Here is a 57,671-nt window from a genome sequence, read left to right on the forward strand (position 1 = left end):
ACTGTCGTCGCGCGAGGTGTCACGTTCGAGTCCGGAACCGAGTCCGCCCGGTGGAGCCGCCGAGGAGGACGTCGGCGCCGGCGTCGACGCCGTCCTGCCCGGCCGAGAACGTCGCCCCCGACCGAGGCGTCGCCGCCGCCGGTGAGCTCGTACTGGCGGACCCAGTCGACGTGCATCGCCGCGCCGCCTGAGGCGTCGCCGCCGAAGTAGTCGAGCTGGATGGTCAGGTGCATCGGCCCGGGCGGGTTGTGGGACTTGTCGTCGTCGGTGAACCACGGCTTGCCGTCGACGAGGTAGGTGATCTTGTCGGGGGTCCACTCGACGGCGAAGGCGTGCCACTCGGTGGCGTCGATCTCGACCGAGCCCTGGGTCTGGGAGTTGTCCGAGCCGTAGTGCAGGAAGCCCTCGACCTTCTGCCGGTCCCGTCGGAGATCTCCATGAAGTCGACCTCGCCGCCCTCGGGCCAGTTCTCCGCGGTCGGCCAGAGCAGGAACAGGGTGTGCAGCGACCCGGCCCCGGGCGGGGACTGGGCACAGCCCTCCCAGCGCCCGTACTGCTGGCTGTGTGGCGACCAGGCCATTCCGCCGGCGTCGCCGTTCTCCGAGCCGGTGATGGTGAGCTGCCCGTCGGCGACGCTGATTGCGTCCGGGGTCCGGCGGCCGTTGCCGCCGTGGCCGGGCCCGTCGTAGGCGTTCCAGTCCCCGGAGATCGAGGTGCCCTCGAACTCATCAGCCACCTTCGGCTCGCCCCAGCCGAGCGTGTCCGCGGCGGTGGTCGTGCACTTGCTGGCAGCTCCGCCGCCGGAGCCCGTCCCGCCGGAGCTGTTCCCCGGGTCGGCGCCGGTGCCTCCGGTGCCGTTGCCGCTGGAGTCGTTGCTGCCCGAGCCGTTGCCTGTGCTCGGGGCCGTGCCGGTGTCGCTGGAGTCGTTGCCGGACCCACCCGACCCGCCGGAGCCGGACCCGCTGGAGTTGCCGGTGCCGGGCTCGTAGCACTGGGCTGGGATGAAGCCGGGCTTGTTCGCGCCGACGTCGAGCAGGGCCCGGCGCAGCTTCTCCGCCCGCGCGGAGGTGTCGCCGGTGAGCTCGGCGAGCACGTGCACCCGCGGTGATCCGCCACCCGCACTCGACCCCGCCCTCGGGGCGGCGGCCGGGACGAGCCCGGACGCGGTCAGGGTGGTGGTGAGCGCCAGCGCGGCGCCCACGACCAGCTGGGGACTGATCACCGGGGACCGCCGGGTCGCTTGGCGGGGTGCGGAACCCGTGGCTGGCCAGCCCGTGGGTGCGGCGGCCCTGGAAGCCCTCGGCGACGGTTGCGGCGAGCTCGAGCGCGGCGTCGCGCGCGGCGGGGGTGAGGGCGTCGAAGTCGATGATCCCGCCGGCCTGTAGGTGCGGGTCCGGGGAAGGACGATCACCGCGCGGCAGCGTTCGGCGAAGAAGTCGCGGATGACTTGGTCGTCGATGTCGGGGCTGTGGCGGTCGTAGGACAGCACCACCACCGCGTCCTCGGTGAGGTGGCGGTATCCGTTGGCGGCCAGCCAGCGGAACGTGCGCGCCGCGCGGGAGGCGCCGTCGTTGGTGGGGGCGCCGACGATGACCAGGGAGTCGGCGTGGCGCAGGCTGGCCTGCATCGCTGAGTGCATGATCCCGGTGCCCGAGTCAGTGACGATCGCGTTGGCGTATCGGGCCAGGATCTGTAGCACGGTGGTGTAGTCGGTGGCGGAGAAGGTCTCCGACAGTTCTGGTTCCTGTTCAGAGGTGAGGACTTGGAGGCGTGCGGCGAGGTGGGTGTAGCCGGCCAGGTCGGTCGCTGACCGGATGCCGGCCAGTCCGTGGAGGAGATCGCGCACGGTGGTCTTCGCAGCGTGGGTTTCGCCGACGAGGCGGTCGCCGAGGGTGCCGGCGTCGGGGTTGGCGTCCACTGCGATGACGCGGTCGCCGCGGTGTTCGGCCAGGGCGAGGCCGAGGAGCGCGGACACGGTGGTCTTGCCGATACCGCCTTTGATCGAGGCGACCACGACCGAGTGTGGGCCGGGCAGCGGGGTGCGGATCTTCTGCAGCTGATCACGCAGCCGGGCCTCAGCCTCGGACAGGCCGGGATTCCACCGGCCGCCGGTCAGCTGGTAGGCGAGGTGACGCCATCCTCCGCTTCGGGCGGGAACGACGCTCACGGACCGCTCCCGGCAGCACCCCGGTCTCCTCATCCCACGCCGGGCGGAACGCCTGCGCTTTCGCCGAGGCAACCGGCCCTGTTGAAAGGGGGCGGCCGCGGACGGTGCCGACGGGGGAGGAGTCGACGGCCGGGCCTGTTCGGTGGAGGCCGCGGGCGCAATCGGCGGGGTACCGGGGAAGTCCTCCGGGGCGGCTGCAGGTCGAGACAGCGGGGCGGCGGGTGCGGTTGCACGCGTGGCCGGTGGTTGGGCAGCAGGGACCTGGGCTCCGTCGTTCCCGGTGGCCGGAGCGGCCCACGCGGCGCCTGCGTCCAGCCAGGACGGTGCGGAGGGGGTGTTGTTGGTGCCGTTGGAGGAGGACATCAGCAGCTACCTCTTGGTGGGGGTCAGGAGGAATCGGTGGGGCGCAGGTGCGGGTCGACGACCAGATGGCCGTCGTCGTGGCGGGTGATCGGGACCGTCATCCGGACCCAGTTCGCCTCGACCGCCACCCACGCCGGGTCCGCCTCGGGCGGGGCGCATGACGGGCCGAGCAGCCCGGACAGCTCCACTTCGGCGGCCCCGGCGTGGCGCGGGGTCTCGGGGGGCGGGCAGGCGCGCGCGTAGGTGGTGACACGGACGATCACCTCGACGAACACCACCGTGTCGCTCGGCCGGTAGATCCGGCCCGGCAGTGGTGAGTCGGCGCGCTGCCTGCCCGCACCCGACCACCCCCAGGTGCAGGCCTGGGGGACAGCGAGCAGAGGCCTCAGTACCTCTGCCCGGCGGGTGGGGGTGTCCTCATCGAAGGACTGGAAGTCGGTGGCGAACCGACCGGCGAAGCTCGCCGCCTCCAGGTCCGAGATGGGCTCCAGCGATCGTACGGAGCGTGAGAAGGACTCCCGGCCGGCCGAGTAGCGGGTGACGTCTCGCCCGGTATGCAGGCCGCGACCGTTGTGGGCCGACTGGGGCAGGTCCATGAGGGAAAGCGACGATGCTGGCCGCCCCTGCGGCTCCCCGGCCACCAGGGATGGCTCGCCGCCCGGCCGCTCTTCATCCTGCTTGAGAGCAGACGTCGAGGTGGGCTCGCCTGGATCCGTGACGAGTTTCTGTGGCTCCTGCTCGTTCCCCTCCGTCCCGGGAACCTCTGGAACCACGGGGGATCGCGGCTGACCCGCTGGTGGTGCTGCCCGGTGAGGGCGGATGCGGGGCGCGGCTTCCGAACGGGCAGGAGACCACCGCGGTTCAGGGGCAGCGACTTTCGGGGTGGCGCGCTCCGGAACGGGGGTGGACGCTCCGTCAGATCCCCGCCCTGGCGCGACCCTCCACATTGATCCGTCGGCGAGCGGCACGGGACGCGAGCGGCGCGGCATCAGAACCGCCCCAGGTGAGACGACATCAGCGACGGCACGGGGTGCACATCCATCGTCTCCTCCAATAGATGCTGCATGAACTTCATTCACAAAAAATAGAAACTGGGCTGTTGGCTCATTTGCCTCCTGGGCTTCAGGAGGCCGTGGGATCTACGTCTCGGTCGATGGTCGTCGACCTTGCGCGAGTTGCTGGTGCTGCCGTGGGCGGTCGCGAGGCCGGATGTCTTGGCCCCTGTCGTCGCCCGGGGCGATCGTGAGCGCGCCGGGGTGGGCACGAGGAGGGAGGGGGCATAGTCAGTCGCCCTGGACTGCGTTGAACTGTTGCTGGGCTTCCAAGGCCAGATCGATGGACAAGGCCGATCGCAGGGCCGCGGCGGCAGAGGGAAGCCAGTGTCCGGTCCCGTCAGCCGCCCCAGGCGCAGCGTCGCTTCCGCTTCCGGTGGCCGCTCGAATGGCGGCCAGCGCGCTGATGGCTGCCGCCGACAGGGCAGAGAGGTCACGTTCCAGGCGCGCGGTTAGCGCTGCCGGTGAGGCCTCCACCAGGAACTCGAGTTCGCTGCGGGTGTCCTGCCACTCCCCGTGATGCCGCGCTTGTTCCCGTACAAGAAGCAGGTCCATCGTCAGCTTGCGTTGCTCCCTGCGGTCAGCAGCGCTGGGGTGAGATACTTGGCCCTTGACGGTGCCAGGAGTACCGACATTCGAAGGCCGATCGCTGTGCGGCGGAAGCCCGGAGCGGCGGCGTCCGCCGCGTGGACCACTGTCTGCGAACGACAAAAGATGCTCGGCGTGGAAACTTATCTCGTCCTGGCGACGCATCACATCTCCCAGGGCTCGCCGATCGACCACCGGAATCTCTGCCTCACACATGTGCAGCGGTCCGGAGGGGGCAACCGAAGAAGGTTCCCGCTCCACTGCGGTCATTTGGCGTTCACCCTCCGCGCATCCCAGCTGATGGCGCCCCTCACATCTGTCAGCCCCCGTCGAGTCTGGTTCTGACGGACCCGCTGCGGAGGTGAACCGACGAGAAAGGAGGACGCACCCGCAAACGCGGGGCGCACCTGCACTTGCATTTGTGTCGTCACTCCGGACTCTTCCGCTCGTAGTTTTGGCAGGAACGTATGAAAGCCCGATCGACAGATTTGGTGCAACGAGTAATGAAAGGGGTACCCAGCATGGGGGTACCCCTACCATGGGTAGCTGTCACGTTACGTATCTGCTCGACTATGGCGCCCCTTATCGCGGCCTGCAATCGGCTCATCTCTGCAGGTAAGAGGTATCGCGAGCATTGCCTTGGCGTGCGATCGAGCTGGGAATCGCGAGAAGCGGCGTGGCCGTGACGGCTACGTTCAGTAGTACTTGAACGTCAAGCCATCTGATACAGTGTGGTGCAGATCACAGTTTGCTGTGCGCTAGAGTGTGCCTGGCTTTCCGCCCGACCAACGGGCGCATCGCTTCTGGGTCGGGTTGCAGTAGCGGTTAGCGCCGAGAGGAGGTGCACTGATGACGGCAGGCGCGAGTCCGGATTCGTCACTCTCTGTAGCAGTTGGCTCAGGAGTGGTCAAGCTGCCAGCCTTCGGCACCTTCCTTCGGCAGCTACGACAGCAGTCGCAGCGGGGCCGACGTCCAGATGCCGGGATGAGCAGAGCCGAACTCGCCACGCTCGCCCAACGGGGCGTCAGCTACATCACGAAGCTGGAGCAGGGCGAGGCACAGGCGCCCTCGTTCGCCCTGATCGAGAGCCTCGCCGACGCACTCAAAGTATCCGACGCCGAGCGGCAACACCTCCACGACCTCAGCAGCTTTCGGCCCACAGATCCACCCGCCGCGCCACGAGCTCCCTCTATCACCACCGCGAATAAGGCCTACGTCGACAACCTTGCACCGGCTCTCAGCGGATTCGTTGACGCTGCCTGGAACGTGATCTACGCGAACCCCGTCTACGCGCGCATCTATCGCCACATCGACGACCCGGAGATCGGAAACGTCCTCTTGTGGTTCTTCTTCGTGCCGGAAAGCCGCCGCATCATGATGGAGTGGGAACGCGAAGCGCATCTGACCGTGGACTGGCTGCGCGGACTTATGGTGGACAACCACCTCTACGGCCTTGACTGCACCGATCTCATGAAGAAGCTGTCGCGGTCACCCGAGTTCTGCAGGATGTGGGAGGACGGCGACGTCGCCCTTGGGCGGCACAAGGAAGAGATGCTGGTCCGGGACCTCGACCGGGGCACCACGTTGCACCTGCGGGCGCAAGTGCTCAAGTGGCCCGAGCCGGCCAGTTCACTGCAGCTCTACTTGGGAGTAGATGTCGGTCCACCCGACTCGACCAGCGCTTCTTAGTACAACTGTGTCAATGACAACAACAGTCGTCGAGGTCTGCTCCGCCGCGCGCTCAGGTTGTTACGGTTGCTCTACCTCCCGCAAGGACGCGGAGGTGTCGAGAGCACCTGGGCTCGGCTGTCGTCGATGGAGTCGGCCCCCGGCCCACGGGGTGGCTCGGTGCAACACAGGGCGCCGCTCCGCCGGCGCCGTACGCAGGGGGACGAATGCCCGAATGGTCAACTGTGCAGCTGCGCGACCGGACGATCGCCGTCAGCGACACCAGGGGCCAAGGGACTCCGATTTTCCTGGCCCACGGGTTTGCCCTTGACGGGACCATGTTCGCCCACCAGGCGGAGCTTGGTCCTCAGCGACGGATCATTTCCTGGGACTCGCCAGGGCATGGCAATAGCCCAATCGGCACAACACCGTTCACGTTCTGGGATCTAGCCGATGTGCAGACCCAGCTCATGGACGAGTTCGGCATCGATCGCGCAATCGTAGGCGGGGTATCACAGGGCGGGTTCACAGCCTTGCGCACAGCCCTGACCGCCCCCTCGCGTGTGGCGGCGCTACTGCTGATCGATACCGAGGCCGGCGCCCTCGACCCGGCCGACGCCGCGGCCTACAGCGAGTTGTTCGCGGCGCTGGAGGAACACGGACCGACCATCGAGCTCACCACAGCGCTCGCGTCTCAGATCGTGGGAGACCATCCGCTCGCCGAGCACTGGGCCAAGGTCTGGTCCGAGCGCGGAGTGCCGCTCGGAGCGCCCGTTGACTGTCTGACACAGCGTGACGACGTGACCAGTCGTCTCTCGGAGATCAACGCCCCTGCCCTCATCATCGCGGGCGAGCACGATCACTCGATCCCGATCGAGCGCCAAGAGCAGATGCGCCAACGCCTGGCCAATGCCACGAAGGTCAACATCATCGCCGGAGCGGGGCACTCGCCGACGGCGACGCACCCAGCTCAGGTGAACGCGGTCATCGAACAGTTCCTAGCCGAGGCCAAGCCGCTCGGATGAAGCCGGAGGTACGACAGCCCGGTCAGTAGTGCCAGGGGAACGGCGCCCAGTCCGGGTCCCGCTTCTCCAGGAACGAGTCCCGGCCCTCCACCGCCTCGTCGGTCATGTAGGCCAGCCGGGTCGCCTCACCGGCGAACAGCTGCTGGCCGACCAGGCCGTCGTCGGCGAGGTTGAACGCGTACTTCAGCATCCGCTGGGCCTGCGGTGACTTGCCGTTGATCTCCCGGGCCCACTGCAGGGCCTCGGTCTCGAGATCCGCGTGGTCGACCACGGCGTTGACCGCTCCCATGTGGTGCATCTGCTCGGCGCTGTAGGTCCGGCCGAGGAAGAAGATCTCCCGGGCGAACTTCTGTCCGACCTGCCGGGCCAGGTAGGCCGAGCCGTAGCCGCCGTCGAAGGAACCCACGTCGGCGTCGGTCTGCTTGAACCGGGCGTGCTCGCGGGAGGCGATCGTCAGGTCGGCGACGGCGTGCAGCGAGTGCCCGCCGCCCGCGGCCCAGCCGTTGACCACGGCGATGACGACCTTGGGCATGAACCGGATCAGCCGCTGGCACTCCAGGATGTGCAGCCGCCCCGCGCGGCCCTGCTCGACGGTCTCCGCGGTGTCCCCGGAGGCGTACTGGTAGCCGGTGCGGCCGCGGATGCGCTGGTCGCCGCCGGAGCAGAAGGCACGCTTGCCGTCCTTGGGGGAGGGGCCGTTCCCGGTCAGCAGCACCGCACCGACGTCGGCACTGGTGCGGGCGTGCTCCAGCGCGCGGTAGAGCTCGTCGACGGTGCCCGGCCGGAACGCGTTGAGGACCTCGGGGCGGTCGAACGCGATCCGGACCGCGCCGGTGTCGCGGGCGCGGTGGTAGGTGATGTCGCGGAGGTCGAACCCGTCGACCGGTGTCCACGCGTCCGGGTCGAAGGTCTCAGAGACGATCTTAGTCATCCGGCCACATTAGGGGCTTGTGCTTCGAGGTGGCATAGGACGGGATATCAACATCCAGAGCCGTGACGAGGGCGGCATCCCGGCTACCGCAGGCCCGCCGAAGGTGTTCAGATTTAGATTTTGAATCGGCGCGGCGCGTAGGTGCACCTCGGTCGGCCTGGTAAAAGTAGGGCATGGAGACCCGCGCAGCCCGGAAGAAGCCAGGGCCGAAGCCGAAAGGGTTGCGTATGGCAACCCCGGTCTACCTCCCGGCAGACCTTCGCGCAGAAGCTGAAGAAGTTGCTCGACGCGATGGCCTGGCCTTGACATGGGTCATCACGCGCATGGTCGCTGAGTCGCTCGGACGCCCAATCCCCGAGCATTGCTACCCGAAAGCGACCACGCAGCAGGAGCTGCCTCTGAACAAGGCCTCTTAGACGAGAACGAGGCGGCCCCTGCCAGGGGGCCGCCTCGGATCGTTCTCACGTCAACCGGACCTGCACCCGCTTGACGTCGTTGCCCCGGCGAACCGGGGCCTAATCCCCACCAACCATGAAGGGGCGCTTTCGCGTGTCCAGGATACATCCTGGGCCGGGACTCGACCACTACAGACACGGGGTAAGTTCGTCGTGCCCAGAATCCGACCGCACACCAGCGGACGGCAGCGGGTTCTGCACCCTCTGTTACGAGCACGGCGCGTTCACCCTGGCCTCCGGTCTCTCCCAGCTCTGCCTGCTCCACCAGCTCCCTCTGGGCGACCAGCCATTGGCCGGTACTTTCGGCGTCCGCGCCGGGACGGCGCCCCGCCGGACCCCTCGCGGCCGCGCCGCCCGCGCCCGGCCCGGGCCGACCAACGGCCCCGGCCGGCCCAGCCGGGCGCTGCCACCCAGCAGACGGGCGCTGGCCCGCGGTCGTGCCCGAGCCCGAGCCCGCCACCGCGCCGGATACACCCCCCACCCCGGCTGGCGCAACTTCATCGACCACGAGTACCGGGTCCTGCTCGACCAGCGCGAGGCCCTCGATTACGTGGCTCGCCTGGTCGACGACGAGGAGTGGCGCTCAGACAAGCGGCGTAGCTGGTCGGCGATCCTGCGGCGACTGGTGTGCCACATGGACTGGGACACCGGCCTGATCACCGGACTCACCACACAACGCCTGGGCGCTGCTGGTGACCGCGCCGAGCGCACAGTCTCCCGGGTCCTGGCATGGGCCAGAGACCGCGGCCTACTCGTCGTGGTCGAACCCGGCGCGAGCGCAGAGTTCCTGGGTACCGAAGCCGGTCGTACCCCGACCTACGCCCTGGTCACCCACAGTCCCCTGCCCAAGCTGCCGGTCGACGCCGACTCCGCTCCCCTGCAGCACCAGGTTTCCCGAGGTCAGGCCACTGTGGATGAAAATGGCGACCTCCCCACTACTCACGTAGCTACTAAGCCCTTGTCGGGCGGCAGACGGACACAACTCAGCCCCCAGCACCAATGGCATCCCTACGACGTCCCCGACACCCCCGGTGCGAGAAACGCAGCAACCCTCTCGTTAATCACACTTCTCGGCCTAGGAGGCCGAAAAGCCAGCAAGATCGAGATCTGGCGTGCCCGGGCCCTGCTCAAGCCGTGGTGGGAGGCCGGCGCCACCGTCGCCGGCCTCCGGCACGCCCTCGAACATCACCCCGACCGACCCGACCAGCCACGCGGACCGGTCACCACCGACGCCCGCGACCCCCTACGAGTCATCGGGGCACGGCTGCGACCCTGGCAGGGGCGGCTGCACGAAATCCGCGCCGTCCAAATCGGCGCCATGCGCGCCGCCGCAGCAGCCAAGAACCGCCCCGCCAACAGAGCCGCACTCACCCCACCAACCCCGCCCACACACACACCCCTCGACCGAACCATGCTCGACCGACCCGCCGGACGCGCCGCACGCCAAGCCGCCCGCGACGCCCTCCACAACCACCTCCACCACACACGCACCCGCCGAGCCGCCACCCAGACGACCACACCCCACCCGAAGACAGGACACTCCCGATGAACAACCTGTCCATCGACGGTCAGACGCGCTGGAGCGACGGCATCGAGGCCAGGTGCCAGCCAGGCACGGGACTCCCGCTACGCAGATGGTCATCTCACCGTCCCGACACGCTGCCCCACAGCCTCCCTCCACGGAGGCTGCTTGCCCCCGAACCCGCCCTGCCACACCCCAACCGGGAACCCACCCCGAACACCCCCACCACCACACCACCAGAGAGTTGATCATGCCGGGGCTTGTGAAAGTCACCTGCTGCGCACGCACCTGGGCCGGCCCCGACCGCGCACACTGCTGCCACCGCTACCACGGATGCGGACACGTGTTCGACAACCCCACACTGTTCGACACCCACCGACCCCACGGCGACTGCCTCGACCCCCAACAACTCGGCCTGACACAGACCAAGAACGGCATCTGGACCCGCTGAGGGGCTGTAACGGGAACGGTGGTTCCGGCGATGTTGTCAGTAGTGCTCGGCGCCCGGTCAGCGATCATCGAAGGTGATGGCGAAGGCATCGAGTACGGGCTTCCAGCGCATCATCCATCGGGTGCGGCCTCGCCCGGTCGGGTCGAGGCTGCGGGTCACAAGGTACAGGCGATTTCATCACGGCCTGCTCGCTGGGGAAATGACCCATCGCCGCCGCAGCGGCCTGCTCGGGCGAGAGCCGCCGCCCCGAGCTCGTCTTGTCCTCAGCAGAACCCACAGGGTCTGATGCGATCACTCACAGTGCCCATCCCGCCGAACCTCAAGGCCCGGCGTGTCAGACCGAAACCACCGTTTGTTGCACAGGCCCTGTTTGAGAAGATCATGTTGCTGATGTGAAGACGTACTTCTGCTGGCGGGTGTCTGGCTTGCCGCAGGTGATGCGTCGGGTGATGTTGTTGATGGCGGCTCAGCGGATCATGGCCTCGCAGGTGGCGGGGTGGCGTTCGTAGTCCCGGGCGAGGCGGCGGTGTGCGGTGATCCAGCCAGGCCAGGGTCCGTTCGACCACCCACCGCCGCGGGAGGACTGTGAATCCGCGCTGCTCGGCAGGCTTGCGGACGACCTCGACGGTGGTGCGCAGGATTGTGTTCGCCCAGTCGAGGAGTCGTCCGGCGAACCCCGGCGTCGGCGCTGCGCATCACGCATCGTCGTGGCCATCGGCTTTCCACCATCACGTCGGCGCCCGCGTTCAGCGCCTCGATCGCCATGTCGGCATGGCTGTCCGGCGGGGTGCACACCACGACGAGGTCGGCGCCGTCGAAGGCCCGGCAGGGCGTGCGACCGATCGCGACACCGGCACGTTGAGCTCGGCGGCGGCCTGCGTCGACGCCGCCGGGTCCACGTCGACGACCACGACCTCGTCGATGAGCGGGCTGGCCACCAGCGCCGGCAGGTGCACGCGGCGCGCGATCCACCCGGCCCGGACGACCACGGCGCGGCGACTCAACTGCGGCTTCCGAACGCGGCGGCGAACACGGTGTGGAACTCGGGGAAGGTCTTGCCGACACACGTCGGGTCGTCGAGCTCGATCCCTGGGGCGCGCAGGCCAAGCACGGAGAACGACATGGCGATGCGATGGTCGCGGTGGCAGTCGATCGTGGCAGGTCCCGGTCGTCCGGGGTGCACGGTGATCCGGTCCGGGCCGGTGTCCACTGCGATCCCGCAACGCCGCAGGTTCTGCGCGGTGGCCTCGATGCGGTCGGACTCCTTGAGCCGGGCGTGTGCGATGCCGGTCATCTCGATCGGCGCATCCGCGTACGGGGCGAGGCACGCAAGTGTCATGAAAGTGCCGGAGATCTCCCCCATGTCGACAGTGAACCCGCCGCGCAACCGATCCGAACCGGTCACCGTGATGGACTCGGCACGGGTCTCGACCACAGTGGTAAACGCCGCGACCCTATCGATCATGAGGGCTGGTGGGTGGTTGCCCTCGCCGCGGGTGAGTGAGGGTCTGTCCTCGCGCCGATCCGGCAGGACGGCGCCCGACGCCGGCCCGAGCCGCAGCAACTCCGCGGCCCGGTTCAGCGCGGCCCGACGCCGATGCCCGGCAGTGACGGCACGGACCAGAACCACCCGTGGCCTTCAGGGCTACGCCCACAGCCGCATCGGGCGCCGCGGTGGCGCCGCAGAGCAGCCGGGCGAGGGTGCTTCCGACGGAAGGAAGCACTCCGCTGCAGAGCGGCGGCATTCTCGGCGCTCTGGCGGCCCCTGTGGAGGAGCCGCCCGCCGCGGGGCAGCGGGTGCTCGACGTCGAGCTCGGCGCGCTGGTGCCGCACCCGAACAACGTGCGGGACGCACTGGGCGACGTGACGTCGCTGGCCGCGTCGCTCGCCCAGCACGGCGTCCTGCAGCTGCTGGTCGTCGTCAGCCGGACCGCGTTCAGTGCCGCCCGTCCCGACGTTGAGCTCAACGCCAGCGCCGAATGGGTGATCCTGGCCGGGCACCGCCGCCCCGCCGCGACCCAGGCCGCCATGACGCCGGCGGTGCCAGCGTGATCCGCGACGAGCTCGCCGGCGACGATGATGCCGTCGTATCAATGCTGGCGGAGAACCTGCAGCGGCAGGAGTTTCACGCCGATGGAAGAGGCCCGCGCCTTTGGTCGGCTGCGCGGCCGCGGGTTCTCCGAGCGCCGAATCTCCAAGGAGACCGGCGTCAGTGCCGGTCCTGCTCGCCGGCATCCGACAGCCCGTGGTGCTGTTCGTGATCACCGGCCCCGGGCAAGAGCCGACCGCAGGGCCTCGAGTTCGAGGAGAGTGGCGTGCAGCCGGTGGCGCGGATCGAGGTTGCGGGCGGCGGGGTGGGCGCGTAGCGCCCCGGACAGGAGTCCAGCCAGGGCCATCGTCGCCGCGGTGATCTCGTCGACGGCGAGGTCAGCGATGATCTCTGCCAGCCAATCCGCGATCTCGTCACCAGGGCCGGCGGCGGTGGCCGTATCCGAGTCCCCCGGTTCTGTCCCGGCCGGCGCCTCTGCGGAGCCCAGGCCGCGCAGGAACCGGTGGGTCTGAGCGACGAGCGCGGTGAGAACGGCTCGGGCCTGGACATGGTGGTCGTGCAGCCACCGTTGCTGGGCGCCCCGATCGTACTGAGCTCGGCGTGAGGCGCGAGCGAGTTGCTCATCGGGACGATCGTGGACCAGCAGAGCGTCGAGCCGGTCGAGGCGATCGCGCACACCTTGGCGGGACCGGATTCCCAGCGCGGAGCCGAGTTCGGTAGCGGTGACAGCCAGGGCGAGACCCCGCCGAAGAAGTGCACGTTCACGGCGCCGCTCGTCCCACCAACACCACGCGTGCAAGATCAGCGCGTCGTTGCAGTCGCGGGCAGCGACGTCTGGCGGGATACCGCCCTCGTGCCCGTGCTGAAGGACCCACGACACGACGTCGCGTGGTTCGGTTCCGAGCTCTGACCTGCGAGGATCGTCGATGTCGGAGTGCCTGCGGTGGATTCGCGCGATGACCGCGTCGCACTCGTCCCTCGTGATCCGCGGCGGAGTCCCCACCCCGTCAGTATTTCACTGTCACCGATCCGGACACACCTACCGCCGCGAGCCGCGGTACGTGAGTCGTGTCGTGGGGGTCAGTCAGCCAGGTCCGGGAGCAGCCAGCGCCGGACCGTGGGCAGGTCATAGGCACAAGCCGGGAGTGCCCCAGTGGCCATGGCGGCGACGCTCGCCGTGGGAAGCGCTGGGGGAAGCGACGGCCAGCACGCTGTCGTGGGCGGTGGGGAAGTACATCTCCACGATCACCGAGCTGTCCCCGGGCAGGGTGACCAGAACATGGTAGCGCCGCCGGCCGTGCCGGGTCTTCCACTACGTACGCGTGACCACGCACCGCTGCATCGTCAACGCCGTCCACACCAACCGCGCCACCGGGCACCGCCGGATCGCGGACGACGACCTGCGCTGTTCTACGCCTGACACGGTGCTCAACAACCCGACGATGAAGGCCAGCCCTGGCTGATCGCCGCTCTGCAAGTGATCGGCCCGCCGCTTGACATCCGGACTGAGCCCCGTGGAGCGTGGCAAGCGAACAGCGATCAGTGCATGCGACCAGAGATCGATGGCACGATGAATCATGTGGGAGGATCTCTACGATGGGCAGTCGGATGCATATGCGCGGCTTCGACCCTGTTTGCGATGCCAAAGCAGTTCTCGCGCTTATCAACGATGATCGTGTGCCGGGGCAGCCGATCTGCACCGCATCAATGTTGCAGGACGCCGCCAGCGGACGGTCACCGGTGGACAACAACTGGTGGGTGGAGCTCGACAAGCCGGTGATCGAGGTCGCCGAGAACGCCGACGGAGACCTGGTGGGGGTGGCGTCGTTCGCATTGCGCCGCCGTGACGGAGTCGGATTCATCCTCTGGCTCCACGGTCGTGAACAGCCAGCAGTGGTCGAGCTCTTGATCAATCACTCTGTTCGCCGTCTCGCCACGCGTGTTGTCGAGGCCTATCAATTTGCGACGGCACTCGGTATCGGCCTGGAGGCCCTCCCCGTGGCGCATCGGTCCGCCACTGCGGCCGCGTTGCAAGCGCGAGGATTCGCTGGGACCGACATGTGGCGATACATGCGCCGCGATCTTCCCGCTCCAGAACTCCCGACCGTGGACCATATCGCTTCGAGTCACGTCATTGCCGCGGATGAGTCCGGGGAAGCAGGCCTCGCGATTGTCGATGACGACGGAAAGATAGTCGGAGAGGTCACGGTGCAACGACCACAGGACGGCATCGCCGCCCTGTGGTGGATTAACATTGAACCTGCGCAGCGTCGTCGCGGACTTGGTCGCGCCTTACTGGGTTCAGCTCTTCGGTACTTGAGTGACGACGGCGCAGAGCAGGTGATCTTGTTCGTCGATGACGATGAACCAGAAGGAAGCCGTGAACGAGCGTCCGCGAACCGTTTGTATGACCAATGCGGTTTCGAGGAGATCGACCGCCTCCATGCCTTCACTCTGCGTTGATGGGCACCATTGTGCGGTCGGCGGGTATCGGGAGCGTACGGGACGGCCTGAGGCTTGCGTGGAATGCAGACAGGAAGCGTTTCCTCATCACCGCCTCCCTCGCCATTCTCGCGGCTCTCCTGCCAGCGGCGACACTGCTGCTGGTACGGGATCTGGTGAACGCCATCTTCGACTCCCCCGGCACGGGAAGCGTGCTGTTGGCCTGTCTCATCGCTGTGGTCATCGCACTCACGCTGTCGATCCAGACGATGACGTTGCCCGTCCGCGAGGCCCTCACGGTTCGGGTGGCGCTCGAGGCCGAGCAGCGTCTCGTCCGGGCAGTCGCTGCCACTCCGTTTCAACGATTCGACGAGCCGGCCTGGCACGATCGTCTCGCGCGAGCAAAGGGTGACCTTGATTGGCGGCCGACTCAGGTAACCGACAGCAGCTTGCAGGTCCTCGGAGGATGCGCCGGTCTGATAGGCATCCTGGGCGTAATCGTGAGCACACAGCCTGTACTCGCTGTACTCGCTGTACTCGCTGTCGTGCCAGTCGTCATCACCCGTCGACTGATCACTTCACGTCTGCTCACGGTGTGGCGTGAGACGACGTCGCAGACACGTCGTCAAGAGTACTTACGAACCATGCTGACCAGCCGCGAATCTGCGGCCGAAGTACGTGCCTACGGTCTCGCCCGCCACTTCACCGCAGAGCACCGCGAACTCGGCGAACACGTGGCCCAGCGCACCACCACGCTGGTACGTCGGACAGCCGGACAAGGAATCCTGGTTACCCTCCCGATCGCCATTGGCTGCCTCGGCGTGGCGTTCGTCCTACTGGTCCGCGCCGCCGAGGCTGGGACCGTCACTCCAGGAGACGTAGCTGTCCTCGCTGCTGCCGTGATCGCATTTGCCACAGAGCTCTCTGGCCTCGGTGACGGAATTCTTGAACTCATCGAACACGGGCTTTTCCTCGACGACTACTTCACCCTCCTCGCATCTGCACCGAACCCTGCGGACGAGGATGGCACTGCACGTCCTCCGGTGAAGACAGCCGTCGCACCGACCACTCCCCCTCTCATCGAGATCGACGATGTGTGGTTCCGGTATCCCGAAACGGACAGATACGTCCTGCGTGGCGTGACTCTTCGTGTCGAACCGGGAACGGTCCTCGCCCTGGTTGGCGACAACGGAGCAGGAAAGAGCAGCTTAGTCAAGCTGCTTCTAGGCTTCTACACACCCACCCGCGGATCGATTCGCTTCGGAGGGGTCGACTTGAACGACATCGATCACACGACTCTACTCCAGAGTGTGGGTGTGGTTTTCCAGAGCTATCCTCGGTATCCGTTCGACCTGCGAACAAATATCGCTTTGGGGCGTCCGGATGACAGTATTGACGATGAACGAGTCATCACCGCGTTACGCTCGGGGGGAGCGATGGACATTTCAGACCGCTTGCCGCTCGGTCTCGACACGATGCTCAGCAAAGAGTTTAATGACGGAACCGACCTGTCGGGAGGAGAGTGGCAACGGATCGCACTCGCACGGCTCATGTACCGAGACCCCTGCATGTGGATACTCGATGAGCCCACTGCTGCACTGGATCCGCTCGCGGAGCTCGCTATCTTCGAACGTTGGCGTGAGACCCTCAACGGACGGACAGGCATCCTGATCTCGCACCGTTTCTCCACGACCCGGACCGCAGACCACGTCGCGCTCATCGCGAACGGCCAAGTCCTCGAGCACGGGAGCCACGACGACCTCCTCACGAAGAAGAGCCGGTACGCCGAACTCTTCAATGCACAGGCCGAGGGATACCGCTAAATCTTCCGGTTCATTCGCACCGCTGTTCGAGCTCATCGGCTAATGTGGACCAGCGCTCGGCACACGAGCGCATGAAATCCGCGATGAGGCCGCGGCAATGCGGAGGGATCGTTCCTGCTATAGCAGTAGCGTCATCGGTCGAGATCATCTGACTAGACAGTCGCCGCAAGAGCCAACGTCCTGTCGATGTGAGCCGAAGCGTAGGATCTCGCTGGAGTTCACACAGAATCTTCAGTGGTTCCGGGGCCACCGGGTTGACAGGCGCAGCCTGTACGGCGGGCGGCAGATCCTGTCCGCTCTCTATACGAACTCGGACGTCCCGCACTGTTGCTGGTGAAACGCCGGCCTCTCGGGCGATCTCTCGTAGTGACGCATGAGGCCGACTTCGCAGCAGAGCACCGGCTCGTCGCCGACCGACCGAGGGATCAACCGGGCGGACACGACCGTCGAGTCCGATGCGAGCGTGGGGCTCTGACGCCGATGCCATAGCGCGTCGAATCCCGGCGACCATCTTCGCCGGCAGACCTGCGCTGAGACCGATCGCGCGATTCGACCACGTCGCATGGGTTCTGACCAGTACGCGAGCTGCCGCTTCCCGATCGGCTCGACATAACGGGAGGCCGTGCTTGACGTTGAGCTCTACAGCGAGTCGGAACGCCTCGGCCTCGGTGCCATCGAAGAATCGGACCTGGATCATGGCCTCCCCCCGTTGTTCGGCCGCCCGCATCCGATGTCTGCCGTCGATGACGGTCATCGTGTCGCGATGCGCGATGATGGGCGGGGTCGGCTCGGGCGAGTCGATCAATGCCTGAAGGTGAGCGAGATCGAATCCGCCCGATCGAGGGGAGGTGTCCGCACACAGCCGCGCGATTGGTACGTCGACAGCTACGGCGTTCACGATCCCGTGGGCGGTGGGCTCACGAGCGGGCTGTGAGTGCGTCACCCGGGGTTCCATCCTCTGATCTCTCGATGCGCTATCGACTTACCGGCGATCGCTTCGCCAGCAAGCGAACTGCCACGACCCTCGCTGCAGTCAACCTGAGAGATGTCTATCGGATTCTCGATGCAGGCGCCTCTGATCAGCGTTCAGGCGGTCAAGCACTGCCGTCAGGTCACCGCAGCACGAACCACCACGTAGCGTGCCAAAGAATTGTCTGCTTTGTCTACTGTTCAGGTGTTCAACCCCTGCTGTCGCTGCAGTTGACCGCATGGAAGGTCCGTCGCGATGGTGATGACGCTGATCGGGGCATCGCTTGAAGACCGCTCTGTGAGTCTCTGACGACGAGTCAGTGATCTTGCGAGAAGGGATTCCGCGGTGCATCTGACAGCGTCCGAGAAGCGGTCGAGATGAAACGGAGTCAATCATGGCAACCAAGTCCCGTCCGGGCGACGGTGGAGGTGCCGGTCGCGGGGTGCGCGGCGGTGGCGGTTACGGCGTGATCTTCGACGAGGCCGCACCGACGGCTTCCAAGAAGTCTCTCCTCACCCGCCTCCGCGATCTGGCGACGGCACAGCCCAAGCGCACTCGGTGAGCGACATTCACTGATGCAAGAACGACGGGCCGCCCGGTTCTCTGGGGAGCGTGATCGTGGCTCTGCGTGGGAACCGGGCGGTTCTCGCGCAATCCTCCCCATTCATCACCCACCACCTCACGCAAGATCTGTGAGCGATCGAAGATTCTCGCTCACCAACCTTGCCATGCATCTGTCGAGACCTTCGATTGTCTTCGAATTCCAGCCCGTGTCGCCCTGGGTGGACGTTGAAATTGATCGCCCGAACGTCTCGTTAGGAAACCAAGAATGGGACACACAAGAGTTCGCAGGCCAGTTTCGACGGTCGGTCGCCCGGGCGATCGACCGCGCTGAACGTCCAGCCGTCCTGTTCTCGGGCGGACTGGACTCTGCCGCGGTCCTGCTCCACGCCTCGCGGCACTGCTCTGAGCAGGGCCGGCAACCTCCAACCGTGATTCTCATCGACATGGTGGACGACACCGGGGTCACCGCAGCCGATGTCGCGTTACCGTTGCTCACAGCGTTGGGGCTGCCAGAGAGTGTTCACGTTCTCGACGCAACCACAGCTACCGGGTGGAATCACTCGAACGTCGCCGCATGGGATCCACGAGGCCCCTCGACCATCGGTGCTCCTCATATCCTGGACGGCGTCGACCAGATAGCCCACGAGCAGGGTTGCGACATTGTTCTTACTGGCGACGGCAGCGACGAGTTGCTGGGAGCGCCCAGAATGTTGGGTACAGCCCTCGGCCGGCATCCACGTCGACTGCTTCGGTACCTGCGCGACGCCGCTCATACCGGTGGCCGTCACGCTTTACGCCTTGAAACCGCAGCGGCATGCGCCCGTCTCGGGCCGCGTCGATCCGCGACTCGTCTCTACTGGGCGCTCCTATGGCATGAACTGTGCGATCTGACACCCACAGCGGCGCTCACCACGGATCACCGAGAAACTGTACTTGACTGGTCCCGCACTTGGTTGCAGGAAATGATCGAATGGCATGCCGGAGAACACCGCGGGGTATGGTACCTTGCAGATGCGTGGGACTCACTGTTTCCCATCAACGACAACGCTGCATTGCGCTCGAATACACGGGTGCCACGCCAAAGCCCGTTTCTCGACGAAGAGTTCCTCGACTATGTCTTGAGGCGTAACTGCTCCGGTCGTTACGATGACCGGTTGCCGGTGGAGTACCATCGTCGGAAGGCGGCAGTGGTGTCGCTGTTTCCCAACGCCGTTCGCCCCGCGCTTCCGCGTATCAAACAGCTCTACACGACAGCGCTGAACATTCATGAGGGGTCCCGCCGGGTCGACTACGAATGCTCTCACGATCTCGGTCTGATCGACGCCGCTCGCGCGGCCGCCGAGACCGATGTGGCAACAGTCGGCCGGCTAGCAGCTGTCGAGCACTGGCTACGCGGCGCTCACCAGGCAGGGGCGATCTGTGGATAACAGGGCTGCGACGCTGATCGAGCGTTTCACAGACCTCTCGCGGCAGTTTGTCGATGACGGCCACACACCCGGCCTTGCAGTGGCCGTCGCGTTCAGCGACGCACCTCCACAAGCGCACACGTGGGGTCTGCGGCAGATTGATCCACCATGCGCCATCACGTTGACGACACGGTTCCATCTAGGGTCGCTGAGCAAACTGACCGTTGCTATAGCAGTTTGGCGACTGATCGAGAGAGGCGCTCTGCGACTCGACAGCGAGCTGGTTGTGCGCGATGTTCGTTTCATGTTACCCCGAGGGTCAAGTTCCGTCCGCGTTCAGGACGTCCTCCTGCACCTCTCGGGAATCAGTGATACCAACACCTGGCGTGAGGAAGTGGACGACACTCCACCACCTCGCATTGATCTGCCCGACATCGTTCGGATCAAAAAAGCGCCTGGAACAGGCTGGTGCTACAGCAACCTCGCTTTCGGCCTTCTTGCTCGCATGGTCGCTGACACAGTTGGAACAAGCTTCGAAGAACACATAAAGTCCACGGTGTTCTCCCCGCTCGGACTCACTAGTGCCTACTTCACGCGCGACGCGGGCACCGATCCTGAACTTGCATTGCCGTATGATCGGGTCGACGAAACCTGGCGCGTATCGCCGATTCCCGTAGTGGACCCACTTCCATCGATCGGGCTTGTCTGTGATCCACTCGATGCAGTTCGATTGGCGGCCGCAACTGCCTACTCGCGACGATTACTGCGACTCTCCATGTTCGAACATCTCGGACAAGCGCGCTACAGAATCGACGGTAGCGGCACCCATCAGCGACCGTATCTCCTACGGTCGGAGATGGGAGGGAATGAGATCTTCTGGCATGACGGCTTGGCGGGTGGTCATTCGACGATGCTTTACTTCATACCTCGCCTTGATTGCACTTTTGCGCTGTTCACCAACGTCTCAACCTGGGGTTTGAAGAACCATCTGGGACCAGTGTTGGTCCGGCGAGCTCTGGGGCTGGACCAGCCTACAAGTACAACGCCGCGTCCCATCGCGAAGAGCCCGCTGGTGGGGCGGTACGGATTCCCTGTACGAAGCATCCTGGAGCCCAGACCCCCCGATGTGAAGGTTGTTCAAAAGGACGGCATCCTGCGGCTCACTCCTGATGCGGAACACATCGAAGTCGCACTCCACCATATCGAAGAAAAGGACAATCTGCGGTTCGCGATGGACGGGGACGACTATGGGTTCAACGCCGTCTTCGTTCCTGGTCCGCGGCGCGGGGCCATGCGTCTGACCGTCGACGGTCTGACCCTCCTGCACAGGCGTCGATGGCCGGCGAACCTCGCATGGCGGACACATCTAGGGGTGCGATGGTTGCTTGCGCGCTTGGCCTGTGCGATCGCGCCGCGTGCAAGGGGTTGAGACGTTGCCGGTGCTGCTGTTTGCGAGAGGATAACTGATCATGTCCGCAGTCCACGACCGCGCCTCCACATCCCTGGTCGGGCTCGACGTATTCGTGGGTGGCCCCATCCAGCACGCCATCCGTGACGACGGGTTCTGGCCGCCTCTACACGACTGGATTCAGCTTGCCATCTCGACGCTGAGCGCGCACGAGGCTCATATCTTCTCTGCTCACGTTGTCGAGGAGTTCGGTGACCGCACTGCGGAGTACACACCTGACCAGGTCACCGCTCGTGACCTGCGGTGGATGTCGAAGTGCGATGTATTCGTTCCGATCCTCCCCCTGGATATGGACGGAAAGCTCCTGCGCACCGATGGCACCCACATCGAATTAGGCTGGGCCACCGCACTCGGGCGCCCCGTCGTACTCCTGACCACCAGTCCCGTTGTGGAGTCAGCCAGCCACTTGGTGAAGGGTCTTTCCACCATCGCCGACGTCCAGTTGCTCGACCTTGACAGCTTCGCGGCAGCCCCTGAGCTGCTCGTCGGTCATGTTCTCACTGCCACATCGCGGCGCCGCGAGGCAGCCGCCGGGCCGCGCGGCCGGGCCGCGGTTTGATCCAGGGAGCTCTCATCGTGTACACCACTCGTGACATTCCGGTCCTGGGTCTGCGGTTGGACAACCCCGTGATCGTCGGTTCCGGTTTACTCACCGACCAGGCCCGCAACATCCGCAAGTTGATCGAGACCGGTGCCGGCGCGGTCGTCACCAAGACGATCCACCCCGCCCCGCCGCACGGCCTCGATGAACGGATCCACCGACTCCCAGTAGGCATGCTGAACAGCACCACCTACTCGAAGCGAGGCGTCCAGGAATGGCTCGGGAACCTGCGCGAGTTCGCCGACGATAACTTGCCGGTGATTGCGTCCGTGTACGCTGATTCTCCTACCGAGCTCGCTGAACTGGCTGCTGCCGTCGCCGGGGCGGGCAGCGCCGCTCTCGAGTTGGGAATCTCCTGTCTCAACGACAACGGAGGGCTTGACGACACAGCCGAGCGCGTCGCCGACTACACCGCAGCCGCCCGCCGAGCTACGACACGACCGATCTCGGTCAAGCTTAGCATCGGCGAGGGACTACGAGCCCGAGCCGCCGCCGCAATCGAAGCCGGCGCCGATGCTCTCAGCATCAGCGACACCATCCCAGGAGCCGCCGTAACCGCATCCGGCGCTCTGGAACTTGGTGGCGTGTTCGGTTACTCCGGCCCCGGGATCAAACCACTCGTACTCGCGGCACTCTGGGATCTACGCCGTAGCGGGATCACAATTCCTGTCTTGGGAATCGGTGGCGTCACGACAGCTGACGACGTTCGTGACTACCTCGCTGTCGGCGCGTGCGCCGTACAGGTCTACACCGCCCTGCACACGGATATGTATCGCACACTTTCTGATGTCGTTGCGGGAACGCGGAAGATGACTGAGCAGAGCGATGACGCCACAGAAGTCGTGGCATGAGCGCGGTTCGCTACACCGACCTGACCAGCAGCGAAGTCCAAGGAGCCATCCGCGGCGCCACACTGCTGTGGCCGGTCGGCAGCACCGAACAACACGGGCCGCATCTTCCGTTGGGCGTGGACTCGGTACTCGCCGAAGCGTTCGCCACGGCAATCGCCGAACGGGTACACGGTCTGGTGCTCCCCACCGTCACCATCGGAGCGCGATCATTGCCTCAGAGCGGCGGCGGTCTCAGCTTCCCCGGCACCCTCTACGTGGCCGGGCCTGAATTGATCCGCTATCTGGCCGAAGTGCTTCGCTCGATCTCCCAACTGCCTTTCGCTCACCTGGTAGTGGTGAACGGACATTTCGAGAACGAACCGTTGTTGTTGGAAGCACTAGACGAAGCCTGTCGTTCTGGTGGCATGATCGACCGCGAAGTCACAGCGTTCTCCTGGTGGAATCTTGTGGACGAGAACTGGATGCGCGACCAGAACGCACACTTCCCAGGTTGGCACGCCGAGCACGCCGGGCACACCGAGACCAGCCTGATGCTTCACCTACAACCAGAGCTGGTCCGACAGGACCGGCCCAACCACGACACACCACCACCGCCCGGGATATACCTTCACCCGATCGACACCGCAGCAGCCAGCACCGATGGAGTGCTCTCGCGTACCTCCGAAGCCAGCGCAGCAGCTGGGGCGGCCCTGTTCGACCACATCGTTCAACGCGCCACCAACGGTGTGATCGCCGGCCTCAACTCGACCGCGGTTCCCCCGAGGTCGACCTCGTCCACGCCGGCCTTGGCCAGACCAGAAAGACGCGCCCCCACAGCGTCCCCGATGAACTCCCCCTAGATACGCCCTGGTCGTCGACGAGCAGACCCATGTCCGACGACGCCGACACCATGATCGGCTCGCGGTTCGCTCCCCGCTGATCGGCCAGGCTGGCCCGCCCGGTCGGGCTGCCCGTCCCGTGCCCTCAAGGGTGGTATCGACGCGACGGCGGGGCCTGTGCCGGTCCGTTCCGGTCGATACGCCATCCCGAGCGCGGCCATCAGGGCCGACTTCCCGGACGTCGGCCCCGCCGAACCGGACACCGTCCGGTCCGGACATCCTCTAGTCTCGGCCGAGCCTGAGTTATCTCGGTTCGCTGGCCTCGTCGCTACTGCGGACAGCGGGTAGACGGCGATGGTTCGTCAGTCCGAAGCACGCTGCCAGCGTCCCGCACTCGCTGATCAGAGTCATGATCAATATCGATGAGTTCTGACCGCACTTGTCGGTCACACAGGTGGTGATGACTCTCGAAGAACGCCTCCTGCCCCGGCCCGGGGTAAACACCCGACAGCTCCGGGTGGGCTCCCGGTCGTGTTGAACGCGGGTGCGCGCCGTCAGTGGTCTGTCCGTGGCCAGGTCGGGATGCTGGATCGGTCGGCAGTCGGGGCAGATCGGTTCGTCGAGGTGCCAGTCCGCGGCGGTCAGCCACGCGCGGGTGGGCTCGGGGAGTATCTCGTCGGGGGCGGCGGCGAGGTCGCCGACCAGTAGGGGGCCGTGGCCGCAGTGCTGGCAGGTCAGGTCGGTGATCGGCCCGGTGGGTGGGCAGGCGCGGCAGTAGCGGGCGGTGGTGGGTCCGTCGGGGCCGGGGATGAGCCATACGGCGCTCATCAGGATCTGTTGCAGTGGGTCGGTAGGGGTCTGTCGGCATCGGTCGCAGCGCAGGTTCGGCCCCCTCGAGACGCCCGGGGTGGGCGGGCCGGCGCGGAATGCGGGGTTCATGGGTAGGCCTCACTCCTGGTGGTCGGTGTCGCCGGTCTGACCGGTCTGGTCGGGTTGGTCGGGCGGGTCGGTGGCGGTGGGTCCGGGGCGGCGTTGCGCGGCGCGGGACCGGGCCCTGCGGGCGCCGGCCGGACGCGACGACTGATGTGACGACTCGGCGGCCGGTTCGACGGCGACGCCGTTGTTGTCGCGGTCGGTGTCGTGGTCGATCTCGTTGTCGGTCGGGTCGTGGTCGTTCTCGGCCGGCGGGCCGGTGGTCCGGCGTCGGGCGCGGGCGAGTTCGGTGCGTAGGTCGGCGACCTGCGCGCCGTGGCGGGTCTCGGCGTCGGTGAGGCGTTGTTCGCCGTAGGCACGTTCGCGGTCGACGTCGTGGACGAGCTGGGTGCGCAGCGCGGTCAGGCTGCTTTCGGCCGCCGCCCGGGCGGCCCGGTACTCGGCGGCCTGCTCCCGGGTCTCGTGTAGCTCGTCGGTCAGGCGGGCGCGGTCGGTCTCGGCGCGGTCGAGGTCGCGGCGGGTCATGGTGAGTTCGGTGGTCAGGTCCGCGGTGATGGTGTCGCGTTCGGCCGCCGCGGCGTTGCGCTCGACGAGTGCTGTGTCCAGCTCCGCGCGCACCTCGGCCAGCTGGGCGGTCAGCTCGGTGGTGACCCGCTCGGTCTCGACCCGCGCGGCGTCGCGCTCGGCGGTCAGGTCGGCGATCTGCTGTTCCAGCTCGGCGCGGGTCGCCGCGAGCTGGGCCTGGGCGGCCTCGCGGGCGGTGACGGCCTCGGCGCGGGCGAGCTCGGCAGCGTCGCGGGCGGCGGTCGCGTCGGCGGCCTCGTCGTCAGACACCGCGGCCGAGCGGCGCGCGACCTCGGCGGTATCGCGGGCGGCACGGGCCTGGGCGCGAGCCTCGTCGGTCGCGGCCTGGGCCTGGTCGACCTCCGCGCGCGCGGCGCGGCGGGCGGCGGCGATCTCCGCGGCGACCGCTTCGGGGTCGGCCAGGGTGCCCAGCGCGTCACGCAGCTCGGTGCCGCCCTCCTCGAGGCGGGAGATGAGCGCGGCGACCTGATCGGTCACGGTCTGCCCGGCCCGGGCGATCGGGCGAGCGAGAGCGTCGTCGGGCTCCCCACGCCGGCGCGCCGGTGTACCGCCGTCGGCGATCCGCTTGGCGTTGACCCGGTCGTGCATCACCCCGCCCACGGCCTGGTAGCAGTACTTCGGCCGCCGCCCGGACCCGACGTACTCCATCGAGTTCGCACAGCCCCCCGGGAACTGGCACGGCTCCAGCTCCAGCGCACCGCCACGGGACCGCCACCCCGCACCACCGGTCCCGGTCGAGGTGATCCCGCCGGACCCGACCGGCCCGGCGCCCACCGACTCCGTGTCCGACTCCGTGCCCGACTCGCCCCCCGATTCGGTGCCACCCGGGGTGCCTGAGGTAGCGGGATCAGCAGGCGACGCCGCCACGGTGTCATCACTGCTGCGGTCGGCCGACTCGCCGGGGAAGGGCTGTTCGCTCACGCACCCGACACTAGCTGATTCGTATCGTTGCGTCAATTGTTATGTAATTTGTTGCGTTGTAACGTTACGATACGAAGCGTTGTTGTCGGCGCGATCATTCAGGGACCCCGCACGGCTGATCGAGACCAGTATCCGTCCGCTAACGATCGTTCACGAGACACTCCCGGGTTGGGGCCGTTTCTGCAGGTCGGTGATGTAACACAACTGGTGTCCGCGCCTACGTCATGCACACCCAGGTTTGCGATACATTCATGGGCGTGCGCATCGGCTACGGGCGGGTCTCCACCCGCGATCAACACCTCGAAGCCCAATCCGACGCGCTCACCGCCGCGGGCTGCGAGCGACTGTTCATCGACACGGCCTCGGGCACGCGCGCGCGGCGACCCGAGCTCGACGCCGCGCTGCGCAGCCTGCGCGCCGGCGACCAGATCATCGTCACCAAACTCGACCGGCTCGGCCGATCCCTCGAACACCTCATCGAGCTGTCCCACCAGTTCCAGGCCCGCGAGGTCGACCTGGTGGTACTCGATCAGGGCATCAACACCTCCACCGCGGTCGGGCGGATGTTCTTCCAGATCCTCGGCTCCATCGCCGAGTTCGAACACGCACTGATGTCAGAACGCACCCGCGACGGCCTCGCCGCCGCACGCGCCCGCGGACGCACCGGCGGACAGAAACCCAAACTCGGACCCCGCCAGGCCCGACTGGCCCGAGAGATGTACGAGGCCGGCGACCTCACCGTCGCCCAGATCGCCGCCGAGTTCGGCGTCACCCGACCCACGATCTACCGCCACCTCGCTCGTCTCGACCGCCTCGAGAACACCCGACGAGACGACCGACCACATGGCGGCAGATGACACGGTCTTCACCCACCCCTTCCCCCAGGGGTGCGGTCGTTTCAGGGGAGCAGGGCGAAAGCGTTGACGTGGCGTGGTCGGACAATGGTGAAATGGCGGCGGTCCAGGGTCGCGACCTCGGTCAGTCCGAGTCGTTCGGTCAGGGCGATAACCGTCGCGTCGGTGGTGCCCAGCGGGAGATCACCGTATCGGCTCACCAGTTCAGCGGCTCGTCGATAGTCACTCGGTACCAGATCGACGGCGCGGAAATCACCATCAGCGATCGAGTCCAAGAACAGTGATTCGACCACCGAGCCCGCTTCCCGGGCTATGAGATACCCGGTCTCGGCGACGACGGTCGCGGGGACCAGCAGATCCCGCCCGGCCAGGTGCAGGCCGGTGAACAGCTCGACGCAAGCATGATGGTGGTCATCGTCGGCCAGGGCCGCCGCGACCAGCGGTCCGGTGTCGCACACGATCACCGCGGCTCGCCGAAACCTTCCTCCAGTAGTTCCCGCGAGCGTGCCGCAACGTCACTACGCCCGGCCCGGCCGGCCCCGAAGAACGCCGGCGGCCACCGCAGAGCAGATGCCGAGCTCAGATGCCGCCGCACGTCGGCCAGCGCGACCGGGATCTCGTGTTCGGGTAACTGCTCGACGAGTTCACGCAGCTCGTCCCGCTCACGACTCATGACATCAAGCCTATCCCGTCACCCCACCCCACGCACGTAATAGGACATTCGCCCACCCGATGACCTGCGTTCAGTTGTTGTCGAGCACGTGGGGTACCGGGTCTGTGGTGGTTGCCCTTGCGGCGCGCGTTCCTGGGACGTGGGGTCTGAGATGATGGCAACTAGCGTGTGTGGGTGGTGAAGGTTTCCGAGGTCCTGCGACTGCTGGCCGAGGACGGCTGGACCTTGAAGAACCAGCGGGGGTCGCATCGTCAGTACGTCCATCCGACGAAGCCGGGCGAGGTCACCGTGGCGGGCAAGTCCAGCGTGGACGTCCTGAGGGGCACGGCGAGCTCGATCCTGAAACAGGCGGGGTTGAAGTCGACGTCCCAGCCGACCGAGAATAGACGCGGGAGCGGGAGGTGAGAGGCCATGACCGGCTATGACCGGCTACGTCGTCGTGATCGAAGAAGGCCCTACGAGCTTCGGTGCATGGTCTCCTGACCTGCCGGGCGTCATCGCTGCCGGCGGCACCCGAGAAGAGTGCGAACACCTCATGCGCGAGGCAATCGCATTCCACATCGAGGGACTGCTCGACGACGGTGATCCGGTCCCGCCGCCAAGCAATGCTGTGGGCGTAGTCTTCGTCGATCCTGCCGTGGCCTGGCAAAGCCCACGCCCCCTCGTCGTCGACTTCGCGCATCATGTAGACGACCTGGATCGTGGTGCCCACCTTCGCCAGCTGCCTGCCGCTCGTATCCCTCAGATCGTCTCACCAACGATTGACCGAACAGCGACGAACCAGATGGACGCACGTGCTTTGAACTGCACGAACGTCGAGCGAACCAGCTACCCGCACGCAGATAGCTAGCAGCTAGCAACAACAACACTAGCAGCTAGCTGGTCACTAGGTAGAGAGTCGCTCACGGCGAGCGCTGTACGTGCTCGCTAGCATCTACGGGCATGAGCACTAGCCGGCTGGCGTGCACGGTCGCGGTAGCGATGCAGAAAGGCGGCGTCGGTAAGACGACAACGACGGTTCACCTGGCCCGCGGAGCCGCGTTGGCGGGGCTCCGGACATTGGTGGTGGATCTTGATCCACAGGCGAATGCCACGGGCGCGCTGGCGAAAGACCCTCCCGACCGTGGCGACGTGTCGATAGCTGACGCGCTGGATCCGGCGGATGACTGCTCGCTGAGTGACGTCGTGATCCCGACATTGTGGTCCGGGGTGGAGTTGGCTCCCGCAACGGGCGCGAGTCTCGCAGCGGGTGAGCAGCGGGTTGCAGCGATGAACCTGGGACGCGAGTCACGTCTACGTAACGTGTTGGCCGAGGTGCAGACGGAGTACGACCTGATCCTTCTGGATTGCCCCCCAGCCCTCGGGCAGCTCACTGTGAATGCTCTGGTCGCATCCCGGAAGGTGCTCGTCGTGTTCGAAGCTGAGCAGTTCGCCCTAGACGGGCTGCACATGTTGCGAGACACGGTGCGGGGGGTGCAGAGCTCCTACAATCCGGAGCTGCGGTGGGCCGGTGTCCTGGTGAACCGGTGGCGAGGAACCACGACGAACCAGGACGTACTCGACGAGCTGGGGAAGAACTTCACCGAGGCGGAGATCTGGCCGTACAGGGTGCCTCAGTGGACGGGCATCGGAGACGCCGTCGCAGCAGCGACGGCACTGGATCAATGGTCGGGTGCACGGTTCAGGAATCTGGCCGAACAGTACACATTGTGGGCCCAGGACCTGGCCGGAGCAGTGCGGTGACCGGGGCAGTGCGGTGACCGGGGCAGCCTCCTCGAAACGCCCGCCACGGCGGCGGTCACGTCTCGCAGACGAGCATCCGGCCTGGCCGACTCCACCTGAGATGTCCGCAACACCGCCACTTGTGCAGCGCAGGGCTGACCGCGAGCCAGGGGCCGTGTCACCGGCCGTGTCACCCAACGAACCGGTACCTCCCGGGAGCCGACCGAGCTCGGCAGGCCCTCTCTCGATGCCGCCCCCTCGTCGCCGCAAAGAAGTCCGCATCCAGCTCAACACCCGGATCCGACAAGAGCTACACGAGCAGCTGCAAACGTTCGTCCAGCGGCACGACGCAGCTGTGCAAGACGTGGTGGAGGACGCACTGCGCGAGTACCTCAACCAACGTATGTAGCTGCTACCTAGCAGCTAGCACGCGAACAGCTACCTGCTTAAGACATCCCGGGTAGCGTGCCCTCCCGTGGTGGATTCATTCGGTGACCAGACCGGCACGGTCGGGGCCGCCCCGGAGGCGGAACCGGGTGCGGGTGGCGTCGGGCGTGGCCCGTTGCGGGAGGGCAGGGTCTTCGTCGCTCATGATGAGCAGTGGGTGATCGGTGAGTGTCTTCGGGGTGCTTGTCTGGTGTTGGGTGAAGCGGTCGCGGTGGCGCGTGGGTTGGAACGCGCGGTGCAGGGCTGTGGTGGTGAGCAGTACTGGGACGAGGGGCAGGTCCAGGAACTGGAGGGTTTGACCTTGGACGCGCTCGGCACGGTCGAACAGGCGTGGAAGGCGTTGTGCGTGGTCACCGACGCTCACGACGAGCAACTCCGCGCCGCTGACGACGCCCGATACGACGACACCGACGACGACACCGACGGCGGCAGCAGCGGCACCGATGACAGCACGGACGACCACGACGACAGTGGTGTGGGTGGGGTGGTGTGACGCCGTGTCGGGTGGTGGTCAGCGGATGATGGCGGTGGCCAGTTCGGTGGGGTCGGTGGTGGTCTGTTCGGCCCAGGTGTGCACGGTGGCGGTGAGAGCGAGGGTGCTGCCGTAGAGCAGATGGTGTCCGCCGTGGTGGTGGGTCAAGGTGTCCAGGCTGCGGAACGCTCTACCTTTGGCGGCCAGGCCCAGGATGTCGGTGGCCGCGCGTTCACCGATCCAGTGCCCGGCCGGGAGCCGGATACGTCCCGCGAGCCCGGACGGTGCGGTGTCGGCGGTGTGGTCGTGGAGCCAGTGGTCGAGCAGTCCGAGTGCGACACCGGTGCATCCGGCGACCGTGGCCTGCCGGCCGTCCGGGGATGCGGGCACGACCTGGTGTTCCAGAACGGCGGCGGCGGTGGTGGTGGCGCCGACGGCGAGAGCGATGCTGACCTGGCGTAGCACCGCGGTGGCCAGGTCGCGGGCGTGCCCGATCGGGGTGAACAGAGCCAAGTTCTGGCGCTCCACCGCGCGGTCGAGAGCGTGCTGCAGGGTCTGCAGATCCGGGAGGTCTCCGACAATGTCCCCGTCGGGGTTGATGATGATGCCGTCCTCGGCCAGCAGCGGCGCCAGCTCACGTAACAGCTCGACCGCCAGTCCTGGCGTGTGCTTGATCTGCGGGCCGTCCCAGAGTGGTTCGGGGCCGTGACGTCGCATATCCACCTACCCATCGTGGCAGTAACCAGGGCTTGTGCCTCTCGGTACCCCGGGACGACTCAGGTGGCGCGGGTCAGGTGGTGGCCGTTGCACTGGTCGCAGGGGGTCGGGGTACCACCGAGGCGGATCGCTGCTTCGGCGGCGTGTTCTGCGAGGCGGTAGTAGGTCCGACCAGGACAGGCGGGGTGGCGTCGCGGGGGAAAGGCGCGGCGACCGGTGTGCGGACTCATCGAGGTCCCTTCTTCTGGTTCGGGACGGGGTGCGCGCCGGCAACAACGCTGGCGGTGCCGTCGGATGTGTCGTTCGCGCGTCGCCGGCGGCATCGACAGACGTGGGCTGCCATCCCCACCGGCCGGTCATCAGCCCGCCGGTGCTGGCTGTGGGCTCACTGCGGCGCCCCGGCGGGGACGGCGAGTGCGGCCCACTGGCCGTGGCTGATCTTCGAGACCAGGTTCAGATCGGCCAGCGCGGCCAGCGCCTTGGACGCGGCGGGTTTGCCTACTGCGGCGGCTGCAGCGATCGCGCCGGTGGCATGGTGGCCGTCCCGGACGGCGTCGAGCACGGCGCGCTGGGTGCCCGAGAGGGCGTCGAGGTCGGAGGGCATCGCACCGAGGTCGGGAAGCGAACCCCGGGCGGGCATGGGGATGACGTTGTCCACGGTCAGCGCCGCGGGCACGGTGATCTGCGCCGGGTCGGCGAACACCGAGGAGGCCGAGGAGACCGGGGATCCCGGGGCGCTCGGCGTGGCCGGTGTGCCGTCGGGTGCGGGGTGGCCGGCTGCCTGCCGCCAGGCAGCGAGGCGGGCCAGCTGCTCGGTGAGCGCGTCGTCCTCGTCGACCGGGACCGGGCGGTGCGGCGCCATCGCGAGCTCGGAGTCCGAATCGAGGGTGGCCGAGTCGAGGCCCTCGGCGTGGCGGGCCATGTCGGGGGCCCAGGCCACTCGCAGCATGGCCAGCCGCCCGGCGCCGGCGGAGAAGGCGTACCCGCCGCCGGTGGGCAGGACCGACGGGCTGATCTCCAACCCGGCGACCACGGCGCGCTCGGACTTGTTGCTGTTGCGGAAGGCGAACAGGTTGCGGTTGGCGAGGTAGCCGCGCAGCGGGGACCGGTTGCCGTAGTCGGCCAGCAGCAGCGACTGGGTCCCGACGAGCAGCCCGATGCCGTACTTGCGCCCGATGCGCACCAGACGCTCCAGGCGCTCGGCGAACTTCACCGAGACCAGCAGCGGGTCGCTGACCAGGCGCTGCAGCTCGTCGAGGATCCACTGCACGCCGGGGAAAGCGGGGCAGGGGTGGATCTCGCGGGCCGAGGGCTGGCGTGGGTCGGTCTTGGCGACGGGCCGCCCGTCGGGGCCGATGGTCAGGGTGGCCTTGACCATCGAGCGCACCTCCAGCAGCGACTCCAGAGCGGTGAGCTGGGCTAGGACGCCCTCGGGGCCGGCGGCCGACCAGTGTGCGACCTTAATCAGCAGCGGGGAGGACCCGCCCTCGGGGTCACCGTCGCCGAACATCAGGTGCCAGCTCCCGGAGCTGAGCAAGCCCATGCCGACCGATTCGAGGAACGCCGACTTCCCCGAGCCGGGCTCCCCGGTGGCCAGGCCGTTGCGTGCGCCGGCCCGGTCTGAAGCGATGTATGTGGCAGTGTCGCCGCCGTCGGCGAACGCCCCGATCCCGACACAGCCGTCGTGGTAGACGGGGCCGGTGTAGGGCACACCGTCGGCGAGCACGTCCCGCGTGATCACGGTCAGGTCGAACATCGACTCGTCGACGTCGCTGGGCTCCAGCACGATGCGCGAGCGGGGTCGCTGCAGCCCCGAGGCGATCCGGCCCCGCAGCGCGTGGGCGGTGTCGAAGCTGGTCGAACCCGGCACGGTGGCGACGGTGAAACGCACCGCCGCCGGCAGGACCTGCGGCTCGACGAGCTGGGAGTCCGGGATCGGACCGCGCTCTGCTGCGATGCGCTCCTCCCACCGCTGAACCATCTTTGCGATCTCCGTCCGGCTCGTACCGGTGTCGGCGGCGGAGGAGGCGGCCGCGCCCCGGGACCAGCGCGCGGCCTGGGCAGCCGCGTCCGGGCCGGGCTGGGGTACGGCGTGCGCAGCCTGCCAGCGCGAGCACAGCCCGATCGCCCCCAGCAGCAGGACCGCCATCGCGGTCCACGACGCGGGCGAGAACAGCGAGACCACCCCGACCCACGCGGCCGCGGCGGTGGTGACGATCGCGAACCGGCGGTGGTGACCACCCAGCTGGCGGCGCCAGCCGATCGCGACCGCCGCGCCGGCCGCGACGGTCCCCCCGACCGCGACCGGCGCGGCCAGGATCGCGGCGGCGTCGCCGGCCCCCAGACGCAGCAGCTCGTGCAGGCCCCAGCCGGCCCAGCCCAGACCAGCGACCCCGCCGACGGCGAGGAACGGCGCCCGCCGAGCCCGGACCCCCTGCTCGATCCGCGCCTCACACACCAGGTGCTCACGCAGCGCCGCATCACCACGACGAACCACCGTCCCCACTGACCGGCGCACCAGTTCTGATCCGGGCTTCGAGCTGCTAGGCGTGACGCTCATGCGAGCCTGCTCCTCCAAGTAGAAGAACTTTGCAAATCTTGCATCGATTGACGCAACGGTAGACGTCTAGATAAACTCTTGCAATCCTTGCCTTTGTGGCTTGGTGCCCCTGCTCCGCCACGACGCGGATGTCCACCCTGTTGCTGGAGGCAGGGGCTGGTGTCGGGCTAGGAAGCGGTGCCCACGTAGGTGCCGTTGACGGTTCCGGCGATGGTGTCGTCGCTGAGGAGCTGGTCCTGGTGGGCGATGTGGCGGTCGAAGTGCTCACCGGCGCTCGTGGCGGTGCCGGCGGCGGTCTGGAAGCTCTCCAGCATCTGGCTGAGCTGGGCGATCGGCTCGCCGGCCACCCCGCGGCCCTCCAGGGCCGCGATGCTCTGCTCGATCTGCTGTGCGGCGTTCTCGGCGAGGGTGCGCATGGAATCGGCGAAGCGCTTCGCGGCGTGCGGGTCGAGGGTCTCGCCGCTGGCCATGTCGGTGGTGCTGGTGGTCATGGTGGGTGCCTCCGTGTTGAGGGTGTCGCCCTGGCCGGGGCTGGCCGGGGTGGTCTGGGGGTCCTGGACGATCTCCGCGTCGAGGACCTCCGCATCGACGGCGTCAGTTGCCGCGACGTCGTTGCTCTCGTCCTGGCGGCCGCCGGCCATGAGGGTGAGCGGTGGGCGAGGGGTGTGCGGCTCGTCGACGATCTCGGCGTCGAGGTCGAGGTCGTCTGCCTCGGAGTGGTAGGCGGGGGCGTCGCGGTGGACCTGGGTGGTGGGGTCGACGTGATGGACGTGGTGGACCTCGTGCACCTGCGTCACTCGCACGTCGATCGGTTCGCGGTGGCCCTCATACGACCCCAGGTCCGCAGCCCGGCCAGCCCAGTCGCCCGCGGCGCTGGCATCGTAATTGCGTGTGCCAACGGTTTCATATTCGTCGTCTTTGTTGCTGGCAGAATTTTCGTGCTGTTCCGGGGTGCTTTCTGCGCCGCGGGGCGCCGATCCGGTGGGGTCGGGTTCGCTGGTGGGGTTGTCGTTGCCGGTTCCGGTGGCGTCGGTCGGTTCGTGGTCGACGATATGGACCTTCTGCGTGTGCTCGGTCGGGACGTCCCGCTCGACGGTGCTGGTGGTGGCGTCGGAAGCGGTGCCCTGGGCGGTAGTGGCGGGTCGTCGGGCGGCGGCGCGGTCGCGGTGGCGTTCGGCGGCCTGGTCCCAGGTGTCGGCCCACAGGGTGGCGAAGTAGGACCGGGCCGGTCCCCGGGGCTTGTCGGGTCGCGGGTGTGGGTGGGCGATCCGATCGGCGATCCGGGACCCGATCGCGCTGCCGATGGTCTGACCGCCGCGGGCCATGGCCCGCTCGTGGGCCTGCGCTGAACGCTGGCGGTGCGCGGCAATGCGCGGGGACTCGGTCCCCTTCGCGGTCGCTACGAGGTCGGTGACCCCGTAGCGGGTCAGGCCCCAGGCCACGAGCAGAGAAAACAGGATGATCTCCATGCTCTGATCACCCGAGCCCGTTGAACGCCGCGCCGACGTTCGCCATGCCGGTGGAGAAGGCGTCCATCACCGTCGAGAGCAGCGGTACGCCGGCAGCGATGACGATCGTGGGGAGGGCGAGGGCGAGGAAGGCGTGCCAGCGTTTCGGCCGGGCCTTCCGCGGGTGGATGCCCTTGATGGCGACCTCCAGGGTCGCGACCAGGGCGAGGCCGGCGACGAGGGTGGAGGTGCCGATCCCGATCAGGGACCCGGTAGTGGTGCCGATGGTGCCCATCGCCCGGTTGATCAGGACCCCGAGGACGCCTCCCACGACTCCGCCGAGGCCGAGGCCGGCGATGAGGAACAGGAGCACGGTGAACTTCGGGGCGTCCTTGTGGAACCACAGCCAGGCCCCCACGACGAGGGAGAGTCCGGCGATGGTGAGCAGCGATCCGGTCATGATCGTTCCCTTTCGTCGTGGCAGGTCAGAGACCGAGCCAGTAGGGGATGGTCAGCCAGTCCGGGACGAACCAGCCCAGGACTGGGAGCCCGTTGAGGGCGGTGGCGGTGGTCGAGACAGCGGCGAGCGCGGCCGCGGCCCGCCCGGGGCGGGCGACGGCCCAGACCGACAGGTAGGCGACGGTCGAGATCGGGATGGCCGCGGTGTAGGCCCAGGCCAGTGCGACGCGGCGCTGCCAGCCGTCGGTGCGGGTGCTCCACTCGCCGTGGCGTGCGTAGGCGATGTGGTCGAGCAGGGAGTTCGGGCGCTCGCGCACGAACCGCAGCTCGGAGACGAACTCGCGCCCGGCACGCTGTATGCCCGTGTGCACCCGCTCGTGCAGCGAGCTCACCGCGCTCGACGTCGTCTCAGGGGTCGAGGAGGCTGGCTCGATCTCCTGCCCGGGCCACGCCGGCCCGGGCGCCACCGGTGCCCGGTCGGCCCGGGCAGGCTCGGCCGCACGGTCGGCGACGACGTGCAGATCCGGGCGGGCCGGCGACAGGGTGGACCGATCCGCTGGTGTAGGGGTTTCCCAGGGCAGGGGGTGGGGGCTCATCGTGGGCTCCTCTCCGCGCCGCCGGGCTGGTGGCGGCGACGCTGCTCGATCAGGACTTCCCCGGTCCGCCAGACGTGGCGGGACACGTCGTTGAGGGTCAGATCCACGCCCTGGGGGTCGTAGACCTGCTGTGCGGCCGCGGCTGAGCGCAGGAAGTCCACGGCGGCGGCGAGCCGCTCGTGGCCGCTGTGCGCGGTCGCGGCGCGGTCGCGGGCCTTGTGCTCGATCCGGTCGGCTAGGGTGGCCTCGGCGTGGGCCCGGCGCTGGCGCCGGCCCGCTCGGTTGCTGGTCGGGGTGCTCATGCCGCCTCGATCCCGGCCTTGGTGGCCGCGCTCTCGCAATTCTGCTTGCCGATTTGCTTGCTGCTCCGCACGCGCTCCTGCCTGCTGTTGGCACTCTCGAAGTCTTCGTGGAGCACAGCCAGCAGGGCGCTGGCGCGGTCGGTACCGATCGCGTGCCCGGCGGCCCGCAGCCCGTTGATCAGTGCCGACCGGCTGATCCGGCGGCCTTCCTCGCGGTGCATCCGCTCGGCGATCGCACGGCCCGTCTCGACCAGATCCGGCTCGAACCCCTCGCCGTCGACCACGCGCTCGGCGCCCCGGCGGGAGTGCCCCGTGCTGGGGCCGGGCTGCTCGTCCACCGCGTTCGGGCCGGTCCGGTCCAGCTCCGCCCGCAGCGCGGCCGCCTCGGCGAGGACCTGGTCGTGGGCCTGCTGCAGGTGCTCCAGCTCCTCGCTGGCTGCGGTGAGCGCGTTCTGTTCACGCTCGACCAGCTCACCGCGTACAGCCGCGACCTCGCCCACCGCCCGGTCGCGTTCAGCTGCGACGTCGGCCAGGGCCTGGTCCCGCTCGGCCGCGGTGGTCGCGGCGGCCTGGACCTCGCAGAGCAGCGCGTCGACGACCTCGCTTTCGAGCATCCCGGCGTGGGTGAGGGTCCAGGCGTGGTTCCAGGCGGCGTCGGCGTCAAGGATCGGGTCGGCGCTGGTGGGGCCGAGCTGCAGGCGCCGCGACCACGCCCGCCACGACACGATCGGGAACCGGGCGGCGCGGGCCAGGCCCGCGAGCCGGCGCCGGCGACGGACCCCGTCGGCGCGGGCGGTTCGCTCGTGCTGCGACAGCAGCTCGACCAGACCGAACCCGACCAGCGATGCGACCGCGAACACAGTCCCGACCTGCCAGTTCGGCAGGTAGTGGCTCAGGTTCAGGCCCGCGGCGGCGAGCGCGATCGTCCACATGCCGGCCGCCAGGCGCCCGGCCGGCTGACCGGCCCGCGCGGCCTCGTGACGACGCCAGGCCAGCAGCCACGCGGCACCTTCGAGCATCAGCGGCACCAGCACCGGCAACAGTCCCGGCAGGTGCATCACCTCCTTGCCGAACTGGTACTGCCCCGAAGTCGCGATCAGCGTCGGCGCGGCGCAGGCCACCAGGCCCGCTACCGCGGGCGCCGAACGCCGCACCGCGACCCCGCGGGCCCGCCACAGGTCCCGGCGGCCCTGCTGTGCGACCTGCCGGTCGACGCGCCGCTGGGTGACCACGGCGGCCGCGCGCTCGGCGCGGCGGGCTGCGGTCTCCTCGCGAATTGACTCCGCGCGGGCACGGCGTTCCTCGGCGTCAGCCGCGGCGCGCCGACGCTCGACGCGTGCGGTGGCCCAGTCCGTCGTGCTCACGATGCTCAGTCCTCCTGCGTCGGTCCGGTGGCCGGCGAGGCGTCCTGCTCGCGCCGGACCTGGGACTCGGCCTCGTCGAGCTGGGCGTGCTGCTCACCGAGAGCGTCGGCGAGCAGCTGCAACGTCTGGCGCCGCCGGCGGTGGCGGCGGTTCAGCGCGGCGACCTCGGCGGCGTTTTGGACGTCCTGCTCGGCGAGGGCGGCCTCGACGATCCGGGCCAGCTCGTCGGTCTGACGGGCGTAGGCGCCCACCAGATCCGCACCCGACACGATGTCGCTGACCGCGGGTACCTCACGGGCCGCGGGCACCAGGGCCAGCAGCTCCTGCAGGGAGGTGCGCTCGATGCTCACGCCGCCACCGCCGGATCCGCGGCCGCGGGACGAGGCATCCGAGCCGCCCTGTTCGCCCGGCGCTCTTCGCGGGTCGTACCGCCCCAGACGCCCCACTCCCCGGCATCACTGGCCCACTGCTCGCACAGGGCTCGCACCGGGCACCCCGAGCAGATCGAGCGCGCCTCGGCGACGGCCTGTTCGCTCTCCTCGATCGGGAAGAACATCTCGAGGTCGGCACCGAGGCAGTGGCGCCCCGGGTCGTCGAGGTGACGAGGGCTGGGGCCGGCGGCCTCGTAGGCCCTCCCGACCGCGTACGTACCGTTGGACATGTGGGTCGTCTCCTTCGTTCGAGTTGGTGTGCGACCTGCAAGGGCCTCGACGGGCTGCATCCCGTCGGGGCCCACTGCCTGTATGAGCCTTGCAAACCTTGTGTGCGTTGCGCCATGACAATAAGGCTCGACCTCAAAATCTTGCAAGACCTGCACGGCTGGTTTTTGTTGCGGATGTTGTGGGATGGTGGCGTCGTGGCGGTCCAAGGGAAGCGACGACTGGTCGGAACTGGTGTTGCGGCTACAGAGCTCGGAGTCGATCCGGCCACGTTGTGGCGCTGGGCGAAGGCAGGGGTGGTCAAGCCCGAGCTGCGCACCGCCGGAGGTCATCTGAGATGGGACCTGGAGTCCCTACGTCGCCAGATCGACGCTCTTCCTAATGACGTGCCCGAAGAGCCGATCGAGGGCTCGCCGCCCGCCTCAGGAGGATGATTTGAAGGTGCCACGTCATGACAATCGGTCGATTTGTGGACGCTGGCTAGACCTTCGTTATTGCCAGGCGTTGACAACACCTTGGAAATCTTGGCAATTCGGCTCCGGTGATCTGTCATGACGTTCGGGCAAGTCCTGCGTGAGGCGCGCCTTCGGGCTGGACTGAAGCAGTCGCAGGTAGCCCGACAGCTGTACGTATCCCCAGCTCAGCTATGCCGTATCGAGAAGGGCGAGCGGAGGGCGAGTCTTGAACTCGCAGAGCGTGCAGACGACGTACTGGGGACCGGAAAACGGCTCTGGGAGGAGTTGGCCGGGCGCTCACGCTCAACCGCTGACGCAGTAGCGTCGGGGGAACTCGGACCCTTGGTCGCGAGTCAGACGCCCGGAGGGGAGACAGTTTTCGTGCCCGCATCGCGACGAGATTTTCTGGCCGGCATGTTCGGCGCCGCTTTGACCGGCTTCGGGCACTCATCGCCTTTCGGTGCCGAGAGCATCAAGCCCGCGGCCTACTTCCGAGCGGCTCGGGACACCTTGATCTCCATCGACAACCTGATGGGCCCTCGGCGTGCCATCCCGGAGGTTCTCGAACAGCTTCGGGAGCTCGACGCTGCGCGTCGAGCTGCGCGCGGGGTCGACGGCAAGGAGCTGGTCCACCTGCAGGCGAACTTCGGTGAGCTGTGCGGATGGATGCACCAGGACCTGGGTGACCATCAGGGCGCACAGCTATGGACCGATCGTGCGTTGGAGTGGGCCCACATCGCTGGGGACCCCGAGCTGACTGCCTACGTCCTGAGCAGGAAGGCACAACTGGCCAGCGACATGGGCGACGGTCAGAGCGCCCGCGAGATCGCCGATGCCGCTGTCCGGACCGCTCCGAACAGTCGGCTGGAGAGCATCGCTCGAGTCTACGGAGCTCACGGGTTCGCGCTCGAAGGTGCTGCTTCTGAGACCGATCGGGCATACGACTTGGCACATGCGGCTGCTGCAAAGCCGAAGGGCGACGCCACACGCGGCAGATGGCTCGATGGCAACTACATCGAGGCCCAGCGCGGCCGATCGCTTGTGGCCTTGGGCCGGTACCACGCAGCCGTGGACGTGTTCGAGACCGCCATCGCCACCCTGCCCCACGGCTACCGGCGTGACCAGGGGGTCTACCTAGCCCGCCAGGCACTGGCCCACGCGGGGAACCACGACGGCGATGCAGCAGCGACCGCGGGTATCGAGGCTCTGCAGATCGCTCAGGAGACCCATTCCGGGCGGATCGCGACAGAGCTGTCCCAGCTTGCTCGTGTGCTTCCCCGAGGTGTCACGGGCATTGCTGGCACGTTCCACGATCGGTTCTCCGCCGCGGTGTCGGTGGAGTAAGAAGAGAGGAGTCCAGCTGTGCGTCCGTATGTCCTGCTCAGCGTGGCGATGTCCATCGACGGCTACATCGACGACGCCTCCGACGAGCGACTGCTGCTGTCCAACTCGGCTGATTTCGACCGTGTCGACGAGGTCCGTGCCCAATCTGACGCGATCATGATCGGGGCCGGGACTCTCCGTGCCGACAACCCACGTCTGCTGGTCAACAGCGAGGAACGGCGAGCCGCTCGACTCGCTCGTGGGGCGTCTGAGTACCCGCTCAAGGTGACCTTGAGCGCTTCAGGTGATCTCTCCCCGGATGCCAAGTTCTGGCACCACGGCGGGGCGAAGGTCGTCTACACGACCGACGCCGCGTATCCGGAACTGCTCGACGCACTCGGATCATGGGCCGACGTGGTGAGCTTGGGGGCCAAGACCGATCTCGGCAGCATGCTCGACGATCTCGGCAGCCGCGGGATCGAGCAGTTGATGGTCGAGGGCGGCAGCTCGATCCACACGCAGTTCCTCGCACAGGGCCTAGCCGACGAGCTGCAGGTCGCGGTCGCGCCGCTCCTGGTCGGGGAGGACAAGGCCCCCCGCTTCGTCCAGCCGGCAGCTTTCCCCGGAGGCCCGACACATCGTCTGCGGCTGGAGAACGCGGCCCAAGTCGGCGACGTCGTCGTGCTGCGGTACCTGCTTCGTGAGAGCGAGAGCGCCGCATGACCGCGCCCGACGCTCACTACCTGGAAATGAGCATCGCACTCGCAGCGAACAGCCCTGTCTCGTCGTCGGCGTTCGCGGTCGGGGCCGTCCTCGTAAGCCCTAGCGGCGCTGTACTCGCGAAGGGCTGGTCCCGAATGAACACTCCCCATGATCATGCGGAGGAAGCCGCGCTACACCTGGCGTCACAGGACGGGGCTGATCTGACCGGGGCGACGATCTACTCCTCGCTGGAGCCGTGCGGGGACAGAGCGTCTCGGCCTGTCAGCTGCGCACAGCTCATCGCCGAGGCGGGCGTCGCCCGCGTCGTGTACGCGGCGAGGGAGACCTCCCAGTTCGTCAAGGTCCCACGTGGGCGCGCGGTGCTCGCCGCCGCTGGCGTTGACGTCACTCAGATCGAGGAGTTTGCGGAACGGGCACAGGACGCCGCGCGGAGTCGCCAGGGAGGTACGCCCACGATCCGGGTACTCGGCTGACTCGGATCACTCGCCCGCCGACGCGGAGCGCGGCCGGGATCTGTCCCAGACGTTGCTGGATCTAGCAGAACTTCCACCGGCTGCGCAGTTGGTGCCGTGGCAACTCAACGACCTGACCGCCAGCTGGCCGCACGCCGGGACCGATGGCGGTCCGGACCAGGACCAGGAGGTCCTCCCGCTGGAGCCGGGTCCAGCGGTGGCTCGACGCCGTGGGCTTCGTGCGGCGCGTGTGCTGGCATCGCTGGGACGCCGGGCTCCGGACCCGGCCTCGTTGCCCGCCTACCGGGCGGCGCGGCTGCGACAGGCACGCTGGGCGGGCCGTAAGAGAGCCGCGGCAGCAGTGGACCGGCAGGGGCCGGGTCGGTGGGATCGGGGGGACCTGGTCGCGGCGGTCCGGGTCCAGGGCGGCTGCGTGGTCGATCAGCGGGAGGCCGCTGAGCTCGTCGAGCGCGAGGTGCTGTCCGAGCGCTGGACCGGTCCGCACGCCGAGCGGGTGCGGGTGATCCTGGCCTGTCTGGTGCGGGCGATGGACTGGGAGCACGGCCTGGTGCAGGGCGTGACGCGGGCGTCGATGGCGGCCGCAGCCGGCTGTAGCGAGCGCACTGTGAGCCGGACGCTGGCCTGGGCCGCGGCCGCGGGTCTGGTGCTGGTGGTCGAGGAGGGCGCCAGCGGGGACTGGCTGCGGACCAGCACGGGCCGCGGCCGGACCCCCACCTACGCCATTATCGACCCAAAAACCCAGGTCAGAGACCTGAACTACAACATTGTCACCCTTCCTACAGGTTCTGCTGAAGAAAAGAACCCACACCCCAACCGAGGGCAAGAACAATCTCCCGACAGAACGCCAAAACCCCGAAGGACGGCGCTGAGAGGACTGTGGCCGCTCTACGGGGCGCCCACCGACTCGATCACCCGGACCCGGGCCCGTAACCGCCTCCTGGAGCGTCTGGGGCGGCCGCACGGGCGGCTGTCGCGGCGGCAGCGGACGCAGGTGTCGGGGATGTTGGCGTCGTGGTGGGACGCGGGGATGTGCCCGGCCGGGATCCTGCACGCCCTGGATCGCCATCCTGACCGGCCCGGGGTGGCGCGCGGTGACGCGGTGAGCGGGGCCCGGGACCTGGCCGCGGTCTTGGGTGCCCGGCTGGGGCCGTGGCGGGGCCGGCTGCACGAGCTTCCGACCGTGGTCTGGGGCCGGCCGGTCCTGGCCGAGGGCCACGACCCGGCGAGCGGGCAGCGGACGGTGCGCTACGGACTGCCGATCACCCCCCGGACCGGAGCACGAGCCGACATCGACGACACGGGCGGCACGGGCAGCGAGTCAGACCGGTGTGCTGTGGACCTCGGACCGGACCGGACCTCGGACCGCGGACCGGGGTCCGGTCCGGAGTTTCCCGGTCCGCGGGGGCAGTCCGCAGTCCGCGGTGCGCGGTCCGGTCCCGGACCGGACCGGGGAACCGATCACTGCGGCGGGGCCCGGTCCGTTCCGGTCCGGTGCCCCGGACTCGGTCCCGTTCCGGTCCGGTCTCGGCGCGACGCCGGTGCCCGGTCGGTCCGCGGCGAGGCCGGGATGGCGGTCGAGCGCCCGGCGCGGGCACGTCAGCGGGGTACATGCCCGAGCGTTGAACCGGGCCGCCGCCGAGCGTGCCGCCCGGGCCGAGGCGTCCGGCCGCGACGGGGGCTGATCGGCCGCCCGGGCCCGGCCTGGGGCATACAGTGGGTCGTGGGGCGCTGTCGCCGGTTCTGGTAGCAGGCCGGGCGCGACAATGGCCGGGGTGAGCCGGGCGGAACGTGGGACGGGAGCGCGCGGGATCGATCGGTGGGGGCGACGTCGGGGGTGGCGAGGTGGACGGGAGCCCGGGGCACGGAAATTTCCGCCGGAGCCGGTTTGCGGCCCAAGGCGCGCGCATGTACGCGCGCACGTACGCGCGCCCGACCGGAAATTTCCACCCCGAACAAGATCAAGTTTTCTCCGAGACGACGGACGATCTGGAGCGGGGCGGGTCCGGCGATTCCCCCGGGCCGCCGATCCGGGCGGATCGGCAGCCGGGGACCAGACCACACCCGCATCCGGTCCTCTGCGGATGGCTCGGACCCGGTCGGCCGGGACCGGGTCAGGTCCGGGCCGGGGGCTACCGAGGTCCGGCGGCGTCGGTCCCGGTCCGGCGAGGTCCGTCGCGCTCCGGCGGCGTCGGCAGGTAGCCGTGGGAGGTGAGCCAGTCGCGTAGGGCCTCCTCGACGATCGGCTGGGGGGAGAGCCCGGACCGCTCGACGGCATCGGTGAGGGCGGCGTCGAGGTCGACCAGGATGCGAGTGGAGAGCTGGATCCGCTCCGGTCCGCGGGGCCGCCCGACCCGACGAGGCCGGCGCCCACTGCCGGTCCGGTCGGTCGCGGACCGCTTCGCCGCCGACCTGGCGGCCGCCCGCGCGGTCGGCGGCCGCGGAGAGCCAGCACGCCCGCGGTCGGCCCGGCTATGCTCGTCGCTGTCGTTTCCGCGCGCGGAAACGACAGCGGAATCGTCGACAGCCCCGGCCCCGGGTGCGGGGTCGGCTGCAGGGCGATCCGGTGCGGCGCCCGGGTGGTCCCGCTCGAGCGCCGCTGTCGCCGAGGCCGAGGGGAGGTCGGCGGGGTCGCGGTCGGCGTCGGCGGCCCGGCGCAGGCGCGGCTTGCTCTTCGCCTGGTCGATCAGGCCGGCCATCAGCGCCCCTCGGCAATCGTGGCAAGGGTGTTGAGCACCAGGGTGTAGGCGGTGATCAGGTCTTGGGCGTCACGGCCAGGGGCGGTGGTGATCGGTACGCACGCGGTGCGGGCCTCGCGGCGCACCACGCGTTTGGGGATCACGACGTCGACGACGTCGTCGAAGCTCTTGAGGTAGGTGGTGTCGCTGAACTCGCCGAGGCGGGTACGAGGCTCGACGATGGTCCGCAGCACCCCGACCTGGTTCAGTGTGCCCGGATGGGTGCGGGCCAGTCGGGAGGCAGTCCTGCGGGCGTCCTGCACCCCGACCAGGCCGTCCTCATCGAGGGTCCCAGGGAAGATCACGTGGGTCGCGGCGAGCAGACCAGCCCCAACCAGACGGCCGCCGGCGCGAGGCGGCAGGTCGATCACGACCAGCCGGAAGCGCTTGGCGACACCGTCGAGTGCCAACGCCAGGCGGTGCTCCAGGTTCGGGGTGCTCGTGTCGGCCTCTCGGTGGGCCAGAGCCCGCTCAGCAGCCAGAACCTGCACCGATCCCCACTTCGGCCCGGCCGGGCGTAGGGCCTGCTCGGCGAGCCCCCGTAGCTCGGGTAGCTCCTCGGGGTCGGCGTCGGGGGGCTCCCAGAGCAGATCGTTGACTCCCAGCGCCTCGGCGTCGGTGCTGACCGCGTCGAGCTCGGCGGTCAGCGTCGCGCGCGGGTCGAGGTCGATGGCGAGGACCTCGTGCCCGGCCGCGGCCATCACCGCGATCAGCCCGGAGGCCAGCGAAGACTTCCCGACCCCGCCCTTCTCACTGTCGATCGCGAGCACGACGGTGCCCAGCTCGGCCGGCCACCGCAGACTCGCCGGGCCCGCCTGCTGCTGGCGTTCCAGCGCCGCCCACGCGCTCACGGTTGCGTTCACGCCGCAGAGCATGGCTGAACTCGGCGTTCAATCTCAACTCCGACTTCGCGCGCATTTCCGCACGCGATAAAAACGCGGAGCCGGCGCCCAGACCGCCATGAAGTGGCCCGGGTTAGTTGGCGCGATGCCATGCGTGAACGATGTCGGCGCGCAGGCGCCCCCGAAGTCCCACCTGGTAGCCGTGGGCTCGTGCCCAGCGTCGGATCACCGCCGCAGGTGGGGTGTCGGAACCGACGGCTGATCCAGCCACTTGCTGCCCAGTTGCTGGCCGTCCTCCCGCGCGCTGCTCTGTGGCAGGTGCTCGACTGGCGCTGGGCGTCCGTGCGGGGTCGGAAGCGTGCTCGCTGGTGTGGGTGATGTGCCCAACGGAGATCCCGCCCGGGATCTGCCTGACGGGGATCTGGTTGATCAGGCTTTGCGGTCGTGTGGTCGGGGCCTGAGACGTCTCGACTGCCGGGGCTGGATCCGCGGTCGAGAGCGTGACACCCGACCGGTTCTCGACTGCTACGCCGCTATCGGTGCCTGCGGTAGGGCTTGCCGTTGAACCAGCCGAAGAGCGGGCAGCGCTGCCTGCGTGGTCGCGAACGTTTTCGCTGGCGGGAAGGAACGCGGGGTGCAGGTCTGTGGAGAGGGCCGACCCGCTCGGGCCAGCCGGGTTGTTGGCGAATTGTGAGCGGGAGCGCCGCTGGGTTCGGGGCGGTGTCACGTCGCCTTGGCGGCGGATCCAGTGGGCCAGCAACGGGGCGGGGACGGGGGCGTGGACGACGGGGATGTCGTCGAGTTCGTCGTGGTCGGGTAGCAGGTCGGGTGGGAACACCCATGTGCAGTCCTCGGCCATCCCGTGGTGGCGCAGGCGGGCCAGTAACACTCGGCCGGTACGCAACGACTGCACCACCAGTGCAGCCTGCTCAGCGCTCGCAGTTTCCGGGGTCACAGGTTCCGGGGTCACAGGTTCCGGGGTCACAGGTTCCAGGGTCACAGGTTCCAGGGTCACCGTGTCCGGCGTCATGATGTCCGGGGTCACCGTGTCGGTGTTCCCAGTCGTGTTCCCGGTCGTGTTCCTGGGCAGGTGCGTAGCCCTACCAGCAGTTTCGGGTTCCACATCCAGCCATCCCCGCGCCGGCCCCGAGCGTCGGCCTGTGTCTGTGTCCCTGTCTTGGTGTTGGTGGTGATGAGTCCGGTGCGGGTCAGCCATGCCAGCGCGGCGCGCGTCTGGGCAGAAGACGCCCCGCCGCCCCGGTCGTGGTGGTGTGGGGGCTGTCGGTGGTGTGGCCGGCGGGGATCAGGGGGATACACAGCGACGGTCCCGGACGACAGCAGCGTGGCGATCAGCCAGATCAGAGCGCGACGCAGAGACTGATCAAGACGGTGTCGATCGGTGCGGTGTTGATCGGTGTGGTGGTGATCGGTGTGGTGGCGGTCGATCACGAGGGAGATCCGGTCGGCCAGTACCGCCTGGTCGTCGTCGTGGATCATCGCCGTCGGTGTCACGTCCTGCCCGGCCCGGACTCGTGTCCACCCTGACCCGGCCTCGCCCCCTGCCCCGGCACTCCCCGCGGCGGATGCGTCGCTCTGGCTCGCCTCGCCCACGACGATGTGCGGTGCGGCTTTCCCAGCGTCAACGCCAGCGCCCGGTGCCGGACTCGGTGCCGGGCTGGACACGGTGTCTTGGGATGCTGATGGGGTTGCTTCCTGTCGGGCTTGCTCCTGGGCTCTCTGGCGGGCCTTCGCACGGGCTTTCTTCATGGCTGCGCGTTTCTTCGCTGCGGCGCTACGGGTGTGGACCGACCCGCTGCGGTGCCCGGTCATCGACACCTGCACCAGAGCACCACCGACCGTGGGCACGGTCGTGTTCGCGCTCACTGTGGCGATGTAGTCCTCCCAGGACGGGGCGGGGGTGAACACCGCCAGGTCCAGACCGGCCGCTGCCGCGGCAGCGGGTAACGCCGCGGGCTCGGCCAACACCTCCACCACTTCGATCCGCATCCCGAGCCGGGCTGTCCTTTCCCCCAACCCGGCCAGGACCTCATCTCCTACCTGGAGGTCAGCCACCGCTGTGGCCGGGACCAGCATCGCCCGCTTACGCCCCGTGCCCAACCGGTGAAACGCCGAGGGCGAGAACCACCACACCGGCCGCACCTCATCCTTGGCAGCGCCCTTGGTAGCGCTGGTGGCGTCGCCGTGAACAGCGGAAGCCGCGCCGGAAGAACCAGGGCCGGAAGAATCGGAGACGACTGTCCCGGGGCCGGGCAAGGAGGATCGACCCGACGAAGCCGCCGCAGAGCCCACAGAGGTTGCAGAGCCCACAGAGGTTGCAGAGCCCGCAGAGGTTGCAGAGCCCGCAGAGGTTGCAGAGCCCGCAGAGGTTGCGGAGCACGCGGAGGTTGCGGAGGAGTCGGCCATTTCTGCCTCACGATCAGGGAAAGCGGCTCTGTTCAGATCTTGCTCGTCCTCGGGGCGACGACCTCGAACTCCCATAGATCGACGCTGCCGGTGGTCATCGTCTGGTAAGTGGTGCCGTGGGCTTGTTCACGGCCGTAGGCGAGCCAGTCGCAGAACGCGGCATCGTCATCCCAGCGCGTTAACAGGAAGTAGTGCCCCTGACCCGCCATTGGGCGGAGCAACTCGACGCCCTCGAACCCGGGCACGTCGACCATCCGTGTGCTGGCACGGCAGGCGGTGAACCGCTCCTCGAGCTCAGCCCCACGGTCACCGGCGATGGTGAGGACGTGGATCTTGACGACGCTCACGACGAGGACTCCTTTCGCGGCGCTGGTGTTGTGATCACGGTTCGACAGCAGCGGTACCTGATCATCATCGGGTCCGGGCCGGCCGAGGGACTGGCGACGGTAGTAGTGCTGTCGGTGCTGTCGGTGCTGTCGGTGAGTTCGAGGCGTCTTCCATCAGTGGTGATGGGTGGGCCGATGTCGTCCCGTTGGCGGGTTCCGGCGCTCGTGTCGCCACAGGCGTGGGCCTCGGTGGTGATGCCGGCCCGCATCGTCGGAAGATCATCGTCGGAAGATCATTGCTGGATGTGCCAGCCCGCGGCTTGGAACATGCCCAGAGCGGAGGCTTCGTCGGCGAGGACGTCGAGATCGATCTCGTCGAGGTGGACCTCGACATAGGGGTCGCCGTCCTCGGGGTCGGTACACCATTCGACGCGTTCGACGGTCAGGTCCTCGGTGTAGGGGTGCGCACGCAGGGCCGCACCGGGTTCCGGTACCGCGGGAAGCTCGACGACCCGGCTGAGGACGACCTGACGGGCGTGTGCCTGCTGCGCGGCGCGGTCGGCGGTCGCGGCATCAGCAGGGTCCCCCGCTTCCGCTGCGAGGCCGGCGAGGAACTCCGGGAGCATGTCCTGAGCAGTCGCGATGAGCTTGATACGGATCACAACACGTGAGTATGCCGCTGCAGCCCTCCACTGCAACCGAACACCGCGAGCACGGACGCGCCGGGCTGGAACACCCATCGGTAGCCGCCGGTCACGCTGTTGCCGGTCTGCAGGCAGCCGCGACAGCATCCGGACCCGTCGAGAGAGGTTGCTGCGGAAGGGAGCTCCTCCGACGAAGAGCGTGAGCCGCGGATTCCTGACGGTGGAGGTGTGCGTGAGAGGTGACAGGAAGAACTGTGCAAGAAAGAGTATTTTCCTGAGTGGTCCAGTAAATAAGCTTGATGATTCGCTGGCGCGACTAACGGCCTGGTAGGCGGGCCTGAAGTGTAGCTCGACACCTGTTTTCGGCATATAATTGATGATGTGGCGGTGAGAAGATGATGCCGCCGCGGGCGGCCATTTCGCGAGAGTATTTCTCGGTGTCGAGGTGAAGGGGTTGAGGGTTCGTGGATTGTTTTGTGGAGTTGTCGGTGGAGCAGCTCGATGATCTGGCGGCGGATCGTGATGTGCGTACCGATCGTGGGAGTCTCGACGAGCTGGCCTGTTCGTTGATCGTTCAGGGGTTGATCACTCCGCTCACGGTCGTGCCGGGGGAGGAGCCTGATAGGTATGTGATCAATGCCGGGCATCGGCGTCGGGCCGCGCTGAGTCGGGCTGCGGAGTTGTTGCGCGGTGTTCCGGAGGAGTTCGGGTACGACGCCGAGAGTGGCGAGGCCCGGGCGGTGGAGCTGCTCGGGCGGGTCCCGTGCTGGGTCCGGCCGGATCTGGCTGGTCGGGAGTCGTTGACTCAGCTCGCGGAGAACGGTGACACCCGGCGAGGACTGTCGCAGGCCGAACGGTATCGGGGGTTGCAACTGGCGTTCGGGGACGGACTGGACGATCGAGAGATCGCCCAGGCCGCCGGGATGAAACCGGCTCAGGTACGGGCGGCGCGTAAGAGCTCCGGGTTGCCTGATGAGGCGCGTGAGGCGATCGCGTCGGGTCAGCTCGATCTCGACACCGCAGCGCAGTTGCATGCGTTCGGTGATGATCCGAAGGCCACGACCCGGATCCTGAACAAGTACCGGGACAACCCTGATCAGGTCGCTCATGCGATCGCTGAGGAGCAGCACAAGCGCACGGTCGCGGCCGCGGTGGAGCGGCTCAAGGCCGAGGCGGTCATCGCCGAGCACGCGGTGCGCACAGAGCCGAAGGGTGGCCTGCACTACGGCTACCACGGGCCGGACGAGCTGTTCACTCACCTGCGCCACTCTGACGGGACCGAGCTGACCCCGGAAATCGACGGGGGCACACCGGGGCACTACGCGTTCGTCGAACGCGGCTACGGGATGAGTATTCATGGGGGACCCCGGCTGCGTTATGCCTGCGCCACGCCCGACGAGCACGGACACACCCGCACCCGCACCACCAGCTACCGCAGCCCCGCCGAGGTCGAGCGACTCGAAACCCGGCGCCGCGCCGAGGAAGCCCAGCGCGAGGCGATGGCGGCTGCGGTGCGAGTACGGGGCAAGTTCCTGCGCAGTCTGCTCGGCAGCCAGAAGGCCGCAGCCAAGCACGTGGACCTCCTGGCGGCAATCGTGGCCCAGTTCCCCGGGGCCATCACCCACCACGACCGGCACCTGCTCGCCGGGGAACTTCTGCCCGCCCCTGGCCAGGACTGGACCCCGGCGCGGCTGACCCACCACGCGGTGGCCAAGGCGCTACTCGGGATCGACGCCGTCGCGGACGGCACGTCCGGGTGGCGCTCCGACCGGCCCGCAGGGCTGTGGTGGTGGCAGACCCTCGCCGACCTGGGATACGAGCGCGGCGACGCCGAACAAGCCCACGTCGCGCACCTCGCGGCAGTCGTCGCCGCCGAGACCGAAGCTGAGGCCGAGGAGCGCCGAGTAAGGCAGGAGATCGAGGCCTGCGCCGCCGACTCCGAGGCCGGTGGGCACGACGGCCCCGAGGTCGTCGACGCCGACGACAGCGACGTCGGGTACGACGAGCCCCTGGGCGCGATCGTGCCCGACGGGCGGAGGGCGGCCGACGGTCAGCAGGTGGCCGAGGCGGTGTAACTGCCGCCGGTGAAGGTGGTGGTCGGCGGCCCAGCCCGGAGGGCTCGCCCCGAGGGGCGCTGGCAAGAGGCCGCCGACCACCGAGGTCCCGCAAGGAACCGAAGGGTGCCCGGCAGAGCCGGACACCGGTCCAGGATAGGCACACTGTGGGCTGGTGGGTGGTCGCCCTCGCCGCGGGTGGGTGGGGGTCTCTCCTCGCGTCGATCCAGCAGGACGGTGCCCGGCGTCGGTCCGGGCCGCCAGGCCCTGCGCTGGCGCTCCGGCCGCTACGCGGTCGCCTACGGCGAGCCTGGCCCCCGAACCGACGCCGGGCAGGGCCCGCCCTGCCGACGCGAGGAGAGACCCCCACCCACAAGGTCCCGGTCTGCTCGGCGACGGGCTGAGATTCGGCCCTGACGGGCCGCCCCTCCCGGGAGGCCAGGGCGCTGCCCTGGAACCCGACCTCGCTCGGAGAGTCCCCGAAGCAAAACCCCATGTCAAACGCCTATCTGTGGCAGAGATTGCTTGTGTGAAACTACGTAGAAATGTAATATAAGTGGTGTTGAGCGGATGGCAAGCCGGTCGACACCACGCACCGCAACCGAAGGAGACCGAGATGGCAGAGATGACCCAGGTGACAACGACCGCCACCGGGACCGGACAAGAGAAGCTGATCCGCGGTGTCCTCGTGACCACCGACCACCACATCCGCGACATCACCATCCCGGCCGCGGACACGCTCGGGGGCATGTACGAGCTGCTGGGCTGCCAGGTGGTCGAGCGGGTCACACTCGCCGAGACCCCAGGGGTCGAGATGTGGGCCGACGAGGAGGGCGCGCTCCGCGCAGCGCCGCGCCGCAACCGGGTGGCCGAGGCAGTGGCCGGTTACTACCTGACCCACCCCCTTCACAGTCACCCGGAGATCGACACCGCCAGCCTGCCGATGTACGTGGGTGACGTGCTGTTCCTGGGAGTCGAGATCGACCAGGACGGCGACATCGACTGTGCGGACCTGCCCGAGGAGTTCGGCACGGTCCGCCAGGCAGCCGAGTTTGTAGCCGCGGGCCTGCGCGGCCACATCCAGAGCGCCAGCTGAGGCCAGGCCCTGCGTCGGCCCCGCCACGTCGGGGCCGACGCAGGGCCGCCACCACTCGGAGAAAGGGATCTCGGAGATGACCACTGACCTCAGCGGCAGCGCCCCCACGACCGCCGCGACCGCCAGCAGTGACGCCGTCGGACCGGGCCTGGGATGGCGAGGGCGCGCCGCCCTGCAGGCTGCCCGTGCGGGACTGTTCGTCTTCCCCCTGTGGCCGGGCACCAAGCGCCCGGCCGTGCCCAACTGGGAGCAGGCCGCGACCCGCGACCCCGAACAGATCACCGCCTGGTGGGAGCAGCGGCCCTACAACCTCGCGATCGCCACCGGACCGAGTGGCCTGGTCGTGATCGACCTCGACCACGGCCGCGGCCAGACACCGCCGCCACGGTGGGCCGGATGCAGTGACGGCGCGGACGTACTCGCTCAGCTCGCCCGAGAAGCCGGCCAGGGGCCCCCGTGGGCGACCTACATGGTCTCGACCCCGACCGGGCAGGGACGGCACCTCTACTTCCAGGCCCCGACCGGCAGCGACTACCGCAACTCCGCCGGGCGCCTGGGGTGGCACGTCGACGTCCGCGCACACGGCGGCTACGTGGTCGCGGCGACCTCCACTCGCCCCGACGGAACCTACCGGGCCCGCAACCGCCAACCGATCGCCGCGCTTCCGCCATGGCTCGCCAGCCACCTGGACGACCTCGCCACCCCCTCGATCGACCCGACCGACTACGCACAGGCGCCCGAGCCGGTCGCAGAGACGAGTGTCAAGCCGACCACAGGGCCGGTGCCCCAGAGCGTGACCCCCGACCGTTTGGGCCGCTACGTCGACGCGGCCGTCACCGCCGAACTCGCAGAACTCGCCGCGGTGCGAGCCGGGGACGGGCTGCGTCACCACGCCCGGCTCAAGGCCGCCCGCACACTGGGACGCCTGGTCGCAGAACCGGCCAACGGCCTGAGCTATCCCGACGCCCGAGCCAAGCTGTTGAGCGTCGCCGCCGGACACGTCGGGGTCTACCGGGCACCCGACGGGCGGATCAAGGCCACCAGCACCCGCGAGATCACCCGCGACATCGATGACGGGCTCGCGTTCGGGATGGCCCTGCCTCGACGGGTCGCCGACGAACTGAACAACCGACCCGGGAGCCGGTAACCATCATGACGCTCGCTACGCAGGTCACTGTCGTCTGCGCCGTGACCGGGAGAACGCTCGCGCAGGCGACCCACCCCGGCGCCAGCACGTCGTATCGCATCGCGCGAGAGACGGTCGCCAGGTACCACCCCGCCATCGCCGAGATCCGTGCAGTCAGGAGCGAGGAGCGCACGACCCGCGGACTGTTCGGGGTTCCCAGACGAGGACGATCCATCACCTCGGAGGTGTCCTCGCCCGCCTGCACTCCACACCGGCGGATTCCTGGGACGGACACCGTCGGATGAACGCCACGTGATGAGAACCGGGCGATGACGACGGGGTCGGTTCGAGCCAGGCGAGCGGGGTGGGAGCGATGTGCGGTGCCCGTCTCGCGTCCGCGCGCAGCCTCCCTAGGCTGAGGGTCGTGGGAACACCGGACCGTCACGTCGTCGACGGGCGCACGGTGCTGACCCGCGCCGCGCTGTGTGAGACCTTCGGCATCGCGCGCCACCAAGCCGAGAGGCTCTGGAGCAAGCGCGCCATGAACCAGCACCCCCCAGCGGTCCTGCGCGAAGGTGCCCGTCAGTGGTGGGACCAAGAGGAGATGGCCCGGTTCCTGGCCGCGGTGACAGGCCGCAAGTCTCCCGAGACCATCGAGGTCGACGGGCGCACCCTGCACAGCCGCGCCGCGCTCGCCCGTCACGTCGGAGTCAGCGTGACCTACCTGCGCGACATCTACCACCGACGCAAGGACGATCCACCGCCTGCACCGGTGCTGCGCCGCGGCCGATCGGATTACTTCGACGCCCAAGCCTGGCAAGCCTGGTGGAACGACTACCAGGCCGGGCAGCGGCGGACCCTCACCACCGTGGACCGCACTGGGGACCCGGACGAGCTGGTCGGCATCCCGGAAGCCGCACGCGTCCTGGGCTACCGCCGCGCGGAGACAGCACGCAGCTACCTGTCCCGTAACCCCGGCTACTTCCCCGAGCCCGACGGACATGACGAGCACGGCCGTCGCCTGTATGCCCGGCGCACGCTGTGGGCGTTCGCCGACGGCCGGACCCGCCCCGGTAGGGCGGGGAGAACACCGGACGCGTAGGCAGGCCACCCCGACGGGGTCTGGCTGCTGCCGGACGCCACCTGGGTCACGAGACCGGCGACCCTGATGTGGCGTCCGTTCCCGTTGTGGTGGCTTCTGACGTGTGCCCGGTGGCGAGACGGTCGTCGCCGGACTGCTCGCGAACCGGCCCCGGCATCAGCTCATCGTCAGCGCACGGTGCGTCGCCCTGGGCGCCGCTCGTGACCGGCGCCTGCGGAGCAGCCCCAGGCAGCGGAGTCGAGCGTGCACGCTTGAGCATCGATCGAACCCGCTTGACCGGCAGGTCGAACAGCGAGGCCAGCTCCTCGGCGCTGCGCCGTCCCCGGCCGTCGACATGAAGCTCGTGCAGCACAGTGCACTGCTCGGAAGCAACGGCATCGACCCGTTCACGCGCACTCGCCATCGCCTGCTCCCGACGCTGATCGAGCTCGGCTACGAGCTCATCGCGCTCCTGCTCGATCGCGGTCACCATCAGCTGGGCCCGGGCGTACCGATCGAAAGCCGACTCCTCCAACTCGCGCTGCCGATGCTGGTCACGATCGAGCTGATCGCGTTTCGCGACCATGGCTGCGACCTCATCACGAACCTGTCGCGGCAAACGTGCCTGACCCCTACCCACAGACAGCCACCTCTCCGTTCTTCTGCGCCTCGGTCGTACCGGACACCGCAATCATGACAGGCCAGGCTGCTATAAGGGACGACCGCTTGTTGATATCAGATATAGCGGATGCGGCTCCGGGTTGAGTTGGGTGACCGACCCCAGGGGCAGGAGACGCGGAGGTGTCCGGCCTCTGGAGTGGCACCGTGGGCGCGTAGCTGTGACATCCCCTCGGGGGCAGCATCACGAGGTGGTTACCCACCAGTGCCTACCGGGGGCATCGCCGAGTTGCCGAGTCTGACGCTCGGAGGACTCGGCGAAGCGGCCAGTCAGGCAATGCTCACGGGGCTACGACGCGGGGCAATGTCTCGTGATTCCTGATCGGGACTGCGGGTCTTCTAGCGGGGTCACCCCCATCGCGGCGCCCGACGGCGGCGCCCCAGTCGATGCCGGCGCCGGCGACGAGACTGACGCCCCACTCGATCACGGCCGCGTCCGCCACGCTCATCCCAAGTCTCTGCCGCGTCGTCCGCCGAACCCATCCCGCCGTACGCGCCCTGCTTCATCCCGACCGCCCTCCGAACCACCCACCCCTGCCTCTCCCAGGCACTACAGCTCAGCCACTGCAACTGCGCAACACACCGATGCTATTGGCATAGTCGATGGTACGGTGCGGATCATGGCCGTTGTCCGAGTCACTGCTGTGAGCGCCGGCGCGGTCGAGTATTTGATCAAGGGCTCCGGCTGTGTTGATCATGAGCAGGCGGCGGACCTGGACGCGCACGCCGCCGCACACGCTGGGATCGATTACCAGCTGCGAGAGGTCGGGGAGCCGGCCGGGCGCTGGCTGGGTTCTGGCCTGTCGATGATCGGGGTGGAGGAAGGCGCGGTCGCGACCGAGGACGACGTGCGGGCGGTGTTCGGGCGGCTGGAGCAGTTGGCGCCGAAGGACGCGCACGGCCTGGTGCAGCTCGACGCCGACGGCAACGAGGTGCGCGGGGATCCGCTGGGGCGGCGGCCGCGGACGTTCGTGGACCCGGAGAAGCGGGCGGAGCGGGCGGCGGCGCGGGCGCGGGCGCGGGATCCGCAGTTGTCCCCGGAGCGGGAGGCCGCGGTCCGGGCGCGGGCGCTGGTCGATGACCGCAAGCCGGTGGCCTACTACGACGTGACGTTCTCTCCGGACAAGAGTGTGTCGGTGTACTGGGCGGCCCTGCACGCGGCCGGCGACACTGAGCGGGCGGACGCGGTAGCGGCCGCGCATGACGCTGCGGTGCGCGAGGCCGCGGCGTATCTGGAGCAGCACGTGGCCTACACCCGCGGGGGCCGGGGGAACGTCGCGGTCGCGAGTGTGCAGGAGTATCAGCGGGCCGAGGGTTTGGTGATGATCCCGTTTCGGCATTCCACGTCGCGGGAGAACGAGCCGCAGCTGCATACCCACCTGGCGGTGCTGAACCGGGTGGTGTCGCTGGTCGACGGTAAGATCCGGGCGCTGGACGGGCGTGGGTTTGCCCCGGTCAAGCAGGCCGCGTCGGTGGTGTATGAGCGGGCGCTGGCCCGCGGGGTGCGGGCGGCGACCGGGGCGGTGATGGAGCTGCGCACGGATGGGGTGTCGCGGCGGATCGTCGGCGTGGACGAAGAGTTGTGCCGGGCCGGATCGACCCGCCGGGGCGACGTCGAGGACCAGGTCGCGGAGTGGGCCGAGCAGTACCGGCGCAGCTACGGCCGGGAGCCGACCGACGCGGACCTGCGGGAGATGACTCAGGCGGCGGTGTTCAAGACCCGCCCAGCCAAACATGGGCCTGGCGGCCCGGACGGGTTCCGGGAGTGGAGCGACGAGCAGGGCGACCGGCTGACCGCGATGGTCGGCCAGGTCGCGGACGCGGCGGCCGGTCACGTGGCCGCCCCGTTGGCCGGCGTGGCCGCCGATGGCCGGGTGGACTGGCCGGCGGCCATCCGGGCCGGGGTGGGCGACGTACAGGCCGAGTATGCGACCTGGCAGCTCGGCGAGCTGATCCGGCGGGTGGACGCGCACCTGCCGGAGGACATCGGGTCGCCGGCCGGGGTCGATCGCAAGGACTACCTGCACCAGCAGGTGGCCGCGGTACTGGCCGACGGCGCCGCCCACCAGGTGGTGGCGCTGGGCCCGGGGGATGCGGTCAGCCCGCCGCCGGAGTTGGCCGGGCCGGATGGCCGGTCGGTGTTCCGGCCATACCTGCACGGTGACCGGTACGCCACGGCCGGCCAGTTGGCCGCCGAGCGGCGGGTGGTGGCCGCGACCCGCACCGATGGGGCGCCGATGGTGGCCGGTGTGGAGTTGGAGTTGTTGCGGGTGGAGCTGGCCGCGGCCGGTCTCGGCGGCGACCAGGTCGAGGCGGTGGCCGGGATCATGGCCTCCGGTCGCCGGGTCGATGTGCTGATCGGGGCCGCCGGGACCGGCAAGTCCCACGCGATGGGCGAGCTCGCCCGGGTCTGGGAAGAGCGTACCGGCGGCCGGGTCCTCGGACTGGCCACCTCCCAGAACGCCACGGACAACCTGCGCGAGGACGGCCTGGAGGCGCAGAACACGCGGGTGTTCCGGAACGCGACCCGCCCGGACGAGCACGGCCGGGTCCGGTATCCCGTGCGGTCGCGGGACCTGGTGATCGTGGATGAGGCCGGGATGTCGTCCACGGACGAGCTGGACGAGATCATGGCGCGGGTGACCGGGGCTGGTGGCAAGGTGTTGCTCACCGGCGACCACCACCAGCTCACCTCGGTCGGCGCCGGCGGGATCCTGGCCCAGCTCGTCGACGACGCCCCCGGAAGCGCGACCCGGGTGTTCGAGCTAACCGAGGTCCGGCGGTTCGAGAACGTGTGGGAGCGGGAGGCCAGCCTCGGGTTGCGGGTGGGTGACCCGTCCGCGGTGGCCGCGTACGCCGACCACGGCCGATTGCGCGGCGGCACCGCGCAGCAGATGCAGGACGCCGCCTGCCGGGGCTGGCTGGCCGACACCCTGGCCGGGCGGGAGTCGCTGCTGATCGTGCGCAGCAACGACGACGCCTCGAAGCTGTCGAAACGGCTGCACGACGAGCTGGTCGCCTACGGCCGCGTCGCCCCGGAGGTGATCGCCCGCGACGCCGATGGGAATCCGCTCGGGGTCGGGGACGTGGTGCAGGCCCGGCGCAACGACTGGAGCCAGCGCATCGACCCCGCCCCGGACGCGAGGCCAGGGAGCCCGGTGGGCCGGGTGACCAACCGCGAGATCTACATCGTGGTCGGCCCGGACCCGGCTACACCGGGCGGGCTGCTGGTGCGCCGCGCCGACGGCGCCACCGCGCACCTGACCCCCGATTACCTGCGTGAGTGGACACATCTGGCCTACGCCTCCACCGTGCACGCCGCCCAGGGCCGCACCGTGGACACAGGGCACAACCTGGTCGACCAGCACGCCACTCGGGAGGACACCTACACCGCCGCCACCCGCGGCCGGTCGCAGAACACCTTGTACCTGGAGACTCGCCGGGAGCCGGACGAGCACCAGCCCGAGCGGCTGCGCCGCGACGCCCGCACCGCGCTCGCCCGGGCGGTGGCCGGGCAGTCGCTGGAGCCGACCGCGGAGCAGACCCGCCGCGCCGGGGAGCAGTACACCCGGTCGCTGGCCTGGATCGGCGGGCAGTGGGACCAGATCCACACCACGCACGCGCGCGCCCGCTACGAGGATCTGCTGGCCGACCGGCTCGACGAGCACGCGGCCACCCGAGTGGCCGACGAGGCCGGCCACGGCCGGCTGCTGCGGGCGGTCCGGTCCGCCGAACTGGCCGGACACCAGCCGGAGCGCCTACTC

At 68.5% G+C, this 57,671-nt stretch carries 51 protein-coding genes and 5 pseudogenes (1 of these 56 running past the window's edge); 27 read left to right on the forward strand and 29 right to left on the reverse strand.

Going from position 1 to position 57,671, the window contains the following annotated elements; genetic code table 11:
- The 4 genes and pseudogenes from KPL60_RS34860 to KPL60_RS24345 all read right to left on the reverse strand — a co-directional run.
- Positions 1-698: glycoside hydrolase family 16 protein (locus tag KPL60_RS34860; protein ID WP_308016823.1), on the reverse strand; the 698-nt coding region annotated here is incomplete at its 3' end.
- Between the two features lie 1,193 nt (positions 699-1,891).
- Positions 1,892-2,530, reverse strand: a pseudogene (locus KPL60_RS34865) (AAA family ATPase); the annotation flags it as partial.
- A 23-nt stretch (positions 2,531-2,553) separates the two neighbouring features.
- Positions 2,554-3,126 (reverse strand): hypothetical protein, encoded by a 573-nt coding sequence (locus tag KPL60_RS24340; RefSeq protein WP_226367308.1) that lies wholly within the window; start codon positions 3,124-3,126, stop codon positions 2,554-2,556.
- Between the two features lie 687 nt (positions 3,127-3,813).
- The gene (locus KPL60_RS24345) at positions 3,814-4,440 is read right to left on the reverse strand and encodes a hypothetical protein (RefSeq protein ID WP_226367309.1); all 627 of its coding nucleotides are present in this window, start codon (positions 4,438-4,440) and stop codon (positions 3,814-3,816) included.
- A gap of 579 nt (positions 4,441-5,019) precedes the next feature.
- Between KPL60_RS24345 and KPL60_RS24350 the strand changes: the two genes are divergently transcribed.
- Together KPL60_RS24350 and KPL60_RS24355 are read left to right on the forward strand one after the other, a co-directional pair.
- Positions 5,020-5,859, forward strand: coding sequence for a helix-turn-helix domain-containing protein (locus KPL60_RS24350; RefSeq protein ID WP_226367310.1), 840 nt, complete (start codon positions 5,020-5,022; stop codon positions 5,857-5,859).
- A 224-nt stretch (positions 5,860-6,083) separates the two neighbouring features.
- The gene (locus tag KPL60_RS24355) at positions 6,084-6,863 is read left to right on the forward strand and encodes an alpha/beta fold hydrolase (RefSeq protein WP_226367311.1); all 780 of its coding nucleotides are present in this window, start codon (positions 6,084-6,086) and stop codon (positions 6,861-6,863) included.
- Positions 6,864-6,885: 22 nt separating this feature from the next.
- Here the strand turns inward: KPL60_RS24355 and KPL60_RS24360 are convergent, their stop codons facing one another.
- Entirely contained in the window at positions 6,886-7,794 is a 909-nt protein-coding gene (locus KPL60_RS24360) for a 1,4-dihydroxy-2-naphthoyl-CoA synthase (protein ID WP_226367312.1), read from the reverse strand.
- A gap of 1,005 nt (positions 7,795-8,799) precedes the next feature.
- Between KPL60_RS24360 and KPL60_RS24365 the strand changes: the two genes are divergently transcribed.
- Complete coding sequence (locus KPL60_RS24365) at positions 8,800-9,798, forward strand: hypothetical protein (RefSeq protein WP_226367313.1); 999 nt, start codon at positions 8,800-8,802, stop codon at positions 9,796-9,798.
- 481 nt (positions 9,799-10,279) lie between these two features.
- Here KPL60_RS24365 and KPL60_RS24370 read toward each other — a convergent pair.
- From KPL60_RS24370 to KPL60_RS24385, 4 genes and pseudogenes are all read right to left on the reverse strand, one after another.
- A pseudogene (locus KPL60_RS24370) lies at positions 10,280-10,442 on the reverse strand (IS256 family transposase); the annotation flags it as partial.
- Between the two features lie 246 nt (positions 10,443-10,688).
- Positions 10,689-10,851: pseudogene (locus KPL60_RS24375) on the reverse strand (IS5/IS1182 family transposase); the annotation flags it as partial.
- A gap of 133 nt (positions 10,852-10,984) precedes the next feature.
- Positions 10,985-11,287, reverse strand: a pseudogene (locus KPL60_RS24380) (hypothetical protein); the annotation flags it as partial.
- Entirely contained in the window at positions 11,223-11,852 is a 630-nt protein-coding gene (locus KPL60_RS24385) for a 3-phosphoshikimate 1-carboxyvinyltransferase (RefSeq protein ID WP_226367315.1), read from the reverse strand. The gene KPL60_RS24385 and the pseudogene KPL60_RS24380, both read right to left, overlap by 65 nt.
- A gap of 137 nt (positions 11,853-11,989) precedes the next feature.
- On the opposite strand from KPL60_RS24385, the gene KPL60_RS24390 reads away from it, so the two are divergent.
- Positions 11,990-12,274, forward strand: coding sequence for a ParB N-terminal domain-containing protein (locus KPL60_RS24390; RefSeq protein WP_226367316.1), 285 nt, complete (start codon positions 11,990-11,992; stop codon positions 12,272-12,274).
- Positions 12,275-12,483: 209 nt separating this feature from the next.
- Here the strand turns inward: KPL60_RS24390 and KPL60_RS24395 are convergent, their stop codons facing one another.
- On the reverse strand, positions 12,484-13,275 hold the full coding sequence (locus KPL60_RS24395; protein ID WP_226367317.1) for a hypothetical protein: 792 nt from the start codon (positions 13,273-13,275) through the stop codon (positions 12,484-12,486).
- A 319-nt stretch (positions 13,276-13,594) separates the two neighbouring features.
- Between KPL60_RS24395 and KPL60_RS24400 the strand changes: the two genes are divergently transcribed.
- From KPL60_RS24400 to KPL60_RS24410, 3 genes are all read left to right on the forward strand, one after another.
- Positions 13,595-13,735: a hypothetical protein gene (locus KPL60_RS24400; protein ID WP_226367318.1), complete on the forward strand. Its 141-nt coding sequence runs from the start codon at positions 13,595-13,597 to the stop codon at positions 13,733-13,735.
- 133 nt (positions 13,736-13,868) lie between these two features.
- Positions 13,869-14,735 carry a GNAT family N-acetyltransferase gene (locus tag KPL60_RS24405; RefSeq protein ID WP_226367319.1) on the forward strand — a complete coding sequence of 289 codons (867 nt, stop codon included), beginning with the start codon at positions 13,869-13,871 and terminating at the stop codon, positions 14,733-14,735.
- Positions 14,735-16,537, forward strand: a complete 1,803-nt coding sequence (locus tag KPL60_RS24410) for an ABC transporter ATP-binding protein (protein ID WP_226367320.1) — start codon at positions 14,735-14,737, stop codon at positions 16,535-16,537. The genes KPL60_RS24405 and KPL60_RS24410 overlap by 1 nt, the downstream gene beginning before the upstream one ends.
- Positions 16,538-16,547: 10 nt before the next feature.
- Here KPL60_RS24410 and KPL60_RS35225 read toward each other — a convergent pair whose 3' ends face one another.
- Positions 16,548-17,492 carry a ParB/RepB/Spo0J family partition protein gene (locus KPL60_RS35225; RefSeq protein ID WP_226367321.1) on the reverse strand — a complete coding sequence of 315 codons (945 nt, stop codon included), beginning with the start codon at positions 17,490-17,492 and terminating at the stop codon, positions 16,548-16,550.
- A gap of 409 nt (positions 17,493-17,901) precedes the next feature.
- On the opposite strand from KPL60_RS35225, the gene KPL60_RS24420 reads away from it, so the two are divergent.
- From KPL60_RS24420 to KPL60_RS24445, 6 genes are all read left to right on the forward strand, one after another.
- The gene (locus KPL60_RS24420; RefSeq protein WP_226367322.1) at positions 17,902-18,069 is read left to right on the forward strand and encodes a hypothetical protein; all 168 of its coding nucleotides are present in this window, start codon (positions 17,902-17,904) and stop codon (positions 18,067-18,069) included.
- Between the two features lie 130 nt (positions 18,070-18,199).
- Positions 18,200-19,498 (forward strand): asparagine synthase-related protein, encoded by a 1,299-nt coding sequence (locus KPL60_RS24425; RefSeq protein ID WP_226367323.1) that lies wholly within the window; start codon positions 18,200-18,202, stop codon positions 19,496-19,498.
- Positions 19,491-20,906, forward strand: a complete 1,416-nt coding sequence (locus KPL60_RS24430) for a serine hydrolase (protein ID WP_226367325.1) — start codon at positions 19,491-19,493, stop codon at positions 20,904-20,906. Before KPL60_RS24425 ends, KPL60_RS24430 begins: the two co-directional genes overlap by 8 nt.
- A gap of 40 nt (positions 20,907-20,946) precedes the next feature.
- On the forward strand, positions 20,947-21,504 hold the full coding sequence (locus KPL60_RS24435) for a nucleoside 2-deoxyribosyltransferase (protein ID WP_226367326.1): 558 nt from the start codon (positions 20,947-20,949) through the stop codon (positions 21,502-21,504).
- A gap of 17 nt (positions 21,505-21,521) precedes the next feature.
- Complete coding sequence (locus KPL60_RS24440; protein WP_226367327.1) at positions 21,522-22,397, forward strand: hypothetical protein; 876 nt, start codon at positions 21,522-21,524, stop codon at positions 22,395-22,397.
- Positions 22,394-23,236 (forward strand): creatininase family protein, encoded by an 843-nt coding sequence (locus KPL60_RS24445; protein WP_226367328.1) that lies wholly within the window; start codon positions 22,394-22,396, stop codon positions 23,234-23,236. The genes KPL60_RS24440 and KPL60_RS24445 overlap by 4 nt, the downstream gene beginning before the upstream one ends.
- 927 nt (positions 23,237-24,163) lie before the next feature.
- On the opposite strand, the gene KPL60_RS24450 is transcribed toward KPL60_RS24445, so the two are convergent.
- Positions 24,164-25,654: a hypothetical protein gene (locus tag KPL60_RS24450; RefSeq protein WP_226367329.1), complete on the reverse strand. Its 1,491-nt coding sequence runs from the start codon at positions 25,652-25,654 to the stop codon at positions 24,164-24,166.
- Between the two features lie 257 nt (positions 25,655-25,911).
- On the opposite strand from KPL60_RS24450, the gene KPL60_RS24455 reads away from it, so the two are divergent.
- A complete protein-coding gene (locus KPL60_RS24455; protein WP_226367330.1) occupies positions 25,912-26,511 on the forward strand; it encodes a recombinase family protein in 600 nt (199 codons plus the stop codon).
- Between the two features lie 41 nt (positions 26,512-26,552).
- Here the strand turns inward: KPL60_RS24455 and KPL60_RS24460 are convergent, their stop codons facing one another.
- The gene (locus tag KPL60_RS24460; RefSeq protein WP_226367331.1) at positions 26,553-26,972 is read right to left on the reverse strand and encodes a type II toxin-antitoxin system VapC family toxin; all 420 of its coding nucleotides are present in this window, start codon (positions 26,970-26,972) and stop codon (positions 26,553-26,555) included.
- On the reverse strand, positions 26,969-27,181 hold the full coding sequence (locus KPL60_RS24465; RefSeq protein WP_226367332.1) for a hypothetical protein: 213 nt from the start codon (positions 27,179-27,181) through the stop codon (positions 26,969-26,971). The genes KPL60_RS24460 and KPL60_RS24465 overlap by 4 nt, the downstream gene beginning before the upstream one ends.
- Positions 27,182-27,355: 174 nt before the next feature.
- Between KPL60_RS24465 and KPL60_RS24470 the strand changes: the two genes are divergently transcribed.
- The 4 genes from KPL60_RS24470 to KPL60_RS24485 all read left to right on the forward strand — a co-directional run bounded on the left by KPL60_RS24470 (position 27,356) and on the right by KPL60_RS24485 (position 29,843).
- Positions 27,356-27,586 carry a type II toxin-antitoxin system HicA family toxin gene (locus KPL60_RS24470; protein ID WP_226367333.1) on the forward strand — a complete coding sequence of 77 codons (231 nt, stop codon included), beginning with the start codon at positions 27,356-27,358 and terminating at the stop codon, positions 27,584-27,586.
- A gap of 16 nt (positions 27,587-27,602) precedes the next feature.
- Entirely contained in the window at positions 27,603-28,031 is a 429-nt protein-coding gene (locus KPL60_RS24475; RefSeq protein ID WP_226367334.1) for a type II toxin-antitoxin system HicB family antitoxin, read from the forward strand.
- A 92-nt stretch (positions 28,032-28,123) separates the two neighbouring features.
- Positions 28,124-28,924, forward strand: coding sequence for a ParA family protein (locus tag KPL60_RS24480; protein ID WP_226367335.1), 801 nt, complete (start codon positions 28,124-28,126; stop codon positions 28,922-28,924).
- Positions 28,925-29,378: 454 nt separating this feature from the next.
- Positions 29,379-29,843 carry a hypothetical protein gene (locus tag KPL60_RS24485; protein WP_226367336.1) on the forward strand — a complete coding sequence of 155 codons (465 nt, stop codon included), beginning with the start codon at positions 29,379-29,381 and terminating at the stop codon, positions 29,841-29,843.
- Positions 29,844-29,861: 18 nt separating this feature from the next.
- On the opposite strand, the gene KPL60_RS24490 is transcribed toward KPL60_RS24485, so the two are convergent.
- The 9 genes from KPL60_RS24490 to KPL60_RS24530 form a co-directional block, all read right to left on the reverse strand.
- Positions 29,862-30,545: a hypothetical protein gene (locus tag KPL60_RS24490; protein ID WP_226367337.1), complete on the reverse strand. Its 684-nt coding sequence runs from the start codon at positions 30,543-30,545 to the stop codon at positions 29,862-29,864.
- A gap of 379 nt (positions 30,546-30,924) precedes the next feature.
- Positions 30,925-33,099 carry a hypothetical protein gene (locus KPL60_RS24495; protein WP_226367338.1) on the reverse strand — a complete coding sequence of 725 codons (2,175 nt, stop codon included), beginning with the start codon at positions 33,097-33,099 and terminating at the stop codon, positions 30,925-30,927.
- Between the two features lie 167 nt (positions 33,100-33,266).
- Positions 33,267-34,568 carry a hypothetical protein gene (locus tag KPL60_RS24500; RefSeq protein WP_226367339.1) on the reverse strand — a complete coding sequence of 434 codons (1,302 nt, stop codon included), beginning with the start codon at positions 34,566-34,568 and terminating at the stop codon, positions 33,267-33,269.
- 7 nt (positions 34,569-34,575) lie between these two features.
- Positions 34,576-35,007, reverse strand: coding sequence for a hypothetical protein (locus KPL60_RS24505; protein ID WP_226367340.1), 432 nt, complete (start codon positions 35,005-35,007; stop codon positions 34,576-34,578).
- A 25-nt stretch (positions 35,008-35,032) separates the two neighbouring features.
- Positions 35,033-35,398 (reverse strand): hypothetical protein, encoded by a 366-nt coding sequence (locus tag KPL60_RS24510; protein ID WP_226367341.1) that lies wholly within the window; start codon positions 35,396-35,398, stop codon positions 35,033-35,035.
- Between the two features lie 200 nt (positions 35,399-35,598).
- Positions 35,599-35,904, reverse strand: a complete 306-nt coding sequence (locus tag KPL60_RS24515) for a hypothetical protein (protein ID WP_226367342.1) — start codon at positions 35,902-35,904, stop codon at positions 35,599-35,601.
- Positions 35,901-37,268, reverse strand: coding sequence for a DUF2637 domain-containing protein (locus KPL60_RS24520; RefSeq protein WP_226367343.1), 1,368 nt, complete (start codon positions 37,266-37,268; stop codon positions 35,901-35,903). Before KPL60_RS24520 ends, KPL60_RS24515 begins: the two co-directional genes overlap by 4 nt.
- Positions 37,269-37,273: 5 nt before the next feature.
- Positions 37,274-37,618, reverse strand: coding sequence for a hypothetical protein (locus KPL60_RS24525; RefSeq protein ID WP_226367344.1), 345 nt, complete (start codon positions 37,616-37,618; stop codon positions 37,274-37,276).
- Positions 37,615-37,929, reverse strand: coding sequence for a WhiB family transcriptional regulator (locus KPL60_RS24530; RefSeq protein ID WP_255656516.1), 315 nt, complete (start codon positions 37,927-37,929; stop codon positions 37,615-37,617). Before KPL60_RS24530 ends, KPL60_RS24525 begins: the two co-directional genes overlap by 4 nt.
- Positions 37,930-38,478: 549 nt before the next feature.
- Here KPL60_RS24530 and KPL60_RS35230 point away from each other — a divergent pair.
- The 4 genes and pseudogenes from KPL60_RS35230 to KPL60_RS24550 form a co-directional block, all read left to right on the forward strand.
- Positions 38,479-38,658: pseudogene (locus KPL60_RS35230) on the forward strand (helix-turn-helix transcriptional regulator); the annotation flags it as partial.
- 105 nt (positions 38,659-38,763) lie between these two features.
- Positions 38,764-39,726 carry a hypothetical protein gene (locus KPL60_RS24540; protein WP_226367370.1) on the forward strand — a complete coding sequence of 321 codons (963 nt, stop codon included), beginning with the start codon at positions 38,764-38,766 and terminating at the stop codon, positions 39,724-39,726.
- Positions 39,727-39,774: 48 nt separating this feature from the next.
- Positions 39,775-40,428: a dihydrofolate reductase family protein gene (locus tag KPL60_RS24545; RefSeq protein WP_255656521.1), complete on the forward strand. Its 654-nt coding sequence runs from the start codon at positions 39,775-39,777 to the stop codon at positions 40,426-40,428.
- Positions 40,425-40,901 (forward strand): deaminase, encoded by a 477-nt coding sequence (locus KPL60_RS24550; RefSeq protein ID WP_226367346.1) that lies wholly within the window; start codon positions 40,425-40,427, stop codon positions 40,899-40,901. The genes KPL60_RS24545 and KPL60_RS24550 overlap by 4 nt, the downstream gene beginning before the upstream one ends.
- A gap of 2,129 nt (positions 40,902-43,030) precedes the next feature.
- Here KPL60_RS24550 and KPL60_RS24555 read toward each other — a convergent pair.
- From KPL60_RS24555 to KPL60_RS24575, 5 genes are all read right to left on the reverse strand, one after another.
- Entirely contained in the window at positions 43,031-43,597 is a 567-nt protein-coding gene (locus KPL60_RS24555) for a hypothetical protein (RefSeq protein ID WP_226367347.1), read from the reverse strand.
- Positions 43,597-44,499 (reverse strand): ParA family protein, encoded by a 903-nt coding sequence (locus KPL60_RS24560; protein WP_226367348.1) that lies wholly within the window; start codon positions 44,497-44,499, stop codon positions 43,597-43,599. Before KPL60_RS24560 ends, KPL60_RS24555 begins: the two co-directional genes overlap by 1 nt.
- Before the next feature lie 1,020 nt (positions 44,500-45,519).
- Entirely contained in the window at positions 45,520-46,485 is a 966-nt protein-coding gene (locus KPL60_RS24565; RefSeq protein ID WP_226367349.1) for a hypothetical protein, read from the reverse strand.
- 449 nt (positions 46,486-46,934) lie between these two features.
- Positions 46,935-47,249: an antibiotic biosynthesis monooxygenase family protein gene (locus tag KPL60_RS24570; protein ID WP_226367350.1), complete on the reverse strand. Its 315-nt coding sequence runs from the start codon at positions 47,247-47,249 to the stop codon at positions 46,935-46,937.
- Positions 47,250-47,521: 272 nt separating this feature from the next.
- Positions 47,522-47,890, reverse strand: coding sequence for a hypothetical protein (locus KPL60_RS24575; RefSeq protein ID WP_226367351.1), 369 nt, complete (start codon positions 47,888-47,890; stop codon positions 47,522-47,524).
- Between the two features lie 470 nt (positions 47,891-48,360).
- On the opposite strand from KPL60_RS24575, the gene KPL60_RS24580 reads away from it, so the two are divergent.
- The 4 genes from KPL60_RS24580 (at position 48,361) to KPL60_RS24595 (ending at position 53,250) form a co-directional block, all read left to right on the forward strand.
- Positions 48,361-49,947: a ParB N-terminal domain-containing protein gene (locus KPL60_RS24580; protein ID WP_226367352.1), complete on the forward strand. Its 1,587-nt coding sequence runs from the start codon at positions 48,361-48,363 to the stop codon at positions 49,945-49,947.
- A gap of 595 nt (positions 49,948-50,542) precedes the next feature.
- Positions 50,543-51,022, forward strand: coding sequence for a DUF3846 domain-containing protein (locus KPL60_RS24585; protein WP_226367353.1), 480 nt, complete (start codon positions 50,543-50,545; stop codon positions 51,020-51,022).
- A 76-nt stretch (positions 51,023-51,098) separates the two neighbouring features.
- Complete coding sequence (locus tag KPL60_RS24590) at positions 51,099-52,169, forward strand: bifunctional DNA primase/polymerase (protein ID WP_226367354.1); 1,071 nt, start codon at positions 51,099-51,101, stop codon at positions 52,167-52,169.
- Between the two features lie 403 nt (positions 52,170-52,572).
- Entirely contained in the window at positions 52,573-53,250 is a 678-nt protein-coding gene (locus tag KPL60_RS24595) for a hypothetical protein (protein WP_226367355.1), read from the forward strand.
- A gap of 46 nt (positions 53,251-53,296) precedes the next feature.
- Here KPL60_RS24595 and KPL60_RS24600 read toward each other — a convergent pair whose 3' ends face one another.
- Entirely contained in the window at positions 53,297-53,815 is a 519-nt protein-coding gene (locus KPL60_RS24600) for a hypothetical protein (protein WP_226367356.1), read from the reverse strand.
- A gap of 712 nt (positions 53,816-54,527) precedes the next feature.
- Here KPL60_RS24600 and mobF point away from each other — a divergent pair.
- Positions 54,528-57,671: the 5' portion of a MobF family relaxase gene (gene mobF / locus KPL60_RS24605; RefSeq protein ID WP_226367357.1), read on the forward strand. The gene runs 1,539 nt beyond the window's last position; the window shows 3,144 of its 4,683 coding nt (coding positions 1-3,144); it begins with the start codon at positions 54,528-54,530; its stop codon lies off the right edge, out of view.

This window comes from Pseudonocardia sp. ICBG162 (assembly GCF_020496225.1).
In the GTDB taxonomy this organism is placed as follows: domain Bacteria; phylum Actinomycetota; class Actinomycetes; order Mycobacteriales; family Pseudonocardiaceae; genus Pseudonocardia; species Pseudonocardia alni.

Excerpts from the sequence above, each read along its gene's own strand:
- KPL60_RS24340 (WP_226367308.1), bottom strand. The coding sequence starts at position 3,126 with ATGGACCTGCCCCAGTCGGCCCACAACGGTCGCGGCCTGCATACCGGG.
- KPL60_RS24345 (WP_226367309.1), bottom strand. The coding sequence starts at position 4,440 with ATGACCGCAGTGGAGCGGGAACCTTCTTCGGTTGCCCCCTCCGGACCG.
- KPL60_RS24350 (WP_226367310.1), top strand. The coding sequence starts at position 5,020 with ATGACGGCAGGCGCGAGTCCGGATTCGTCACTCTCTGTAGCAGTTGGC.
- KPL60_RS24360 (WP_226367312.1), bottom strand. The coding sequence starts at position 7,794 with ATGACTAAGATCGTCTCTGAGACCTTCGACCCGGACGCGTGGACACCG.
- KPL60_RS24405 (WP_226367319.1), top strand. The coding sequence starts at position 13,869 with ATGGGCAGTCGGATGCATATGCGCGGCTTCGACCCTGTTTGCGATGCC.
- KPL60_RS24410 (WP_226367320.1), top strand. The coding sequence starts at position 14,735 with ATGGGCACCATTGTGCGGTCGGCGGGTATCGGGAGCGTACGGGACGGC.
- KPL60_RS35225 (WP_226367321.1), bottom strand. The coding sequence starts at position 17,492 with ATGGAACCCCGGGTGACGCACTCACAGCCCGCTCGTGAGCCCACCGCC.
- KPL60_RS24420 (WP_226367322.1), top strand. The coding sequence starts at position 17,902 with ATGGCAACCAAGTCCCGTCCGGGCGACGGTGGAGGTGCCGGTCGCGGG.
- KPL60_RS24435 (WP_226367326.1), top strand. The coding sequence starts at position 20,947 with ATGTCCGCAGTCCACGACCGCGCCTCCACATCCCTGGTCGGGCTCGAC.
- KPL60_RS24445 (WP_226367328.1), top strand. The coding sequence starts at position 22,394 with ATGAGCGCGGTTCGCTACACCGACCTGACCAGCAGCGAAGTCCAAGGA.
- KPL60_RS24465 (WP_226367332.1), bottom strand. The coding sequence starts at position 27,181 with ATGAGTCGTGAGCGGGACGAGCTGCGTGAACTCGTCGAGCAGTTACCC.
- KPL60_RS24475 (WP_226367334.1), top strand. The coding sequence starts at position 27,603 with ATGACCGGCTACGTCGTCGTGATCGAAGAAGGCCCTACGAGCTTCGGT.
- KPL60_RS24480 (WP_226367335.1), top strand. The coding sequence starts at position 28,124 with ATGAGCACTAGCCGGCTGGCGTGCACGGTCGCGGTAGCGATGCAGAAA.
- KPL60_RS24495 (WP_226367338.1), bottom strand. The coding sequence starts at position 33,099 with ATGAGCGTCACGCCTAGCAGCTCGAAGCCCGGATCAGAACTGGTGCGC.
- KPL60_RS24500 (WP_226367339.1), bottom strand. The coding sequence starts at position 34,568 with ATGGAGATCATCCTGTTTTCTCTGCTCGTGGCCTGGGGCCTGACCCGC.
- KPL60_RS24505 (WP_226367340.1), bottom strand. The coding sequence starts at position 35,007 with ATGACCGGATCGCTGCTCACCATCGCCGGACTCTCCCTCGTCGTGGGG.
- KPL60_RS24515 (WP_226367342.1), bottom strand. The coding sequence starts at position 35,904 with ATGAGCACCCCGACCAGCAACCGAGCGGGCCGGCGCCAGCGCCGGGCC.
- KPL60_RS24530 (WP_255656516.1), bottom strand. The coding sequence starts at position 37,929 with ATGTCCAACGGTACGTACGCGGTCGGGAGGGCCTACGAGGCCGCCGGC.
- KPL60_RS24545 (WP_255656521.1), top strand. The coding sequence starts at position 39,775 with ATGTCCATCGACGGCTACATCGACGACGCCTCCGACGAGCGACTGCTG.
- KPL60_RS24550 (WP_226367346.1), top strand. The coding sequence starts at position 40,425 with ATGACCGCGCCCGACGCTCACTACCTGGAAATGAGCATCGCACTCGCA.
- KPL60_RS24555 (WP_226367347.1), bottom strand. The coding sequence starts at position 43,597 with ATGGCCGGCCTGATCGACCAGGCGAAGAGCAAGCCGCGCCTGCGCCGG.
- KPL60_RS24565 (WP_226367349.1), bottom strand. The coding sequence starts at position 46,485 with ATGCGGATCGAAGTGGTGGAGGTGTTGGCCGAGCCCGCGGCGTTACCC.
- KPL60_RS24585 (WP_226367353.1), top strand. The coding sequence starts at position 50,543 with ATGGCAGAGATGACCCAGGTGACAACGACCGCCACCGGGACCGGACAA.
- KPL60_RS24590 (WP_226367354.1), top strand. The coding sequence starts at position 51,099 with ATGACCACTGACCTCAGCGGCAGCGCCCCCACGACCGCCGCGACCGCC.
- KPL60_RS24600 (WP_226367356.1), bottom strand. The coding sequence starts at position 53,815 with ATGGTCGCGAAACGCGATCAGCTCGATCGTGACCAGCATCGGCAGCGC.